We start from the raw sequence: 54,761 nt of genomic DNA, 5'->3' as shown, positions 1-54,761 counted from the left end.
AACACCAGGCGGAACATGTCCCATTGGGTGCGGAAGTGGGTCGAGCGGTCCTTCAGGTCGTCCACCAGTTCGGCCAGCTTGTTGAAGCCCAATGTGGCGTCAGTGGCCCATTCCGGGATATCGGGCTTGCGGCCGGTGGCCTTGGCGATGATGGCCAGGCCCAGGGCGTGGAAGGTCCGGGCCTCAACCACGGTGTTGCCCATGCCGAGTCGATCGAAGGTTCGCTGCGCACGTTCCTCCAGTTCCTTGGCAGCATCCTTGTTGAAGGCGAGCATCACGATGCGTTCGGGCTCGACAAAGCCGCGGTCAATGGCATAAGCGGCCTTGGCGACCATCGTGGAGGTCTTGCCGGAGCCGGCCGCGGCCACGACCTGCACCCGATTGTCGAAGCAGATGACGGCGCGGGCCTGTTCCTCGGTCAGCGGCTTGCTCTCGACACGGCCCAGGAAGCCCTTGGCCAACACCAGCTCGCGCAGGGTCATGGCCTCATTGGCTTCGGCCCAGGCAGCGGGCCAATCCAGGTTCCAGTCGCGCAGGGCGTCCAGCGCTGCGCGATGGCTGTCCGCATGCAGATCTTCATGCACGTCTTCATCGCGGAACAGCTGCTCCAGCTCAGGCGGCTGCAGGGGCAGGTCTGAGCGCTTCGCCAGCAGCGCCTGCTGCTGCTCATGGGTGATCCAGCGGCGGCCGGCACTGCCACGATCGATGAGGGCATCCGCGTCGCTCAACCAGGACTGGATCTGCTCCAGAATCGTGTCGAACAGGGCCTTGCGTCCACGCGTGGTTCGCGCAAAGAGCAGGTGCTGCAGGGCCCCCGCAAGCCGGGACGCTGGTCCGTTGGGGAGCCCGTCCACGCACAGCCCGGCAGCATCGCCGGTCTGCAGTTCGACCCGTGACCAGAAGACCCCTCGATGGACCTGCACCTGCTGATCATCATCCACGCGCAGCCGGTACTGCTGGCCGGAGACACTGAGTTCAACGTACTCGCCATCAAGCCGCAGCGACCAATGGGGCGAACGGGTCACGCGTCGGCCCCAGCCCGAGGGGCACCATTCCATAGACATCCAGATACTGCCCTGCAAGCGTCAATGGGGCGTACAGCGCCCCCAGGCCCACATGATAAGGGCGCTTGACGATGCGTGCGGCCTTGCCTGCCGGCACGGCATCACTCGTAGGCGCGATCCTGCTTCGTCGGCGGTACTTCCACCACATCACCACGTCGGATCAGCTCATCCAGATCCACCGCCGAAGCGACCAGGGCGTCCTGCGCATCGAAATCCCACTTGTCCCTGTACTCGCGCGCCAGCAGATCGCAGACCGCCTTGGCACGCGGATAGGCATCGTCCTTGGCTTCGTTCTGCTTCAGCGCATCGCGATGGATCTGGCACAGCATGAGCTGGTGCGCATCCTCGGCGCGCTCGCGCTCCCAGGTGATGTCGGGCAGGCCCGAAAGCGCAGCGGCAAGCGCGAATGCAGTCATTGGCATGTCAGGTGTCCAGGCAGCGATGGGAACCCGAGCGTATGCGAGCAGCAGTGGCTTTAGGCCACCGCCGCCCGCGTTGTTTCACTGCGTGTTCACCATTCGCCGCAGCATGGAAACTGCATCAGATGCAGTTGATCCAGACAATCTGCTCACGCATTCACATCCACAACGATACGCCCACGCACCTTGCCCGGAATGATCTGGTCGTAGACGTCCAGCACCTCGGCAAGCCCGATCAGCTGCACGGTGCTTTCGAGCTTCTGCGGGTCCAGGTCGGTGGCAAGACGGTCCCACGCGCGCTGGCGGACGTCCTGCGGCGCATTCACCGAATCCACGCCGGCAAGCGTCACGTTGCGGAGAATGAAGGGCAGCACCGAGCCATGCAGCTCATCACTCTGCGCCAGCCCGCAGGCGGCCACTGCACCTCGGTACTTCGTCTCGGCAATGGCGTTGACGAGGGTGGGGCCGCCCGCCACATCGACCACGCCGGCCCAGCGCTCGGCGCTCACCGGCCGGTCGCGCGGTTCTGAAAGCTGCGCGCGGTCGATGATCTCGGCGGCGCCCAGGCTGTGCAGGTACCCGGCATGTTCCGGGCGCCCGGTGGCGGCCACCACGCGATAGCCCAGCTTTGAAAGGATCGCCACCGCGATCGAGCCGACGCCGCCGTTGGCGCCGGTGACCAGCACATCGCCCTTGTCAGGCGTCACGCCGGCGTCTTCCAGTGCCAGCACGCACAGCATCGCGGTGTAGCCGGCGGTGCCGATGGCCATGGCGTCACGGGTGCTCAGGTTGGCGGGAATCCTGTTGAGCCATTCGCCGCGAACGCGGGCGCGCTGGGCGAGGCCGCCGTGGTGGCCCATGCTGAGGTCCCAGCCATTGAGCACAACGCGGTCGCCGGGTTTGAAGTCGACGCTGCTGGAGTCCAGCACCACGCCAGCCAGGTCGATGCCAGGAATCAACGGAAACGTCCGGATCACCGGGCGCGTGCCGGTGAGGGCCAGCGCGTCCTTGTAGTTCAGCGTGGAATACTCGACCTGCACCAGCACGTCGCCATCCATCAGGTTGGCCTCGTCGAAATCGACCAGCTCCGTGGAAACGCCGTCGTTGGTCTTGCGGGTCAGCAGTGCCTTGAAACTCATGGTGCGGTCTCACGTTCAGTGGATGAGCCCATGCTAGGCTCGCACCACTATCGCAACAAGAACGATGATTTTCCGTAGGTACTATGGTTTTCCGGAGTATGCATGCGTAGCAGGCGTTGGGACGGCAAGAGCGGTTGCGCGGTGGAAGTCACGCTGTCGGTGATGGGCGGCGTGTGGAAGCCGATCATTCTGTTTCACCTGATGACAGGAAAGCGACGCTTCATGGAGCTGACGCGGCGTGTGCCCAACGCGACCCAGTCCATGCTGACCAGCCAGCTGCGGGAACTGGAGGCTGACGGCGTGGTGATCCGCCACGTGTACCCGGAAGTGCCGCCGAAGGTGGAATACGAGCTTTCCGAATTCGGGCGCACGCTGGTGCCGGTGCTGCTGGCGATGCGCGAGTGGGGTGAAACCTATCGAGGCCATGGACGCACGGACAGCGACGGCTGAGGTCTGAAGCGTAGCGCCGAGTGTGGTCGACATGGCCCGCGCACCCCGCAGCGTTCCGGAGGCCACGGCAACAGCGGTAGTGCTGGAGGCAGCGCATGTGCAGGGCTGCCTCGCTTCGTGAAGGGCGGCGATACGGTTCCTGTTCCGTTGACACCTGGTTCCCTATAGTGGAGCTGGAACCCTGCAATGGAATGCCCATGCACGTAATGTCTCCCAGCCGGTGTCTGACGCTTGCACTTGCCGTTGCAGTGAGTGCCGGCGCATGTGCGCGGCCACCGTCCAACGAACACGAAAGGAATTCCGCCATGTCCGGCGCAACCCAGACCGGCCGCACGATCAACGGCCATACCTATACCGACGCGCCCGTGGACGTGAAGCTCGGGCCGAATACCTTCCGCATTCCAGCCAACTACCTGGACAGTCAGATCGCACCGTGGCCGGGCGAGGGCGTGACGCTGGTCATCGAGTGGCCGGACATGAAGCCGACTGCTCCGGGTGCCCGGGCGAATCCGCGTACGAATGATTTCCGGAAGGAGATTGCTGTGGCGATCGATTACATCGACCGTGCGCCAATCGAAACATCATTGGAGCGATTATCCTCCAACCAGGCATCCACCGAGGAAGGATCGGTGGAGCGAGGGGATCCTCGGGATCGGCTCGATCTGCGGATTGCGCGGCCCGACGTCATGGGCCTGACGCCTTACGCCATCGATGAAACGAGGATGGAGGTTTTCTCGAAGGAGTACGAAGCGCGCTATGGAAAACCGCCCATCCGAAATCCTGCCTATGAAGATGACTGGTACATCGCGCGCGCTCCCAATGGCAGCCTGGCCACATTCATCAAATGCGAAAGCACGGCATTCCGGGGGGATGGCGTTCGCCTGCAGGGCGATCAGGTCATCAGCGAGCAAGGACAAGCTGCGGCAGGGTGTTTCCACTACTTCTCGGATGTGGAGAACAAGCTTTCCATCTCGCTGAACTACAAGCGGGCCTTCCTGGCTGACTGGAAGCGGATGGAGGATGCGGTGCGGGGTGTCCTCGCGCGCACCCGAGTCCGATAATGAATGCATTCAGGAGCTGGCAATGGGCGGATTGACGCAAGAGAATCTCAAGATTCTGGCCAGCTATGCCAAGGCCGGAAACCGCGAGTTGTACTGGAACTATCTGTCGCAGCTGCCGGATGCGGATGGCTATGGGACGCTGGCGCTGGGTGTTGTTCGCAACGACAGCCTGCCAGGCCGCGTTGCAAACAGCTACGCACAGGACTATGCACGGCACCAGGAGGGCAAGGGATCCGGCTTTCCCGACGCGCAGCTGAGCGAGCGCCAATGGGAGGTGTTTGGGCAGACGCTTCTGCGCCAGGACCTGGAGCGGCGCTTGTACTGGATGGAGCAGGGGCGTCCCGAAATGGCACTGAATCTTCCCGGCAAGGATGTGATGCTGGCCCACGACCGGGCATTTGAACGGCATGAGCTTGATCCAAACTGTTGGACGCCGCGCGTGCTGCTGCAGGTGGCGGAGCAGAAGAGCGGCCCCGGGAAGCTGGAACAGATCTGGACCAACATGCTCAACAATGACTACGCCGGAGGCCCGCGCGTAGGCAATACCAGCGTCGATGCCATCAGCCAGATGGGATGGACGAAGGGCGGACAGTACCTGACCCGCTTGAGCGTGCTGGAAGCCACCCAGGCCCTGGAAGGGCGCTCGTCGGTCGATCCGAACGTCATCGGTGGCAACAGCTACTACGCGATGTACTTCGAGGCGGACAGGAAATGGGCCAGCGTCAGTGCAGGCGGCGGCCACGTGTCGCTGCGCGAGATCACCGATCCCTCCCGTATCGCCGAACTCAACGACGCCCGCGAGGTTCGTCTGGAGCGCCAGGAAAAGCGTACCCAGTTCCACCCGGACGACCCGTATCGGACGATTACCCGCAGCCCGCTGACGGCAGCGGTGGACGACGTGCCGGATCCCTCGCAGGCGCCGACCCGTCTGGCGGACATCGGCCCAGGCCATCGGGAGTACGCACTGATGCAGCAGGTGCGCGAAGGCGTTGCCGCGATCGATGCCAGCGCGGGGCGCACCCACGATGAGAACAGCGAGCGTCTTGTGGCGAGCGTGATGGCGTTGGCCCGCCGCAACCAGCTTGAACGTGCCGATCACGTGCTGCTGAGCGCCCAGACGGCCGATACTCCCGCAGGGCGCAACGTGTTCGTGGTGCAGGGCGAGATGAACGATCCCGCCCATCTGCGCGTTTCAATGCCCACGGATGTAGCAGTACATACGCCGGTTGCGCAGTCTTTGCAGCAGATGGAAGCCGCCAGCCTGGAGCGGCAGCAGGCGCTCATGCAGCGCCAGCAGGATATCGAAGTGCAGACTCGCGAGAGTCACGCGGTGCGGATGGGTTGAAATCGCACCGCAGCAGAGCGATGCCCCATGAAAGGGGCATCGCCGCGTTTACGGGGCCGACTTCGACTGGCGTGGATCGGCAATGATCCGCGAGGGTGACCCATACAGCACCAGCACCCGCATGCCGGTGCTGAATACCGGATCGGGGCCTTGTACAACTGTCATCAGATTGCCGTTCTCGGTCTGCACCACGTACTCCAGGCCCTTGGCCTGCGAAAGTGCGCGTTCGGAGGCTGCGCCGGCAATCGCGCCTACCACCAGGCCGCCAATGGCACCGATGGCCGCCGCCTGGTCGCTGCCACCGATGGTGGAGCCGGCCACGCCGCCAGCCGCAGCGCCGGCAACGGCACCACCGCCCTGTGAGCCGTCAATACTGACCGCGCGGACGCTGATGACCGTGCCGCTGACGGTGCGATTGACCTGTCCCACCGAACCGATGGAGTAGCTGTCCGTGCGCACATTTGGTGCGCATGCGGTCAGTATCACAGCAGCGGATGCTGCCAGCAGCAGGCGCTTCACGGCGCTTCCTGCTTGTTCGGGAACATCGGCTTGGAGATATCCACTGTCTCCAGAGCCTGCAGGAACTGGGCGATGTTGTTCTGGGCCGAGCGGCTGATCGACTCACGGGCACGGATCATGCCTGCGAAGGCGTAGTTGAACGGAACTTCGCCGGACGCGCTGACATCCTGAGTGTAGACGATGCTACCGGTTGCACGATCGATCAGCTCGTAGCGGGCGATCGTCCTGGTGGTCATCGATGCACCGAAGCTCGGAATGTCGATCGCCAGGATCTTCACCGACAGGCTCAATTTCACCGGCGCGTCGTCGCGGAACACCGCCATTTTGTTCAGCGCTTCGGTCAGCGCGTTCTGCCACATCTGCGGAACTTCGTGCTGGGCCTGCGCGGGGATCTTGCCCTTGGCTTCATCCGGACGTGCCAGCGAGACCGTCAGCGACTTCAACTCGCCATCAATCTTCTTGCTGCTGACGCCGACATTCGGGACCGAGAAATTGAGCGGAGGATTGGTGGTGCAACCTACCAGCGACACGGCGATGATCGCCGCGAACATGAACTTCTTCATCCATTTTCCCCTGTGACTACGTTGAAACATCCATGGCGAATCGTGTGTTCGTCGGCAACGACGATGCTGCGCCGCAGCGGCCGCATGAAGGCGTGGCTGACTGCGCGCAAGGATACCTGAATTGGGACGATCTGCCGTCTGGTACTGTCACCTGGCAGAGTTGGCGCTGCAAAGGACGACAAAGGGTGTCAGGGGCTCAGCACCGGGTCCGCACGCCGTCGCGCAAATGCGCCAGTCGCATTGTGCTACCGATATGGTGGATGAGTATTCTGCGTGCATGCTCGGCTTTGCCGGCCAGCTGGAATGCAGACTGATACCGTGGGGAGCGAGGAACACCTTTCGAGAAGCACCAATGCCAGCCCCTGGATGGGGGCCGGCACACATCACGGCAACGCGTGACTTACGGGATGGTGCAGCCGCTGTTTCTCAGGCAACGGGCAAACGCCGGGTAGCAGACGTTCTCGCCATTGCCCGCCGCCAGACAAGCGTCGTAGGCGGTGTAGCACGGGGTACAGCGGGACTGCGCGGAGGCACTGCCGATTCCCAGGGTCAGTGCAGCAGCCGCAATAGCAACAGACAGCTTGAATCCAATCTTCATGCTTCACTCCGTTGATAGCCCTCCTTGGGCACCTCGGAGGCTATCGTGGGAAGTGGGCGTATTCAACCCGCACCGCGCCCAGGTGGGCATCCATCTTCAGCGCCCCGCCCTGGATTCACTTTGTTGGCGCGTCTGCAGTCTGAGCGGCAACCATGGCCTGCTGCATTTCCTTCAGCGACAGATAGCCGTCGCCATCGGTGTCAAGGCCCGCAAAATACTTCGCGATCTCCGGCACCACGGTGGCTTCCTCTTTGCTGATCCTGCCGTCCTTGTTGATGTCCATGGCAGTGAACGCGGCGTCGATCGAATCGGCCCGCCTGCTGAAGCGTCCCTGCTGGAATTTCATGTATTCGGCCTTGTCGACGCGACCATCCTTGTTGGCATCCATCGCGGTGAACGTGGAATCGATGTAGGCCTGTTTCGGGTCGGCCGGTGCGGCCCCGGCAAGCAATGGCGCAGCGCACAGGGCAATCAACAGAGCAGTTCTGGTCATGGGGTGTTTGTCCTTGTTGAGGGTCAATCAGCGGCAGGGATAGGTGTAGCCGTCGGCGCCGCGATAGGTATCGTTGCGGCGGTCGTAGTTGCCGTAGCGGTTCATGCAGTAGTCGGCACGTTCGCGGGTTTCGCGTTCACGCTTGGCGGCTGCGGCGATCACGCCGGCCACCACTGCTGCACCCACCACGCCCACCACCACGCCGGTGGCTTTGGCGTCGTGCCGGCGCTCGCGTTCCCGCTCACGTTCGCGTTCGCGCTCACGACGCTCCCAGGCATCACGATCGCGATCACGGTAGCCCTGGTTCCACTGCGTGGCGTAGCGGTCGCCTCGTTGTGCGTGGGCATCGCCGGAGTAGGGCAGCAGCACAAGCAGTTGTACGGTTGCTGCCAGCAGTAGTGAGGTTCTTCCTGGTTTCAGAAACATCGTCCAGCTCCTGTGCGGACATTGTTGGTAGCTGCAGTAGACCGCGCAGACATTGCGCGAACCTGCCGTCACTGCTGGCAGATGCGGTGGCTATCGAACCAGGGCCTCCACTGGATCCAGCTGGGCGGCGCGGCGCGCGGGCAGGAAACCGAAGCCAATACCAATCAGGCTGGAACAGGCGAAGGCGGCCAGAATCGAATGGACGGAGAACACCAGGCTGAAACCCACCTTGGCCACCTCCAATGCGGCACCCAGCGCCAGGGCCACGCCGATGCCGAGCAGGCCGCCGAGCAGGCACACCAATACCGATTCGATCAGGAACTGCTGCAGGATGTCACTACGGCGCGCGCCCACCGCCATGCGCACACCGATCTCGCGTGTGCGCTCGGTCACCGACACCAGCATGATGTTCATCACGCCGATTCCGCCGACCACCAATGCGATGGCGGCGATGGAGCTGATCATCATGGTCAGGATGCCGGTGGTCTGTTCGATGGATTCACGGATCTTCGCGTTGTTGCTCATGTAGAAATCGGTGCTGCCGTGGCGCCGCGTCAGCAATCGCGCGATGGCCTGCTCGGCCGCTTCCATGCTGATCGCATCGGAGACGCGCACGGTGATGCTGGAAACATGCCGCTGCCCGAGCATGCGCGCCATGGTGGTGGTGTAGGGCAGCCACACCCGCAGCAACGAGGCATCGCTGGCCGCGCCGGCGTCCTTCTTCACCACGCCCACCACGCGTACCGGCACGTTGCCCAGCAGCAGGCTCTGGCCGATGGGATTGTCCGCCGCAGCGAAGAAGCGGGCGCGGGTATTGGCATCGATCACCACCACCTGCTGGTAGCCGGCCACGGCGGGCGGGCCGAAGAAGGCGCCTTCGCCCAACTTCAGGCCATGTACGCGGAAATACTGCTCGCTGACGCCCTGCACCTGCACGCTGGCCGAGCGGTTGCCGCGCAGCGCGGTACCGGTGGTGGCAACGCCGGGCGTGGCGCTGTCGACGAACGGCTGCCCGGCCAGGGCCACGCTGTCGCCGGGGGTGAGCGTTTCCACGCGCGCCGAATGCAGGTCGCCGAAACCCGAGCCGGGATAGATCTCGATGGTGCTGGTGCCCAAGGAGGCGATGTTGGACAGGATGGCCTGCCGTGCGCCGGTGCCCAGCGCCACCACCGACACGACCGATGCAATGCCGATGATGATGCCGAGCATGGTCAGGAAGGTGCGCATGCGGTGCGCATTCATGGCGCGCAGGGCCATCCGGAAAGCTTCAGTGAACCGGTCCCGCCAGACCTGCCAGCCGTCCGTCGTGCGCTTGGGCACGGCGGGCGTCACCACGCCCGCTGCCGGACCGGTACCGGTTGCACGGTCATCCACAATCCGCCCATCACGGATTTCGATGATGCGCTGCGCGTGCTCGGCCACGGCCATGTCATGCGTCACCAGCACCACGGTATGGCCCTCGGCATGCAGCTCGCCGAGGATCTTCATCACTTCCCTGCCGGAATGTGTGTCCAGCGCACCTGTGGGCTCGTCGGCGAAGATCACCGCGCCGCCATTCATCAGCGCACGCGCGATCGAGACGCGCTGCTGCTGGCCACCCGACAGTTCGCCAGGAAGATGCTGCATGCGCTCGCCCAGACCAAGCCGCGACAGCAGCGTGGCCGCACGCGCATGGCGTGCCTCGGCAGGCATGCCGGCATAGATCGCGGGCACTTCCACATTGCCCAGTGCAGTCAGGTCGGTCAGCAGGTGATAGCGCTGGAAGATGAAGCCGAAATGCTCGCGACGCAGCTCGGCCAGCTCATCGGGCGACATCTGCGCAGTCTCGCGCCCGCCGATCTGATAGATGCCAGCAGAAGGGCGATCCAGGCAGCCCAGTATGTTCATCAGCGTGGATTTGCCGGAACCGGATTGACCTACGATGGCCACCAGCTCACCCGCGTGGATGTCCAGGTCGATACCGTCGAGTACCACCAATGTCTGCTCGCCCGCGGAAAACTCGCGGCGTACGCCGCGAACGCGCAACAGCGGCCCGCTCGTGGTCGTAGTCATTTCGGCTGCACGGGTGTGATGGTCGCTTCGTCGCTGGCCTGCGCCAGCACGACCTGTTCGCCTTCCTTCAGCCCGCTGCGTACTTCCACCCGGATCTGATCGTCCAGCCCGGTGGTGATGCGCCGCGCGCTTGCGTGGCCGTCGGCGCCACGTACCAGAACACTGTAGCTGCCATCGGCAGCGCGCGCACCCAATGCGGCCGAAGGAATGGTCAGTACGTCGTTGACGCGTCCCAGCACGATGCGGACCTGCGCGGTCATGTAGCTGCGCAGGCGGCCGTCGGCGTTGTTCACGTCGAACTGCCCGTTGTAGTAAATGGCCGTGCGGCTGCCGCCCGACGCTGCCGGTGAAGCCAGGCTGGGGCTGTCTTCATTGGTGATCGATTCCGGCGCCGGTGCGATATCACGCAACCTGCTGCTGTAGCGGCGGCCGGCATCACCCAGGATGGTGAAGAATGCCTCCTGGCCAACAGACGTGTGAACGACGTCGGCCTCGGAAATTTCCGCGTATACCGTCATCACGTCCTGGTTGCCCAGTATCACGATGGTCGGTGCGCTCTGTACTGCGTTCACGGTCTGCCCCTGTCGCGCGACCACGGCCAGCACGGTGCCGTCGGTGGGAGCGGTGATGCGGGTGTATTCCAGATTGGTTTGGGCGACATCGACGTCGGTCTGTCGGCGCACAACCTCACCGTCCAGCGCAGCAATCTGTTCCCGGGTGGCGTCGACCTTGGCCCTGGCTGCATCGAAGTCGGCGCGGGCCACCAGTTGCGAGGCCACCAGCTGCTGCTGCCGATGCAGTGCCAGCTCGAACTGGCGCAGGTCGGTGGCCAGCGCATCGCGGTTGGCACGCGCGGTGCGCTGTGCGGCCTGCGCGCTCAGCAATGCATTGCGCTGGGTGCGCGAATCGATATCGGCAATCGGATCACCGGCCTTCACCTTGTCGCCCAGCTTCACATGCAGAGTCTCGATGCGGCCGGATACCTGGGCACCAACGCTTACCAGTCGCGAGGGCTTCAACGTGCCGGTGGCTTCCACCACCTGTTCGATGTTGCCGCGAACGACCGGCGCAAGCTGAAGTTGCGGTGGTGGCGCGGGACGCAACCATGCAAACAAAATCAGTGTGCTGCACAGCACAGTGGCAGCAATGATGAGCGCGCGGCGGCGCTTGCGCGGCACGGCGCTCATCGGCGCAGCATCCAGAAGAGACAGGTCATCGGTGGTCCTCGCGGCAGAAGAAGCGCACGTCTGCCGTGGCAGGCGTGGATGGCCGTCGAGTCTCGATGCGCTGGGTTGCGTGAACCTTGCGGGCCTATCGCTGTGTCAGCCTGCGGCAAGAAGGGCGAACAGTGCTACGGCGATGAACTGCAAAGCGCTACCGAGCACCAGCAACGCGTTGCGCAGCCGCTGGCCTGCCATTCGCGCACCGAAGAGTTGACTCACCGTGCCGGCCAGCAACCAGAACAAGGGTGAAACAGGCAGCTTCGTCATCCCTGCACCGATGGCGATCAGAAGCGCACTGGCAATCATTACTCCGGCAGCTTGGCCTTCCAGAAAGCGCAGTATCGGCGGAGTTGGGCGCGTGGTTGCCGCTCGCCATGCCGCCAAGCCATGCAGGGCTGCATGCACCGTGACGAACAGGAACACGGCGGCGGCCGCCGCTGCATTCGCGTGCCGATACGTTGAAGCCACCAGCGCAATGCCGGGAAGCAGCAGAAACAAGGCGCCGAACAGCCGCATCAGTACGCCAGCGCGCTCGACCTCGGGAATTGCCCGTAGCCAACGCGGCCAATGCTCCAGGCCGATCGCGCGGCCATTGCGTGGGCGGCGATTCCATGCAGCAGCCGTGATGTCTGGCGAATTCGGCGGTGGCACGGTGCGCGTGGAAGAGGAGGGTGGAGGAGCTCCCTGGGTCACATGCAGGCTTCCTGTCAGATCGGAATGCGGTGGCAGGGCAGCTGCCACTCCCCGATGCTGTGCAGCGAACATTGCCGCAACCTTGCCTGTCCTCGCGGCCGTCCACGCATGGACAGGTGTCAGTTATCCACGTGCATGCGATGTTCCCGGTTCTCCAAGGGTGGCGAGCGGGTCACACCCGGGTGCAGTGGAAACTCGACACGGATCAAAGCACCACCGCCAGGCGCATCCAGAATCGTGACGCGGCCGCCATGACGGTCGATCACCTGACGTACGAGGTTCAGCCCCAGGCCTGCGCCTGTCTGTCGTGGCCGCAGCCGCTGGAAGGGTTCGAAGACGCGCTCGCGCTGGTCGACCGGTATGCCGGGGCCGTCGTCCTCGACCTCCAGGCAGCTGCCCTGGACGCGCACGACGATCTGGCGTCCGCCATGTTCGGCAGCATTCAGTACCAGGTTGGAGATCACACGTTCCACCGCGCCGGTCTCGCCGAACACCGGGAAGTGTGGTTCCACCGCCACGGCTACGGCCTTGTCCGACTGGATCAACAGCGGCGCCAGATCAGCGGCCACCCGTTTGGCCACCCGCGCCAGGTTGATGGTCTCCTTCGGCCCGTCCTCGTCCATGCGGTGCAGATCCAGCAGCTGCTCTGCCAGCGTCGCCAGGCGCGCCACTTCCACGGCCAGGCTGCGCGAGGTGGCATCGTCGGCCGCATCGACCTTTACCCTCAGAATCGCGATGGGTGTGCGCAGCTCATGTGCGGCGGCGGCAATGAAGCGGCGTTGCCGTTCGTGTCCCTCGTCCAGCCGGTCCAGCGCCTCATTCACCGCTGCCACCAACGGAGCGATCTCTACCGGTACAGCGGTTTCGGTCAGGCGGACACCGCGGCGGCTGGCTGAGATGTTGCGGGCTTCCTGCGCGATGCGCTCCACCCCGGCCAGGGCTCGTCTTACGATGACCGGTGTCAGGACGATGGTGGCCAGGCCCAGCAGCAGGAAGATCGGCAGGGTGATGATGTGTGCCGCCAGCGCCATCTGCCAGGTCAGCGTATCAGTTTCGCCGTGGGCCATGATGGTCAGCTTGCCGGCCGGGCCACTGTGCTGGCGGACCACGACGGCGAGGCCATCGCTGCGATCGCGCCCGCGCAGGTCACCAAAGGGGATGCCATCCAGTGCGCCTACCAGCGAGGCATAGGCCGGCGGCACAGGTCCGAACGTAACGTGTTGGCCGTGCTCATCCTCGGCGATGAACCATGCACCGGGAACGATCTTCAGCAGCTCGGCAAGTTCCGGTGTGTGCTGCACGTACAGCTCGCCATTGCGATCGCGGTGCACCGCCTCGGCAGCCACCGGTGCGAAGGTCTGGATGCTGTAGTAGCCACCGCTGTCGGCACGTATCAGCACCATCAGCAGCGCGAAGAACGCCACCAGCAACGCCAGCAGCTGATAGATCAGCGTTTTGACGATCAGCGGGCGCTTCAACGATGGACGACGCGCCATTACTTGGCTTCCCGCATCAGATAGCCGACGCCGCGGATGGCGTGGATCTCCACCCGGGCATCGGCATCGGCCAGCTTGCGGCGAAGCCGCGACACGTGCGAATCCAGCGTATTTGAATGGATGCCGTCATCGAATCCATACACCGCCATTTCAATCGACTCGCGCAGCACGGTGCGGCCCAGCCGCCGGGCCAGCGCGGTCAGTACACGGATTTCGCGGCGCGGAAGTTCCAGCCGCTGCCCGCCCACGCTGGCCTCGCCCGAGGCAGGATCGAACAGGAGCCGGCCGATGCTTATCGGCTCTACCTGCATGCCGCTCGGCCGGCGCCCCGCAGCGCGGATGCGGGCGAACAGTTCCTCCAGTGCGAAGGGCTTGGCCAGATAGTCGTCCGCGCCCTCATCCAGACCGGCGATGCGGTCCGGCAGCTGCCCCAGCGCGCTCAGCACGATGATCGGCACCCCGGGGTTGCGCTCGCGCAGCAGTGAAATCAATCCCAGGCCGTCGCCGTCGGGCAGCGTGCGGTCCAGCAGCACCAGGTCGTGCGATCCGTACAGGGCCGCTTCGCGGGCCAGCGCCAGGGTGTTGGCCAGGTCCACCACGTAGCGCTCACGCTGCAGGGCGGACTTCAGGGTGGCGGCCAGTTCGGCTTCGTCTTCAATCAGCAGGATGTGCATCGGCAGGGCTTGCGCAGGAAGGGGGCGTGGCGGGGCGGTTCGGCACGCGCCGGCACCGTATTACAGGAACATTGCGTGAACATGGCGTGCCTTCCGGACGCCCTGCAGGCCGCTTGTGCCCACGAAGAAGGGCATCGGCGCAAGGTTCGCGCAATCCGGGCACTCCAGCCTTGGCGCCCTCCCGCTGATCCCCAACCCCTGGAGTACCCATGAAGTTGTTCGTTCCGTTGTTGTTCGTGGCCGCGCTGAGCGGCTGCACCACCGCCAGGATGACCGTCACCCCCGATGGCCGGCGTGGCGTCTCCATCGACTGCAGCGGCTCCAGTTCCTGGAGTGGCTGCTACGAGAAGGCCGGGCAGATGTGCCCCGGCGGCTATGTGGTCTTCAGCAAGGATGGCGACGACGGCAACGCGATCGCGGTGGGCAACAAGAACGGCTTCACCTCCACCCAGATGGCTACCCGTTCGATGCTGGTGGCCTGCTCGCACTGACGCCAGCAGGGGAGGTGGGCAGCCACCTCCCCCTGTCATCATGGTTCGCAGCCCTGCCTCAGAAGCTGTAGGCCGCTTGCACATACACCCGTCGTGGCTCGCCGGGGAAATGCCCGTTGCGTTCGATGAAGCCACTTGCCGCATACACCTTGTCGAACAGGTTCTTCACGTTGGCCTGCAACTGCCACTGCTTCCACGTCGTCTTCCAGCTCATGTCGAACACCGTGTAGGCCTTCACCGTCTGCCCATCCAGGCTGACACGCTCGCCCACATGGTCTGCCCCGAAGCCGATGGCGGAGTTGATTGCTGGCAGGTCGTAGCGGGTCCATAGGCCCAGCTTGTTGCGGGGCGCATTAGCGAAGCGGTCGCCTGAGGCGTTGGTGATGCCGTTCGGGCCGGCGTCCTTCACCCGCGCATCGTTGTAGGCGTAAGTCAGGTTCAGCACCCAGCGCTCGGTGAGGTCGGCCAGCAGGTCCAGCTCCATCCCGGTGCTGCGCACCAGGCCCAGCGCGGCCAGCTGGCTCACGCCACCGATCACTTCGCCAGTGGCCTGCACGATGTTGCTGCGGTCGATCCGGTAGGCGGCCATGTTCAACGTCACGCGGTCGGCCAGCAGCGACTTCATGCCCACTTCCCACTGCTTGCTGCGCTCGGCATCGAACGGTCCGCCGGCGGCCGGATTCTGGTTGGTGGCACTCTGAGGCACGAAACCGCTGGCGACGTTGGCGTAGACATTCAAGCCTTCGTGCACGGTGAACGTGCTGCCCAGCCGCCAGCTGAGATCGTTGCCCTCGACACTGCTGCCAGCGATGCGATCCTCATCCTTGAAACCATCCCAGCGCAGCCCGGCCAGCACATGCCAGCGCGGGCCCAGCGCCAGCTCATCCTGCAGGTAACCACCATGGCGTTTGCTGCGGGTGGACGTGCTGCGCCAGGGCAGGGCGCCCAGGTTGTAGTCATGCCATGTGCTGGCGCCGTACACCGGATTGAACAGGTCGATGCCCCGCACCGGCCCCGCGCCGCGCGCAAGGTCAGCGCTGTTGGCGGTCTGTGCAGTGAAATCCGCATCCAGCTGGTATACATCGGCGCCGAACAGCACCTTGTGCTCCACCGCGCCGGTGGTTACCCGCCAGACTGCATTGCCGTTGGCAGTGAACGCTTCGTTGTCACGGATCTGGTTGCGCAGCTGGCGGGTCATCCATTCGGCCACGCCATCGCGGTCGCGATCGATCAGGCCCATCGGCTCGTGGTACATCTGGTGTTCGTTGTTGCTGAACCAGCGGGCGGCGAAGTCCACGTCCAGAGTATCCAGCGGCGCGAAGCGATACTGTGCCAGCGCCACCTTGGCGCGCATGTCGAGAAAGTCGCTGGCCTCGTTGTGGTTCCAGCGGCGGTCGGTCAGGAAAGTGCCCGCATCGTTGACCGGTACGCCGCGCAGGCGGTTGCCGCCAAGGTTCTGGGTGATGTCAGTGAACTGCAGCAACAGTTCGCCGGTCTGGCCGACGTCGAAGGCCAGCGAGGCATCGCCGATCACGCTCTCGCTGTCGGTGTTCCAGCGCACGCCTTTTTCACTGTCGGCATAGAGCCCGGCGCGATAGCGCACGCTGCCGGCCGCATTCAACGGCCCGGTACCCTCGATCGATCCGGCTCGGAAGTCCTTGTCGCCCAGCTGGACCTCAATGCGGCGCTCGGCAGCGGCTTTGGGCTTGCGGGTCACATAGTTGATGACGCCACCGGCATCTCCGCCGCCGTACAGCGCACCTGCCGGTCCTTTCAGCACCTCCACGCGTTCGATGTTGAACAGCTGCGGCACCGAGAAGCCTGCATAGGGATCGCCGCGCAGACCGTCATACAGCACGTTCTCCTGGCGGAAGCCGCGCAGGGTCACCCCGGCATAGCTGAAATAGCTGATGCCGCTGATGCTGCGATAGAGATCGGTCACCTGGCGCGCGGCCTGGTCGTCGATCAACTCGCGTGGCACCACCTGGATCGACTGGGGCACCAGCTGCAACGGGGTATCGGTGCGGGTGCCGACGGCGGCGTCGTCCACGCGGTACAGCGTCTGTGCGCGGCCGCGCACTTGGACGGCATCCAGCTCCTTCGGCGGATCATCCGCTGCATGGGCGGGGAGTGTCAGGGCAATGGCCAGAGCGGCGCAAAGGGGGTGCCTGCAGAGCGATGGGAGGGCCATGGGGGCGACAGTATGGGGGTGCAAATGAGAAAGAATATCATTGGCATTGGCATGGTGGCGCTTCGTCGATCAGCCACTGCCCGCCCGGTCAGGGTGGGCAGCGCCGGGAGCGTGCATCTCACGTCGGTGTCAGCAACTCGCTGATGGCATCGTGCTGCTTTCCAAGTTGTTGTTGCAGCACGAAATCGTGCAGCAGGGCCGCAGCGGCCTTGCGTTGACCATCGATGTCCTGGAGCGAGGCATAGCGCACGGTCGGGTCGTTCGGGCTCGGTCGCCCAGGCGCCTCCATCTCGGTGGCGGAGGTGAGCGTGATGAAGGCCAGCGCGCGCTTGTTCTCCTTCAGTTCCGCGTTGGTGGTCAGCACTACCAGAGTGACCTCATAACTGAGGCTGCCGCCGCGCCGGGTGTTGTAAGCGTGGCTGCGCACGCTGACCTTGGTTCCCTTGGGCAGTACCGCCTGCAGCTTCCGGGCGAAATCCCATTTATCGAACGCCATCTGTGTCTTCTGGTCGACGCGCACCATGAACGCAACGTCGACACCGGTAAACGGAACCTGTGGCACGTCCAGATAGGGGCTCTGTTTCAGGCTCTGCACCAGGACCAGATCGTCACTGAACATGGCGGAAGGGTCGACGGGGGCGGTGAAGGACTGTTTGAGCAGCTCGAAGATGGTCAGTGCGCGTTGGCGTCCTTGGGCAATCCGCTGAAGTACCGCCGGTGCTGGATTGTTCTGCACATAGCTGGCGTTGGCGTCCTGCATGCGCCGCTGCACTACCGCTGTCAGTCCATTGATCTGCTGGTCGGCAGACGCATTGGCGTTGGCGGAGGCCTCTTCACCGGCCATGCTGTCGACTACCTTCTTGAACTGCGCCAGACGGTCCTGGCCCGCGTACAGGGTGTAGATCTCGTTTACGCGCGCCACCCGCTTGGGCCGCTTGCGCGCGCTGGGGCGGTTGGGGTCGACGGCGATCTCACACAGCATCACCAGGTTCTCGCGCAGGTGGTAGTCCATGTCCGGTAGTGGCAGACGGACCGGATCCTGGGCCCCGCCATCGGTGCCGATCACCAGTTTTCCACGGTCGATTTCCGACCAGACAGTGACTGCCTCGATCGAGTTCCGGCGCGGCAGGCTGACGTCGATCAGTTCCATCAGGATCGGTCGGGGCGTCGCGGGTGCCGTCTGAGGTGGATTCGGCGGCGCGGTGATCAGCTCGGCATGCCAGGTGTAACCCATCCGATAAAGGATGAAGGGCCGGATGGCGTCGTTCAGGATGATGCCCGGTGGAGCCGCACGTCCAGGCGATGTGAGGTCGCGCCGGGTATCAAGGGTGAGCCCGGTGGTGTCGCGGCTGTAGACACGGCGCAGTGCCTGGGTGGGATCGCAGGTGGCACGCCAGGTGACGTTCGCGGGCTGGCCTGGAGGGAGGGGCAATGGCTGAGGCGTCGGTTCCAGCGGCGAAGCGGCGGGCTGCGGCGGCCTGGGAAGGGGCTGCAGCAGATACGCCGCATTCTGTGCTGCGAGCTGATCGATCAGGAGTGCGACGTTCTGGCCGGCAATGGTGAGTTCTTCCACCACCAGATCTTCGATCAAGGCATGCAGTTCGTTCTGCACCGCGCCTGGCAGCCAGGGGTCGATCACGATCTGCGTATCCCAGTCCGAGTCACCCGAGGTGAACAGGTGCTCGTTGTGGTTCTGCAACATGTCCATGCGTGCGGCGAAGGCATTGCCGCCCTTGATGTAGAAATGCACCAGCGGCATGTCCTGTCGGAGCAGGTACTTGGTGCGCACGCCCTCGGACAGGGCATGCAGTTTCGCGTCGATGTCGGCCAGCGCTCTGATGACGGCGTTGCGGATGTCCGGGTAGGTCTGCGCGCTGTTGATCTTCTTGGTCAGGTCGCCGCTGATCTGGCGGCGCCAGTCGGCTTGCTCAGGTGTCTCTTTCATGGCTTGGCCTCTGCGGGAAGACAGGGTGCTGCGCGAGGTGGGCCCTGGCGCAACAGTGGCTTCACCGTAGATGCCGGCAAGCGGGAATGATCGGGCCAATCGATGCTGGTCGTGACCGCCGATGCGGTGGATTCAATGATCGTTGCGGGCTGGTTGCTGGTGGCGTGCTGTGTAGGCGGTCCCGCTGAGCGCAGCGTGCACGCCGATGCTGCCGCGCTGCCAGGTTGCAGTGAATGCCGGCGTGGAATCGTTGCCTTTGTTGAAAGCACGCAGTGCATCGGCATAGGCCACCACCAGCGCTGCGATCAGCATCGATGCACCCAGTTGTGCCGGTGCGTCGGCGGGGTCGGCCCCGGTTGCATCTGCCATCAAGCATGCAAGGTCTGCGATGAGCAGGGCCTGCAGCTCCCGTGCGCGGCCTGCGAGTACGGGGCTTTCGGCGACGGTCAGCCAGAAGGCCGCCGCGCCTGTGTTGATCCGCAGCAGGGGGTGACCGCTCTCCAGAAGTTCCTGTACCAGTGACTGGAAGGCCGCCAGCGGGGGCATGCTGCGGCGCGCCAGCATTCCCTCGCGCAGCAGTGCACGTGCTTCCTCGTCGCGGTCGAAGACCAGGTCTTCCTTGCTGGCGAAGTAATTGAAGACCGTCTTGCGTGATACCCCCGCGGCCCTGGCGATCTCGGACATGGATACGGCCTCGAAGCCGCGCGCGATGATCAGCCCGGTGGCGACGTCGGAAATCGCTTGTCGGGTCTCGGCTTTGCGCTGCTCGCGGCGGCCTGGGGGCGGGGTCATGGGCGGCTCACTTGTGAAATCGTACACCGAGTGTAACATTCGGCTTGCCAGAGCGCCGGCCCGGCGCTCACGAGGAATCCCCATGCTGTACGACGTCGTCATTGCCGGTGCTGGCCCGGTTGGCTTGTTCCTGTCCTGCGAACTGGCCCATGCCGGGTGTTCGGTGCTTGTGCTGGAACAGGCCGGGTCCGCCGACTCGCCGTTGAAGCACCTGCCATTCGGGCTGCGCGGCCTGAACACCCCCACGCTGGAGGCACTGGATCGGCGCGGCCTGTTGGACGCGGTCGCCGCGGCGCAGGTGCTCAAGCCCGACAAGGGGGCACCACCGCCTGGCACTGCCCATTGGCTGGCGCAGCCGCGCGCGCTGGGTGGGCACTTTGCGGGTATTCCGTTCGCGCTGGACTGCGTGGACAGCGGGTGCTGGAACTGGCGCCTGCCGACGCCGGTCGGCACCCAGATGGCGGTGGAGCTGCAGGCGCTGGAAAGGGTCCTTGCCGAACGTGCGAGCGCGCTGGGCGTGCGCATCGAACGCGGGCGCGCGGTAGAGGCCGTACAGGCAGGCGAGACGCAGGTGGTCATTGAGACTGCTGACGGAGCCGTGCGCGGTCGTTGGCTGGTCGGTTGCGACGGTGGCCGCAGCACCGTGCGCAAGCAGTGTGGTTTCAGCTTCGTCGGCACCGATCCTGAATTCACCGGCCATTCGCTGCTGGTTGAACTGGAAGATCCGTCGGTGCTGACGCCGGGCCGGCAATACACCGCGCAGGGCATGTGCAATTTCAATCCGCCGGGCGTGCTGGCGCTGGCCGACTTCGACGGAGGTGCCGGTCATCGCACGCACCTCGATCTGGATGCAGCGCAGGCCCTGCTGCGGCGCGTGTCCGGTTGCGACGCAACGATCACGGCCCTGCATCTGCACAGCACCTGGACCGATGGCGCGCGCCAGGCCAGTGTCTATCGCAACGGCCGCGTGCTGCTGGCCGGTGACGCTGCGCATGTGCATTCCCCGTTGGGAGGGCAGGGCCTGAATCTGGGCATCGGCGATGCGATGAACCTGGGTTGGAAGCTGGCCAGGGTGGTACGCGGTGATGCCGGCGTGGCGCTGCTGGAAAGCTATCAGGCGGAGCGGCATCCGATCGGCGCCAAAGTACTGGACTGGTCGCGCGCGCAGGTTGCGCTGATGCGACCTGGAGCCGGTTCGCGTGCGTTGGCGGCGGTGATGGCCGATCTCGCTGGCACCCGCGATGGGGCCACCTATCTGGCCGAACGGGTCTGGGGCGTATCGCAGCAGCTTGATCTGGGGAATGGCCATCCACTTGTTGGTCGCAGCGTACCGGACTTCCGGCTGGCCGATGGCCGCCGCATGGGGGAGGTGCTGAGGACGGGGCAGGGGGCGTTGCTCGTGTTCGATGAGAACTGCGCGTCGTGCGACCTGGTCGACCGTTGGCGGCAGCCGTTCACCCGCATCGCCTCGGCGGTGGACGATACGCTGGGCTTGGGGGCGGTGCTGGTGAGGCCCGATGGAATTGTTGCGTGGGCCTGCGACGCGGGAAGCGATGGGGCAGGGCTGGACCAGGCATTGCAGCGCTGGTACGGACCGTTGGCGACGGGATGACCTGCATGCCGAAGGCGCAGCCGTCGTAGGCTGCGCCTGGTGCGGTTACAGATCTTTCTTCTTGCCGCTCAGGTCGATCGGCCTGTCACTGCCCTTGCGCTCGCTCGACCACACTTCCATGCTCTTGTTGCAGCGGCTCTCGCGGGCCGCCACTTCGCGCGGTAGATCCTTCAGGTGCGGCGACTCCTGGCAGGCCTGATGCATGTTGCTGTCGTCATAGGTGGCACAGGCGCTGAGCGAGGCCAGCGCAAACAAGACGAGTGGGGTACGCAGCCGGGGCAGCAGGTTCATGGGGCGGTCTCGGGGTGGTGCCGGAGTGGCCCTGCCATTGCAATCCGTGACCCCGGGCACAGGCAATCGGACCGATCGCACTTGTTATTCCGTAACAATTGGGTGATAGTCCAGCGCGCGGCGCGGTCAGGCGATGCAGGCCATCAGCACCATGCACAGGGCCAGCATCAGCACGAACACACGGCGGCTCAGCGCAAGGCAGGCCAGGTAGGCCGCCAGGGCCCAGGCGCCCAGCACGGCACAGGCCAGCATCCACACCCCGATCACCATCAGTGAGCCGCTGGCCAGCGCCGACAGCGCAATGGCCTTGAAGGCCGCTACGCCCAGCACACTGCCGAGGATGCCTGCCTGCAGGGCGATGGCATCATGACGTGCGGGGGCAGGCGCGTGAAGCATGGTGGCTGGATGGGTCCAAGCATGAGCGGCGCACGTACTGTGCCCGAATGCATATCCACGCCATGTGTTCGTCGCCGATGATGTGATCAGTGCCGGCGGCGCGACAGCAACAGCCCAATGCCCACCACGGGCACAATTCCGAGCATTGGCGCCTTGTACAGCGGCCAGCCATGCAGCAGGCCTGTGATCACCAGTGCCGCCGTTGCCAGCAACAGGACCGCACCCCACACGCGTGCAGGCCAGGCACCGAAGAAGTAGCGACGCTGCGGAGCAGCGGCAGCGTCGGCAGGCCGATTCGCGAGAGCCTCTGCCAGAGCGTCCCGGAAGTTTGAGAATTCCTGCATCGATGCCCGTGTGCGCTGGAGCAGCACGCTCGGTCCATCGATCATGGTCAGATCGACATGATCGTCCAGGTTGTAGGACAGGATCTGCTTGAATGGGAGGGGAGCGCGGTGCTGGAACACCAGGCGATCATGTTCCAGTGCCACCCGGTCCCGTCTTGGGGAATAGACAACGAAGGCCAGGAACAACGCCGACAGCGTGAAAACCGCTGCTGCACCCAGTGCAGGAAGAAGTCCAAGTTCGGGCGCGACGGCGAACAGGAGTATTGCCAGTGGTACGGCTCCGACGGCAAACAGGGCGTACTGGTGATAGCGCCTGAAGATGCGTACTTCACTGCCGATTTTCCGTGCTCGGGCGGGGAGACGGGTGGGGGTGTTGGGCAGCTTCATGGCCTGTGTTCGATCACGGTTCTCCGGCAGGAAATCGTGGCGTCGGGTTGCACTGAAGTCCATGCAACTATTTCGAATCCACCCTTGCTGGACCTCCATGTGCATCTTCGTGCGCCTTCGCCCACGCATCTGCTCAGTCGAACTCACCCTCGGCCGATTCCAGCCGCTGCCGGTAGGCCGCCCGATGCTGGTACAACCGCTGGCATTCCGCGGATCTGTGGATGCGGCTGGCCGGCTCGTTGGCCACCGAGTCGCACATCCGCGCGATGTGGTTGTTGGCCGCCAGCTCGGTGACGAAGAACACGGCAGTGACGCCGGTGCCAAGCAGCACGACATACAGCAGACGGCTGAGCCAGCGCGACAGCTTTCGCTGGAAATGCTGCTGGATGGTCAGGTCGAAACGGATGATGCTCAGCACGACCCAGATGATTGCGACGAGGAAGCAGATCGTAGGCAGCAGGCCGCGCCAGATTCCTGCTTCGTACACCGACTCGCTGTAATGGACCGCTGCGCCGGCACCGGCGATGGCGATCGCCAGCGCCCAGTTGCGGCCCAGCGAGAGCAGATCATCGAGCAGCTTTTCGCGGTTCCTGGTTGGTTCTGCTGCCACGGTGGTTCCTTCTGCCTGCTGCGACCGGCAGCGGACTGCCGCCGGTCATGCAGATGGTGGAGCATCGCTGCGGCGATGAGAAGACCGCGCGGCTCAATGTGTGATGGCGCGGGCGCTGATCCAGCGCCGGTAGCGGCGAGCCCGGCATTTGCCGGCGGCCTGTGCAAGCAACAGCGCCCACAGCGGCGAGACCCCGGGCGCAGTGGGGCGGCGCCGGCTCAACCGGCCCAGCTGATACTTCACTGCCGCCATGTGCGCGCTGGCCGCCAGCGGCTTGCTGCGCCAGTTGATGTTGCGCAACACCGGCACCGGGTCGCGGCCCTGCTGCCAGTGCTGTGGCAGATCAGGCTCGATCGCCAGCGCGGTGGCAATACCGACCATCGCAACGCCGCTGGCCAGCACCTGTTCTGCCACTTCGCGGCGGCGGATGCCGCCGGTGACCATCAGCGGCATCGTCGCCACCGTGGCGATCTCACGTGCAAATTCCAGGAAGTAGGCCTCACGTGACAGGCTGCGTTCGTCGCGTGCGGTACCGGTCATGGCCGGTGCCTCATAGCTGCCGCCGGACAGTTCGACCAGATCCACGCCGAGGGGCGCCAGCATCTCCACAACGGCGCGCGCGTCCTCGGGCGAGAAGCCGCCGCGCTGGAAGTCGGCGGAGTTGAGCTTCACCGCCACTGCGAACGCAGGTGACACGGTGGCGCGTACGCCCTGTACGATCTCCAGCAGCAGGCGCGCACGGTTGTCCAGGCTGCCGCCCCAGCGATCCTCGCGACGGTTCGACAGCGGCGACAGGAACTGGCTGAGCAGGTAGCCGTGCGCGGCATGGATCTCCACGCCGCTGAAACCCGCGCGTTCGGCCAGCTCGGCACTGCGGATGAAGCGGGCGATCACTTCTTCAATGTCGGCTTCGCTCATCGCCTTTGGCGGCGCGAACTGCTTGGACAGCGCGCCCATGTCCAGTGGCACCGCCGAAGGTGCCAGCGCCGGTTGGCCGAGCGCGGCCGGCATCTGCCGACCGGGATGGTTGATCTGCATCCACATCTGCGTACCCCGCGAGCGTGCTGTTTCCGCCCAGGCACTGAACCGGTCGAGATGGCGATCATCTTCCAGCACCACGCCGCCGGGGCCGGTCATGGCTCGGCCATCAACCATCACGTTGCCGGTGATGATCAGCCCGGCGCCGCCGTGGGCCCAGCGCTGGTACAGCTCCAGCAGTGCGATGGAGGGGGCATGGTGGGCGTCGGCCATGTTTTCCTCCATCGCCGCCTTGGCGATGCGGTTGCGGATGACGGCACCGGAAGGCAGTGCCAGGGGCGAGAACAGCGACATCGGACAGCTCCAGGACAGGGGAATGGCGCTACGCTAACCTTCAAGTTTGATTGAAGGTCAACAGGCTTCCATGTCGAGGATTCAGGCAGATGAAGATCGGTGAGCTGGCCCGCCGCACGGGCCTGGCAGCGTCGCGCATCCGCTTCTACGAAGAGGCCGGGTTGCTGGTGGTCCAGCGCCAGGCCAACGGCTACCGCGACTACCCGGAGCAGGCGGTGCTGCTGCTGGAGCTGATTACTGGCGCGCAGCGCGCTGGCTTCAGCCTGGAGGAGATACGCGCCTTGCTGCCGCCAGACATGGGCCAGTGGCAGCACGACGCATTGATCACGATGCTGCAGCAGAAGGTGGCCGACATCGAGGCGCTGCAGCGGCGGCTGGCCGACAGCCGCGCCCACCTCCTGGCCCTGATCGAGGACATCCAGGCGCGGCCGGACGGGATTGATTGCGCGGCCAACTCTCGGCGGGTATTGGACCGTGTGAAACGTGGTGAGCTGGCGCGTCCGACACTTGCGGCCGGCGATGCAGCGATGCTGCGGCCGGGGCGCCGCCGCCGCCGCATGGGCAACGACTGACGACCCGGCGCCGCGTTCAGTGGCTGCCGGCGGTGGCCTTGCGCTTCCTGTCCAGCATCACCGCCACGCACCACAGCAGCAGGCCGCCGATGGCGGTGGCGGCACCGACATAGCCGGTACTGGCCGGGCTGAAGCCTGCGCTGATCGCCATGCCGCCCAGCCAGGGGCCGAGCGCATTGGCGGTATTGAAGGCGGCGTGGTTGGAGGCGGCGGCCAGGGTCTGCGCTTCGCCGGCCACATCCATCAGGCGGGTCTGCAGCACCGCGGCCAGCGCACCCATGGTGCCGACGGTGACGATCATCGGACCGATCGTCCACACTGACTGCGCGGCCAGCGGGTACAGCAGCAGCATCACGATGGACCACAGCAGCACCACGGCGGCGGCCTTGAAGTGGAACTTGTCGACCAGCCAGCCACCGGCGATGTTGCCGATGATCGCGCCGATGCCGAACACGCCCACCGCCAGTGGCATCCAGGATTCGGCTACGCCGGTGACCTGCACCAGGGTGGGTGCCAGGTAGGTGAACACGCAGAACATGCCGGCGAAACCAACCGCGCCGATGGCCAGCGCCAGCCACACCTGCGTGGTATTGAAGGCGCGCAGTTCGCGCATCGGCGAGGTGCGCACTTCATCCGGATCCGGCAACAGGAAGCGCGCGATCATCGCCACGGTGGCGACGGCCAGCACGCTGACCAGGGCGAAGGCGGTGCGCCAGCTCAGCTGCTGGCCCAGCCAGGTGGTCAGCGGATTGCCGACCAGGATCGCGATCGACAGGCCCAGCGACACGCGCGACATCGCCTGGCCACGCTGGCCGGCGGGGCTGATCGCCGCAGCCACCAGCATCGCCACGCCGAAGTAGGCACCGTGCGGCAGGCCGGCGACGAAACGGGCCACCAGCATCGTGCCGTAGTTGGGCGCCAGCGCACTGGCGAGGTTGCCGATGGCATAGAAGCCCATCAGCGCCAGCAGCAGCTTGCGGCGTGGGAAGCTGGCGCCGACGAAGGCGAGGATCGGCGCACCGACGACTACGCCGATGGCGTAGGCGCTGATGAGGTGGCCGACCTGGGTTTCGGAGATCGACAGGCCACGGCTGATCTCCAGCATCAGGCCCATGCTGGCGAATTCGCTGGTGCCGATGGCGAAGCCGCCCAGGGACAGGGCAAGGATGATCAGGGTGCGCTGACGGGGCGTCAGCCGCGCAGCCAGGGAAGAGTTGGGGCTCATGCGGGGGCGCGATGGGGGCGGGGAGCCGTGCATTGTACTGCTGCACCGCAACAGGGGCAGCCATGCCGCGGGGCAAATCAGCGTTTGATCGATGGGATTGTGGCCGCCCGCGCGTGGGCTCGGGGCTGCAGGAGGTGCGGCGCGCTGCGGCTGGCGTCCTGCATGTGATGACGACATGCGGAGCGGCATGATGGTGCACACAGGGGATCGTGGAGCGCTTGGACAAGGAGGAAATCGATGCAGGAATTCAGGCATGTGCTGGAGACGCGTGGCCGCTATCAGCTGGTAGCGGTGTCCTACGAGCCGGTGTACGCTCCGGGCGATGTGGTCGGCCATGCGGTCGTCGCCGACGATGGGGATCGTCTGACCGACCTTGTATCACTGGCCGAAGCGCGCCAGCTGCTGTTGCAGCGGGTGCGTGAAGAGGGCGAGGAGCCCGGGCTGGAGAACGAAAACCACCTGCGGAAGAAGGCGTCGCGCTGGCGCCGCCGCTAGGCCGTCGCGCCCTCGTGCGCATCATGGAGGATCCGGGTGTTGCCCAGTAAGAAGTATTCGCTCATCGCCATCATCACGCTGGCGACCCTGCTGCTTGGTTTCGTGTTTTCCGGCTACCTGACCCTGCTGTTCCTTGGGTTGGACACCAAGCTGTTCACCTGGAACACGTACTACCAGTACTACCACGCCATTGGCCAGCCGCAGGTTGCGCCTTTCGTGGGCAAGATCAAGTGGGCCGGCTACGTGGGCTTCGGCCTGCCGTTGCTGGTCCTGCTGGTGACCGGCCTGGTGCTGCTGCTGAAGAAGGACAAGCGCTCGTTGCACGGCGACGCGCGCTTTGCCACCGGCGCCGACCTGTCCAAGCACGGCATGTTCAGGAAGACCGGCCAGAGCATCGTGGTCGGCAGCCACGGCGGCAAGCTGGTGCGGCTGGACGGCCAGCAGTTCGTGATCCTGGCCGCGCCCACCCGTTCGGGCAAGGGCGTCGGCGTGGTCATCCCGAACCTGCTCGAGTACGGCGAATCACTGGTGGTGCTGGACATCAAGCAGGAAAACTTCGACCTGACCAGCGGCTGGCGTGCCAGCCAGGGCCAGGAGATCTACCTGTTCAATCCCTTCGCCGAGGATCGGCGCACGCATCGCTGGAACCCGCTCAGCTATGTCTCCGATGACCCGGCGTTCCGGGTGTCGGACCTGATGAGCATCGCCGCGATGCTGTATCCGGATGGCGCCGAGGACCAGAAATTCTGGGTCAGCCAGGCGCGCAACGCGTTCATGGCCTTCACCCTGTATCTGTTCGAGAACTGGGACGACGAGCGCAGCAGTGGCTTCCCGGGTGGCTCGGGCACGCCGACGCTGGGTTCTGTCTACCGGTTGTCATCCGGCGATGGCACCGATCTGAAGAAGTACCTCAAGGCCTTGTCGGAGCGTTCGTTCCTCAGCGCCAACGCGCGCTCGGCGTTCGCCAACATGCTGTCCCAGGCCGACGAGACCTTCGCCTCGATCCTGGGCACCTTCAAGGAACCGCTCAATCCCTGGATCAACCCGGTGCTGGACAAGGCCACCAGCAGCAACGACTTCCTGCTGACCGACGTCCGCAGGAAGAAGATGACCATCTACATCGGCATCCAGCCCAACAAGCTGGCCGAGAGCCGCCTGATCATCAACCTGTTCTTCAGCCAGCTGATCAACCTCAACACCAAGGAACTGCCCAAGTCCAACCCGGACCTGAAGTACCAGTGCCTGTTGCTGATGGACGAATTCACCTCGATCGGCAAGGTCGAGATCATCGCCTCGGCGGTGTCCTACATGGCCGGCTACAACATCCGCCTGCTGCCGATCATCCAGAGCATGTCGCAGCTCGATGCCACCTATGGCCGCGAAGTGTCGCGCACGATCATCACCAACCACGCGCTGCAGATCCTGTACGCGCCGCGCGAGCAGCAGGACGCCAACGACTATTCGGACATGCTGGGCTACACCACCATCCGCAAGAAGAACGTCACCCACGCCCGCGAGAAGACCCACAGCTTCACCGAAGAGCGGCGCGCGCTGATGCTGCCGCAGGAGCTGAAGGCGATGGGGCCGGACAAGGAAGTGTTCCTCTACGAGGGCATACCGCATCCGGTGAAATGCGACAAGATCCGCTACTACAAGGACCGCTACTTCACCTCGCGGCTGCTGCCAAAGGTCGATGTTCCGATGCTGAAAGTCTGATTTCACAAACATAAAAATGTGAAGTGAATTCACATTCACTGACGTGAAATGGTGCGCTCCGTCAAAAAAACAACACGTTTCGATAGATTTTCAGGTTTTCCTGACATGGAATTGACGCGCAGTTGTGTAACCCTGTGTGCGACATCCAGAGATGTGTGCTGGATGTCAAAGTTTTGAAGCAGGGTGGCCAGGAGTTTGTGCCATGGAAACAAGGATGGTTTCGACGTTGGTATGGGTGTGCAGGTGCGTGACGGGGAAGCTCCGTCGCTCGGCCTGCAACCTGGTTGGCAGCCTTCGGGCTGCAGGGGAGCCGGAGTGGGTGTGCTGCATGCCAGTGCGTCCCTCCGATTCCGGCGTGCGCCATGCAGCGCCGGACGGCCAGGGAACCAACGTTCGAAACTGCTTTTTCGTACGTCAAAGTGAAGCCCGTATGAATCAGGCGTTTATCGCGAAAATGTCCATCGCCGCAGTCGCGGCGCTGATGGTGGCAGGGTGTGCCACCAAGCCCGCCCCCGATTTCGGAGGCCGCTGGAAGCCGGTCAACCGCTTCGCCGCGGCCACAACCGAGATTCCGCTGTACTCCAGTTACGTCTACCAGGCCTCGCCGATGGATGGCACGCTCAAAGCCATGCTCGAGCGTTGGGCCAAGGATTCCGGACGCACGCTGGACTACCGCCTGAGCTCGGATTTCACCCTGTACGGCGCGGTCTCGAACATCGATACCACCAATGCGCAGCAGGCCGTGATCGACCTCACGGCAGCGTATGCGGCGCAGGGTATCTCCGTCTCCATCGTAGGCAACCAGATCGTTGTGCAGAGCGCTGGCTCGACGCCCACCGCGTCGGCGCAGGGCGCTGATTCCAACAGCGGCACCTGAGTCCACCTCGAAACCATCGAACGTGCTGCTCCCCGCGCCTGTCGCAGGGGCTCCACGCCCATTGATGTTTCAGCAGTACGGAAGAATCCATGTTCCGCAAGAAGGATCCCGGCAATAGTCCCAAGGTCGAGCAGTCGGTCGCCAAGGCGGTCAGCTACGAGATCACCGTGGCCGACATGGCGCGTCGCAGCGAACGACGTGCGTGGTGGGTGGCCACCGGCTCATTGCTGATGTCGCTGGCACTGGCTGGCGGCTACTACTACATGCTGCCGCTGAAGGAGAAGGTGCCGTTCCTGGTGATGGCCGATGCCTACACAGGCACGGCCACGGTGGCGCGCCTGAGGGGCACGTTCCAGGGCGAGACGATCACCACCAATGAAGCGGTCAACCGCAGCAATGTCGCCCAGTACGTACTGGCGCGCGAGTCGTACGACTCCGCGGTGATGGGGTTGCGCGACTGGGAGCTGGTGTTCGTCATGTCCAGCGATCCCGTCGGCGCAAGCATGAAGCAGCGCTATGCCGGCAACAATCCGCAGAACCCCTTCGTGATGTACGGACGGGGCAAGGCGATCAGGGTCAAGATCCTCAGCATCACCCCGCTGGGCGCGCAGGCCAACGGCAGCTTCCGCGGCGCGTCCGTGCGCATCCAGCGCAGCCTGCTCGACAAGCGCACGGGGGCATCGACCTATCTGGACAACCAGCTGGTCACCATGCGCTTCCAGTACAACCAGAATCTCGCGCTGTCCGAACAGGACCGGGTGCTCAACCCATTGGCGTTCCAGGTTACCGAGTACCGTGTCGACAACGACTATGCGCGTGGCGTGCCCGTGCCGGATGACGGCGCCATGCAGCAGCAGGCCCAGGATGCTGCGCAGCAGGCCCAACTCGCTGCGCAGCAGGCGCAGGGCATGTACGACCCGAACAATCCGGCCGCCGCCACCATGATCGACCCCGCCACCGGTCAGCCTGTCGCGGTGCCGGCCAATGGACAGATGCAGCCGATGCAGGGTGCGCCCATGCAGGGCCAGCCGGTCCAGGGGCAACCGATGCCGGGGCAGGGCGCGCCGGGGCAGCCGGCAATGATGCCGGCACCGAACCATTCCACCGGAAATGCTGATGGAGCAAGCAACCGATGAGTAGTCGAAAAGTCAGGGGAAGCGCGTGGGCGCTGCTGTCGTTGCTGTCGCTGGTGTTCTCCGGCGCGGCGATGGCACAGGCAGTTGACCACTACGAGTACGAGAAGGACCGCATCTACCCGGTTCGCACCGGCCTGGGCCTCACCACCCAGATCGAGCTGAGCCCGAACGAGAAGATCCTCGACTACAGCACCGGCTTCAGCAGCGGCTGGGAACTGACCCGGCGCGAGAACGTGTTCTACCTCAAGCCGAAGAACGTCGACGTCGACACCAACATGATGGTGCGTACCGAGACCCATTCGTACATTTTCGAGCTGAAGGTCGTTGCCACCGACTGGCGCCAGCTTGAGCAGGCGCGTCGCGCCGGCGTGCAGTACAAGATCGCCTTCGTCTATCCGAATGACACCGTCTTCGGGCCTGCCCAGGCAGCGGTCGAGGAAGAGGCGCAGCCGCTGCTGAGTACCGAGCTGGCCAAGGATCGCCAATACAACTTCAACTACTCCTATTCGACCAGCAAGGCGAAGAAGATGGGGTGGCTGATCCCGGTCAACGCCTACGACGATGGCCGTTTCACCTATCTGAAACTGCCCAACTCGCCCGAGTACAAGACCGGTATCTTCCCGGCCGTGTTCGGCCGCGAGAAGGAGTACGGCGAGGATTTCGTGGTCAACACCACGGTTGAGGGCAATACGCTGATCGTGCACGGGACCTACCCGTACCTGGTCATCCGCCACGGCGACTTCGTCGTCGGCCTGCGAAGGAACGTGAAGAAATGAGCCAGCAGAACACTCCCGACAACGATCCAAATCCGTCTCCGTACGGGCAGGGCCCTGCGGCTCAGGAGCCACCGGCGAACCCCTATTACGGGCATGCGCAGGCCGAGGCGACACCGGACCTGGATGCCAGCGCTCCGCAGCTTCGCTCTGCGGAAGAGCAGCGCTTGAACCGCAAGGCGCTGTTGTTCCTCGGCGGCATCCTGGTGTTGTTGCTGGCCATGGGTTTCCTGCTGCTGCGCAAGGGCAAGGACGACGCTGACGACGCCAAGGCGCCGCCGCAGGTCGCACGTTCGAGCACTCCCGATCTGCCGACCATGGCGCCCTCCGCGATTCGCGAGGCTGCCCGGGAGGCCGCCGAGCCCATTCCGATGCTGCCGCCGCCGCCGCCGCAGGAAACGATGGGCCCGACCTACATTCCGCGTGCCGCACCCGAGCGCGAGATCGAGCGCGGCCCGAGCCTGCTGGATCGCCGCATCGCCGGTAGTGGTGGCGCAGGCGTGGGCACGGGCGAAGCTGGCGGCCAGGCCGCAGCAGGGGACAACGATGATCCCTACATGCAGGCCACGTTGGCTGCGATACAGGCGCAGAGCGGCAACGCTCCGCCGGCCAAGGTGCGCCGCGGGCCTGACGTGGATGATGTGTCCAATGCTTCCTACATCCGGAGCCCCGATGCACTGCTGGTGCGTGGCACCTACCTGCGTTGCGTGCTGGAGACCCGCATCATCACCGATCTTGCAGGTTATACGTCGTGCCTGTTGACCGAGCCGGTCTACTCGATCAACGGCCGCAGCCTGCTGCTGCCGAAGGGTTCCAAGATCTACGGTGCTTACGGCGGCGGTCCCAAGGGCAAGCGCGTGGAAGTGATCTGGGATCGCATCACCACCCCCAATGGCATCGACGTGGCCATGTCCAGCCCGGGCGTGGATCAGCTGGGCGGTGCCGGTCATCCAGGCCAGTACAGCGCGCACTGGGGCAGCCGCATTGCGTCTGCGCTGATGATCAGCCTGATCGCCGATGCCTTCAAGTACGCCGCAGCCGAGCATGGCCCGGAGTCGACGACGGTTTCCAGCAACGGTTTCGCCGTTCGTTCGCCCTATGAAAGCGCCACCGCGCGCACGATGGAGCGTCTGGCCAACGAAGCCCTGACCAGTTCGAACCGCCCGCCGACCGTCACCATCAACCAGGGCACCATCGTGAACGTCTACGTCGCCAAGGACGTTGACTTCACCAACGTGCTCAACCCGCGCCGGTAACCCGAAGAACAACCATGGACGCCGAAGTGTCACCCCTCGCCCTCGTCTCCAGCGATTTCCTGCGCTATCAGTACGAAGTGCTGGGCATCGCCGAGTACATGACATCCCCGGAAGTGACGGAAATCTGCATCAACCGTCCCGGTGAGCTGTACCTGGAAACCCGGGCCGGGTGGCAGCGGGTGGACGTGCCGGGCCTGACCTTCGAGCGGGCCCGGCAGTTCTGCACGGCTGTCGTCAATGAGAGCAACACCGGCCAGCGCATCACCGATGCCGATCCGGTCGTCTCGCTGACCTTCCCGACCGGGCAGCGTGCGCAGTTCGTGATTCCACCGGCCTGTGATGCCGGCAAGGTCTCGATCACGATCCGCCTGCCGTCCAAGCACACCAAGTCGCTCACCCAGTACCACGAGGATGGCTTCTTCAACCAGATCCTGGAACAGGATGGCAGTCTGAGCGAGCAGGATCGCGAGCTGCTGGAGCTGCGTCAGCAGCGCGAGTACGCCGAGTTCTTCCGGCGTGCGGTGATGTACCGCAAGAACATCGTGGTATCCGGTGCGACCGGTAGCGGCAAGACCACCTTCATGAAAGCGCTGGTCAATCATATTCCGGACAACGAACGCCTGGTCACGATCGAGGACGCGCGCGAGCTGTTTCTGACCCAACCCAATGTGGTGCATCTGCTGTACTCCAAGGGTGGGCAGAGCACCAGCAATGTCAGTGCCAAGAGCTGCATGGAAGCCTGCCTGCGCATGAAGCCCGAGCGCATCATCCTGGCCGAGCTGCGCGGTGACGAGGCGTTCTACTTCATCCGCAACTGCGCATCGGGCCACCCGGGTTCGATCACCAGCTGCCATGCAGGCAGTCCGGAGCAGACCTGGGACCAGTTGGCCCTCATGGTGAAGGCATCGACTGAAGGATCCGGTCTGGAATTCAACGTCATCAAGCGACTGCTGATGATGACCATCGACATCGTCGTGCATATCAAGGCGCACGCAGGCTCGCGCTATATCACCGGTATTGATTTCAATCCTGGGCGTGCCCAGGGGCAGGAGGGCTGACCAATGCTGCCAGGACTGGAAATGATGGCGTGCCCGGAAATGGCCGTCTCGATGGACGTGATGCAGCACGTCATCAACGTGGAATCGTCGCGCAACCCCTACGCCATCGGCGTGGTCGGCGGCGCCCTGGTGCGCCAGCCCAAGGCCCTCGACGAGGCGCTGGCCACCGTTCGCATGCTGGAGGAGAAGGGCTACAACTTCTCCATTGGCCTGGCCCAGGTCAATCGCTACAACCTGGCCAAGTATGGTCTGGATTCTTACGAGAAGGCCTTCCAGCAGTGCCCGAACCTGCAGGCGGGCTCCCGCATCCTCGCCGAGTGCTACAACCGCTCGGGCAAGGACTGGGGAAAGTCGTTCAGCTGCTACTACTCGGGCAACTTCGAGACCGGCTTCCGCCACGGTTACGTGCAGAAGGTCTACGACTCCATCCGTCGTGGCCAGCAGGTCGCCTCCAATGGCGTTGCGCCTATCGACGTGGTCAGTCGTGGCGAGCGTCGGGTAGTGAAGGTCGAACATCATCCGCAGACAGTCTCGCCGGCCCAGGCGCGCATCGTCGCCCAGGCCAGTGCGCCGGTGTACGTACCGTCCAATGACCCGGCCCGGGCCTACACCGTCTACCCATCGGCCGGTGCGATGGCCCGCGGCAGCCTGCTGAACATCGCCGACCAGGCGGTATCGCGCGTCGTGCTGGGCTCGGTCGATCGAATGATGCAACCGCAGGCACAGGGCGGAAACGGTATGCCGCAGCAGGCCCCGCAGCAGTATCCGCAGCCCGCTGCGGCACAGGGCAGGTCAACCATGCCGCAGCAGCTTCCCGGGATGGCTGCCGGGTCGGACGCGCCGGTGATGCTGCGCCCCTGGAACGAGCGCAACGCGCCGGCAGCGGACACCCAGAATTTCTACAACGCACCGGCACCACGTGCGCCGGTGCAGCAGATTCCCGCAGGGGATGCGGCCTTCGTGTTCTGACGAAGTCGTGGTGCGACCGGTCCCCCGGCTGGTCGATTCAGTTGTGTTAGTCCATCAACAAGGAAATCAATCCATGAAGCGATTCAATCTCGACCTCGTCCAGGCCCAGCGCACGCTGAAGACCATGCTGATGGCCGTCGCATTCGCAGGTGCCGTGTTCGCTCCCCAGGCCCTGGCCGGCGGCACCGACTTCGGTGGTACCGATGGCAAGGTCTGCGGCTTCTTCTCCAACATCAACGGCCTGCTGAACATGGCCTCGATCGCCGTGGTCACGATTGCCGTGATCTTCGCCGGTTATCAGATCGCGTTTGCCCACAAGCGCATCGGTGACGTGGCCCCGATCCTGATCGGCGGCGTGCTGATCGGTGCGGCAGGCCAGATCGCGCGCATGCTGCTCGGCAAGGAGGCTGGCAACTGCGACAACGTCGGCGGTGGCGGCGACGGCGCCGGCATGGCGTTTGAGATGATCAAGCACGCCGTCCAGTACTACAGTGCATAAGAACGTCCTGTTCCGGGGCTGCACGCGCCCAGCGATGTTCCTGGGCGTTCCCTACCTGCCATTTTTCATGGTGGCCGGTGGGTTGCTGCTGCTGAGCATGTACACGAACTTCTGGTTTCTGCTGACCATTCCGGTGGCGATCTTCATCATGCGGCAGATGGCCAAGCGTGACGAGATGATCTTCCGCCTGCTGGGCCTGCGCCTGATGTTCAAGCTCAAGACGCGCAACGTGCAGGAGCACGATGGCATGTGGGTGTTCAACCCGAATCACTACCGCAGCAAGCCAGCCCCCAGGGATTGAGGGCTGGATCCGGCCACGCGGGCGTTGAGCGCCCGCCTGGCCAACTCCGAATCTTTGTCGGCAGTACCTTTTGGAAGCAGTCGCATGTTCAACCCAGATACCTCCATCAGCGAATTCATCCCCCTGTCGTCGCACGTGGCTCCGAATGTGGTGAAGACCACGGGCGGCGACTACCTGTTGACCTGGCACCTGGAAGGGCTGCCGTTCGTGGGGCGCGAAGAATGGGAGCTTGAGCATCGGCACAATACTTTCAACCGGTTGCTGCAGACGCTGCGTGCGCCGGATTTCGTCAACGTCGCCTTCTGGGTGCATGACATCCGCCGCCGTCGCACCCTGAAGGGAAAGAGCCACTACAAGCAGCGCTTCAACCAGGATGTGTCCGACCAGTACATGGGCATGCTGTCCTCGCAGCGCATCATGCAGAACGAGCTGTACCTGACGATGATCTATCGTCCGGTGGTGGCGGGAAAGCGCTTCGTGGAGAAGTCTGCGAACGTGGAAAAGCTGCGCGCCGAGCAGGAGCAGGCGGTCGAGAAGCTGATGGAGCTGGCCGGCAACGTCGAGGCGGTGATCCGCGACTACGCGCCGTACCGGCTCGGCATGTACGAAGCCAAGAACGGCGTGGTGTTTTCCGAAACGCTGGAGCTGTTCGGCTACCTGATCAACCGCATCGATGAGCCGGTGCCGGTACTGTCGGCGCCAGTGAAAGACTACCTGCCGGTCAGCCGGCACATGTTCTCGGCCAAGACCGGCGATTTCGTGATCAATACGCCCAATGGCGTCAATCATTTCGGCGCAATCCTGAATATCAAGGAATATGCCGAGGGGACCTATCCGGGCATCCTCAATGGTCTGAAGTATCTGGACTACGAGTACGTCATCACCCATTCGTTCAGCCCGATGGGGCGCCAGGACGCCCTGAAGGTGCTGGACCGGACCAAGGGCATGATGATTTCCTCGGGCGACAAGGCGGTCAGCCAGATCGTCGAACTCGACCAGGCGATGGATCATCTGTCGTCAGGAAACTTCGTGCTGGGCGAGTACCACTTCATCATGGCGGTCTACGGCGACAGCCAGGCCAAGCTGTCGCAGAACGTGGCCTCGACCCGTGCCGAGCTGTCCAACGCCGGATTCGTGTCGACCAAGGAAGATCTGGCGGTCACCTCGTCGTTCTATTCGCAGTTGCCGGCCAACTGGCGCTTCCGCACGCGGCTGGCCAACGTCAGCTCGCTGAACTTCCTCGGCCTGTCTCCGCTGCACAACTTCGCCACCGGCAAGCAGCACAACAACCCGTGGGGCGACTGCGTGACCACGCTGCAGACCACCAACGGCCAGCCGTACTACTTCAATTTCCATGCCACCCATCCATCCGAGAATTCGCTGGGTGAGAAGGCGATCGCCAACACCATGGTCATCGGCAAGTCCGGTACCGGCAAGACCGCGCTGATCAACTTCCTGCTCAGCCAGGTACAGAAGTACGAACCGTCGCCGACCATCTTCTTCTTCGACAAGGACCGCGGCGCCGAGATCTTCGTGCGCGCCTGTGGTGGCAACTATCTGGCCCTGGAAAATGGTGCGCCGACCGGCTTCAATCCGTTCCAGTGCGAGAACAACGAATCCAACGTGCAGTTCCTGGCCGACCTGATCAAGGTTCTGGCTGGCAAGCGCGAGTACAGTGCCCGCGAGGAAGAGGACATCTACCGCGCGGTGGAGAGCATGCTCGATACGCCGATGCACCTGCGCAGCATGACCAACTTCCAGAAGAGCCTGCCCAACATGGGTGACGACGGCCTCTATGCGCGCATGCGTCGTTGGACCTCGGGCAATTCGCTGGGTTGGGTCTTCGACAACCCGATCGATACGGTGGATCTGAGCAAGGCCAACATCATCGGCTTCGACTACACCGACATCATCGACAACCCCGAAGTGCGCGTGCCGGTCATCAATTACCTGCTGCACCGCCTTGAGTCGCTGATCGACGGTCGTCCGCTGATCTATGTGATGGACGAATTCTGGAAGATCCTGGACGGTGAGGGTGGCCTGAAGGAATTTGCCAAGAACAAGCAGAAGACCATCCGTAAGCAGAACGGCCTGGGCATCTTCGCCACCCAGAGCCCGGAAGACGCGCTGAAGAGTGACATCTCCGCTGCCCTGATCGAGCAGACCGCCACGCTCGTCCTGCTGCCGAACCCGAACGCCAGCAAGAGCGACTACATGGATGGCCTGAAGTTGACCGAGGCGGAGTTCAAGGTGGTCACGGCACTGGACGAGCGCTCGCGCTGCTTCCTGGTCAAGCAGGGCCATGCCTCCAGTGTCTGCCAGCTCAACCTGCGCGGCATGGACGACATCCTGTCGGTGATCTCGGCCTCGACCGACAACATCGACATCATGCATCGGGTGCTGCAGACGGCTGCAGTCCGCAATCGGATCACCGTGGACGAGCTCACGCCGGAACAGTGGCTGGAGGACTTCTACAAGAACCGAAAGGGCTCCGGTAAAGCCAAGGCCTCTGCCGAAACCGATGCGGCCTGAAAGCCTTGGATCAAACAGCGCTGAATGAAATCCATTCCATTGGAGAAGAACATGAACATGACATCCCGTAATAACAAGCGCCAACGCGGTCTGCGTCAGAAGCGCCTGGCAGCCATCCTGCTGGGGAGCATGGTCATGTTCTCCACGACGTCGGTATCAGCCGGTGGTTACCCTGTTTTCGACCTCAGCAACCTGATGCAGGCGCTGAAGGACGTTGCTCAAGGAAAGGCGCAGATCAAGGCTGATGGGCTGGAGTACGCGGCTCAGGTGACTCGCTGGAAAAAGACGTTCCAGGAATATCAGGACGCGCTGGTCCAGATCCAGGGTCTGATCAACAATTTTGGGTTGCCACCCGGGGCAACGCTCGAGCGTGTTCCAGATGACTACATGGTTGCAGACGTCTGCCGTACTTCGGCAGGCTTCAGTGCAGGAAGCCTGCTGAAGAAGTTCGTCCTCGACACCTCTGGCGACCTGTATGCGCAGCAGCAGCAGCTTTGCGTGAACATCCAGATGATGGAAAACCGCAAGCGCAACGAGACGGTTGAGTTTCTTGAGAAGACCATCCCCAGCATCAATTCGACGCTTGGTGAGATCATGGGTTGGCGTTTTGGCGGGGACGGAAACCTGGCCGGCACGATGTCCGCGGTGAATAGTGACTCCCTGCGTACGGCAAACGACATTGCCAAGCTGCAGCAGGAGTGGGAGGCGCGCATGCGGTCCTACGACGCCTATGAGGAATCAATGAAGGCCAATCAGCGCGTGCTGGCGCGCGTGGCATTGAAGGGCAAGCCGGGCGTCATCTCGCAGCTGGTCAAGACCGCTGCATTGAAAGGTGCTTTGAGCGTCGACTGACGTCACTCGGGGCAGGTGCATAGGCACCCGCTCCATGAGGTTGTCCGGTAGGGATACATCAAGGGATTGCGGAAATGATCAGGTCGATTGCCAATTTTGATTTCAGTGGCGGATTCCAGGATTTGATGGGGCACGTGGCACGTGTCCAGTCGATCGGGGATTTCGTGTTCTTCAAGTTCATCTTCGACTTCCTGCGAAGCAAGATAAACAAGTTTGGCATCGACATGATGGGGGAAATGATGCAGTGGGTCGGCGGCATCGCCCTCACGCTCATGACCCTGTGGGTGCTGGTGCAGGGCTTCCGCATCGTGACCGGCCGCAGCCGGGACTCAATGATGGTACTGGTGACCAATATGGCGCGTGCGGCGTTGATCGTCAGCGCGGCCACCACGATGGGCGCGTTTGGCACCAACCTGCAGAGCTTCCTCACCCACGACGTCAAGGAAGAAATCACGAAGGTCGTGACGGGCTCGAACGAATCGCCCGAGGATCAGATCGACAAGAGCCTGGCATGGATGCAGGTCGCGCTTTCCAGTATCGACGCCATTCAGATCATGAATGACGGGGAGCTGCTGGAGGACAAGAAGCGGGCACTGTTCTTCATCGGGATGGGCACCGCAGGTCCGGCCATCACCGCTGGTGCAATGCTGATGCTTTATGAAATCGCCATGGCGTTGTTCATCGGCTTCGGCCCATTGTTCATCCTCTGCCTGCTGTTCGAGCAGACCAAGCAGCTGTTCCAGCGCTGGCTGTTCTACGGTATCGGCACGATGTTCTCGATGGCCGTACTTGCAGCGATGGTCTCCATCGCGCTGGACATGGTGGTACGTGTAGCGGCCACCTTCTGGACCACGGCGCTGGTGCAGGAGTTCATCCTCAAGGAAAGCATGTCCGACGGCATGACCAGCCAGGCAATGCAGCAGGGGGGCATGGGCCTGATCCTCACCGCGTTGATCCTGACTACACCCCCAATGGCAGCGATGTTCTTCCAGGGTACCCTGGGCACCTTCATGGCATATTCGCAGATAGGCGGTGGTGCCAGTGCCTCGCCGAGTGCTGATGGTCGTCCGCCGGGCATGTCGGCTCCGCCGCCGGCGCCTTCCGCAGACGGCAGTCACGGTCAAACACAGCACAGCGCAACAATGCCGCGGCTCGATGGTAGCCGTGGGGCGCCGGTTCAGACCCCTGGCACACGAGGGAATGCATCCGGTGACTGATGTGGCGTCGCTGGCATCTTTTGAATTCGAGGAGCGTATGGGCTTTTCCGTATTGCACACCGTGGGTCAGCTTGCATTGAGTCTTGTTCTCTTTTTGGGTATTGCCTATCCCCACAATGCAAGCGCGGAAGGCAGATGTCCCCCCGGACAATATCCGATAGGCGATCAGGGTGTGGGCGGCTGTGCACCGATCCCAGGTGCTGGTGGTGCCGCTCGCCAGCCCGAGCCTGCGGGGCAGTGGCATAAGACGTGGGGCGCGATTGCGTCATCCGATGCAACAGCAGACGCAGGTGTTGCAACGGGTCGGCTAAGCAAGGAAAACGCGGAGCAGATGGCCCTGGCAGACTGCGGCAGGCGCGGTGCGTCCGATTGCCGGGTCATTTATTCGTATAGGAACCAGTGCGTTGCGTGGTTGGTTCCCAAGAGCCAGGACGGAGCTTCCCGCGCCGGTCTTGCCAGCGCCAAGAATTCTGCCGAGGCACGGAAGTTTGCCCAGCAGTCGTGCGTCGACACTGGCGGGAAGGCCTGTCAGGTCGTATATGAGGACTGTACGAAGCCGGTCTATGAGTCGTTCTGATCCGGTGGTCGGATTGATGGTCTGGTGGCCAGTGCAACTCACTACGGCATCGAGAAGCTCTGTGCTTCCTGGGGCAGCTCCACTTCTTTTGTTTGCTCTAATATGGGCTGTGGCCAAAGGTCGCCAATCTTCTGGTCGTTACGCGATTGGGGAAAGGATGTAGGCGCCGCAGGGCAAGTAGTTGAGCAGTGTGGTCTGAGTGAGTCGTTTTCAGCTACCACAACCAGCGATCTGACGGTGCCAAGCCCTTCCTTCGTCAAGGCTGATAGCGATTCCCGCCCAGGGAAACTACGGCGTCGTTGCAATCAGCTTATGAGGCTAGCGTTGCGAGAGGTCTGCGCAGAGACCTTTGGATATCGCGTGAAACACGGCAGATGATTTCAAGGACGGTGGAGTGGAAATGAGCAGAGGAAATCTATTTGGAGGTCTGTGGCTTTTCCTTCTGCTATTGGGCATCGCGCCCATCGATTCTGTCGTGGCCGAGGGCCGCTGCCCGCCGGGCCAGTACCCCATCGGTGATCAGGGGGTGGGTGGGTGCGCTCCTATTCCTGGGGCAGGGGGAGGCACCCGTGAGCCGGAACCCGCTGGTCAGTGGCATAAGACGTGGGGCGCCATTGCTTCCTCGCCGAGTACGGCCGAGGCAGGTGTGGCGACAGGAAGGGCGACGAAAGAGGATGCGGAGCGTGTCGCTCTCGAGGGATGCGGCATGCACGCTGCTCGCGATTGCCGAATACTCATCGCGTACCGAAACCAGTGTGCCGCTTGGGTAGTTCCTCAGAGCCAAGGCAATGGGGCGCGTGGTGGCGTTGCGAGCGGTCAAGACTTGAAGGAAGCCATTGTGCAGGCACAAAAGATCTGCGTGGATCCGACTGGAACGCAATGCAAAGTTGCCTACTCAGCGTGTTCTGAACCGGTCTATGAGGCGTTCTAGCGAAAGAGCCCTGACTGCCAGTCCCCGGAGCGTGTTGATTCCCCAAGGCAAAGGCAAGCTTGGAGATGCTGATGTGAAGGTGATATTCGTGCGAAGGGCGTCTATTTGATCGGCAGTAATGTGTTGTGCTGGGGTGCTGTACTCCGATCAAGCCTGCGTTGATTCACAATTTGGCGCGATTGACCTTGAGCGTTCAGCGTGACTACGCAAGCATGGTGCTTGCCGGGCACTCCGGTTGGAATCGCCGAGTTCTCCAATGATCAGGTGCCCGGCCAGCTTGGGCCTGCATTTGCTCTGCGAAGCCTTCCCGATCCGGGAGGCATGTTCGGGCAACGATCGTCCGCTCAGGCAGTCCCGCCTCTCACAATGGGCAGCAAAGAAATGGGTCTCCCCATGCAACGAATCCACCTCGCTTTTCTCCCGTGCCTGCTGATTGCAGGCCTGCTGCCGTTCACCGCGCTTGCCGAAGGCAACTGCCCGCAGGGCATGTATCCCATCGGTGGCCAGGGTGTACAGGGCTGTGCGCCCATTCCGGTGAGCAGCTCAGGCTCTCCGTACAACAACCGCCCCAACTGGTCGCAGACCGTGCGCGGCGTGGCGATGGATGCCCGCGGCGATACCTTCATCAGCAACTCGATGCGATCGCGGGGCAAGGCCAAGCGTGCATCCATGAAGGAGTGCAAGGAGTTCGGGAAGGGCGAATGTACGTTGGCGACCCTGTTCCAGGCGCAATGCGTGGCGGTCGCCCACGCGGGTCTGGGCACTGAAACCACCAGCGTCGCCACCGCCATGTCCGAACAGGGGGCGGTCGTTGTCGCGATGCAGCAATGCAGCGCGAAGGCGGCATGGAAGAAGCTGCCGCAGGGTCAATGCGGGATCGCCAGAACGGCCTGTACGGCGGATCTGTTCATCAGGTAAGGCGCCATTCACGCTAAGCCCCGTTTTCTGTGATCAATTCCGCTTTTCGATTTCCTCGCACTTCGACGCGGCAGAACGCCTCGCGGTAAGCTCCCCGCGCGTCATGAAAATGACGCGCCAGTGCCGCCGAATGCAGGAGTTCTTCCGTCCAATGAGGACGCTGTCAGCCCCTGCATCGGGTGACGCTCGCCATCATCGCGGTCTTGCCGTACGCAAGGCTATGATCCCTGTCCGCGCAGGCGCGGATAAGCCGGAACGCGTTCCGGCTGGGCAGGGAGGCGGGCATCGGCATGACCACATTGAAGGAGTGGGAGGGGATGGAAGACAGGGTTGGCGCACACATGGACGATGCCCTGGCATTCGTTCCGTCCGGTGCGAACCTGCTGGAAGCTGTCAGGGGCGAGCTCAACGGCGATGGCATCGAGTATCAGCTGCTGGTCATCGACCAGCCGACGCCGGAAGGGCTGGTGCCCGGCCAGCACGGACCGAACCGGGTACTGCTGTTGCTGCGCGGTGACGGGCGCGGGCGTTGGCAGCTGGCCGCGCGCAACGACAAGCTGGTGCCGTGTTCCACCCGAGGTGGCCTGGCCGGCGACCCTTTTGCGTATGCAATGGTCGAGGAAGGCACCTTCAGCGTGATCACCAACGGCGGTAGCCGCGAGCGCTGGAGCAGCACCTACCGGTTCCGCTATGCGCCTGCGGACAAGGCCTGCTGGGTGGACGGGGTGAGACGCAAGGTCGTGGATATCGAGACCGAAGCGACCAACATCCGGGATTACTCGGTGGCGGAACTGGGCAGGGTGCGGTTCGAAGACTTCGACCCGTCCAGTGTCGCCGAGGTGTCGCTTCCATGAGCCAAGCTCCAACCGGCGGAAGGGAATCCGCGCTGATGAGGATTCAGGAGTTGCACTGTGTCGACCGATAGAGAGTCGCAGCTGTTGCGGCAGGCGACCAAAGCTGGCATCGACTCCCCGCTTGAACTGGCCAATTTCATGGCCCAGGCAGGGCACGAGTCGCGCGGCTTGAGCCGGCTCAACGAGAGTTTCAACTTCACCCGGGGAATCTCGCAGATCCCGGTGGAGGCTGCGTGGCGCAATGGCAACGCTGTGCTGGAGAGCGCCCGCCAGGAAGCGCTGCGTGGCCGCCCGGAGAACCTGGCCGAGCTGATGTACGGCGGGCGCATGGGCAACGACGCGCCTGGTGACGCGCTGAAGTACCACGGCCGCGGCTATCTGCCGTTGGTCGGCAAGGAGAATTACGAGCGCGCCGGCAAGGCGCTGGATCTGGACCTGGTGAATCACCCGGAACTGGCCGCGCAGCCCGAGCACGCGGGCCGTATTGCTGTATGGCAATGGCAGACACGGGTGCCGGAGGCGGCGCGCCAGGACGTGCGCGAAGCAACGCATGCGCTCAATGGCGCGCTCAATGGCATCGAGGCGCGCCGGCAACGCTTCGAGGTCTGGCAACAGAAGTTGACGCCGGACGTGATGGCACGACTGGATCGTGGCGAAGTCGGTGCGCCGGCGCAGACCGTTGCACGTGACATGTCGCATGCCGGTGAGCCCGGCAATGCGTTGTTCGAGGATGCGCGCAGGCATCTGCAGCAGCTGGGACCGCAGAGTGGGCTGCGCAGTGCGCAGGAACTCGACAATACCGCTGGCGCATTGGCGTTGGGCGCGCAGAAGGCCGGCCTGTCGCGTATCGATCATCTGTTGGCCGGCAGCGATGGCCGCACGCTGTTTGCGGTGCAGGGCGCGCTGGGTGATCCGGCGATGCTGCGTGCGTCCGTAGACCGGGAGCAGGCCGTACAGCAGCCACTGGCGCAGAGTAGTCAGCAGCTGGCGGCCAGTGTTGCGCAGCAGGATCCGACGGCCGCGCTCGCCCGCGAGCAGGAGCAGCGTTCTCGATCCATGTAACACCTGATGCCGGCGGGCAGGGGGCCGCCGGTATTTTTACGTACGACGCGTGGCGCCTTGTGGCGCCGACATGGAAACCCAAACGTAAGGACACTACATGCGAATCGTTCCCTCGAATGCCCGGCACGCTGCTGCCCGCTGCAGTGCATCCGCGCGCCGCCTGCCGCCGCTCTGGCTGCTGTCACTTGGACTTGCCGCAGCGTCGGCACAGGCTCAGGAGACAGCGGCGCCCGTCGTGGAGGCGCCCGCCGCCGCCGAGGCGATCGTTGACGCGCCTGCAGGGGCGGCGCCCGTTGCAGCACCCATGGCGGCCGAAGCCGTTGTCGCGGCGCCGGCTCCCGAAGTACCGGCTGCCGTGACACCTCCTGCGGCACCTGGGGTGGGCGCGCAGCCGGCGCCGGCCGCGGACCTGGTGCCTGCGCCGGTTGCGCCCGTTGCGCCCGCAGTGGCGGCGCCTGTGGCTGCACCGCCTGCCACCGTCGAGCCAACCGTTCCGGCGGTAGCACCCGCACCGCCCGCGTTGGCCATCGTGCCGTTGCCTCCGGAACAGGCCACCGAGCGTGCACTCGGTGCCCGCTGCCCGGTGGATCTGGCCGGGCGACTGGCGACCCAGGGCGACCTGCTGATTGGCGCCTGCCAGGGCACGATGCCGGCGCATCTGGCCGCGCTGCTGGTCGCGCTGCCCGCGCAGGATATCCACCTGCCAAGCGGCTGGCGCGAGCGAGAGGTACAGCAGAAGGCCTGGTTCAAGGCGGTGCCGGGCTACGGCCAGCGCCCTGATTTCATCGTGCGGATGGGCGACATCTGGGTGCGTTCGCTGGAAGGGCGTGACGCAGACAGCACGTTCTACCTGGTGTCGGCGCCGTTCACCTGCAGCGACCGGGTCGCCAACCGCGATGAGTACGGCGCGGAGCCGGTGCGCGTGCCAGCGGGGGATTGCCGCGAGGCCTATGTGGCCCAGCGTGTGTACCAGGTCCGCGGGGATGCGGCGCCGCGGGATGTGACCGCCGATGCAATGCCGACGATGCCGCCGTTGACGGAGGCCGATCGTGCACGCCAGCTGTCGCGCGAAGGCCGGATCAGCCTGGACCACAGCAAGCTGCAGTACGGCCCGGCCATGCGCTGGTTCGTGCAGTACCCGGAGACCGCCCAGAAGGGTGGCCCGCGTGCGTTCAGTGACTGGAACCGCGAGCACCTGGCATTCGTGGTCTGGACCGGAGATCGCTTCGAGCTGCGCGAAAAGGTTTCGCGCAGCCAGTGGCCCTGCGACCCAGTGGCACCGGGGGATCGGGCCTGTGGCGGCTTCCCGGATTCTGGCCCGGATCTGTTTGTGACGGCCGGTACCTCCGCGCCGATGGCTGCCTCCGGTCCCTGAGCCGGAGTGCCGACGTGCAGCGGGAGCCGGAATGACCGGCTCCCGCACAGTCCATCAGGCCTGCATGCTGCGGGTCTGGTTCTGCTGCTGCTCCAGTTGCTGGTCACGCTCAAGTGCATGGCGCTGACCGGCGGCCTGCTGGTCGATGCGCTGGCTGCTCTGCTCCAGCGGCGTGTTCATCGCCATGGCCGTGTCCACTGACACGCGCAGGTGTGCCGGGTCGCCGCCCTGGCCCTGCACCGCGAAGCTTCGCGAGGCATCGGCGTTCATCACGACTTCGTCGATCCGCTTGCCGCCAGCGGCATGCATCTCGGCGGCGAGGCTGCCAGCCAGCTGCGTGCTCATCACGTCCGGCACGCGCCCGACCCGCACGTCCTGCGCATGCACGCCACGGATCGCGTCGTTGAACAATGGGTTGCCCAGGTGGTTGGCATCGTCCATGCGCAGCATGCTGGTGTGATGGCCGTTCTTCTCCGCTTCGCGGCGTGCCGGTTCACCAGGCTGCAGCGGGCCGCGGATGTGGTCGTACAGATCGATGGCGCCGCCCGGGATGCCACGCGCTGCACGGGTAACGCCACGGCGCAGTGATTCCACGTCGTCGCGGTACTCCTCGATCATCTTGGCGTTGTCCTTGGCCAGCTTCTGCGTTTCCGGGTGCTTGAGCACAGAGCCCTGGTCGAGGAAGTTGCCCAGTTTGTGCGCACCGAATGAGCTGCCTGCTGCAATGAGCGGGCTGTCCGGGATCAGGGCGCGCATCGGATGGTTGCTGAAGCCGTTTGCGGCGAGTGTCTTGATCTCATCCGGCTTCGCATAGATGCGGACCTGGCCGAAATGCGGCGACGCGGCGCTGACCGGATCAGAGGCCATGACGTGGTTGATCATGGTGTTGCCGCCTTCCGGGATGCGGTAGCTGAGGCTGACCGCGCCATAGGCATTGAAGGTCTCGCCCTTGACGTTGAAGTGGTGCGAGGTGATCTGGGCCAGGGCGCCGCCGAGGGAGTGGCCGGTGACGGTGACCTGGGGGGCGCGTCCTCCGAATGCGGCGTCCTGCTTGGCGATATCCAGCGCACTGCGGGTCAGTGCGATGGCATCGGGTGCCTGTACGTTGGTCCGCGCCACCACCATGCCGCCATCGGTGAGGATCGCATCACGGGCGATCTGCTCGGTGCCGCGGTGGGCGACGACGATCTCGTTGGTATCGGTGCGCTGGTAGATGGTGCCCTGATAGCCGTTGAGCCGGTTGTCGACGTGCTGCAGTACCTTGTACTCGTGCCCGTTGAGGATGACTTTCTCTTCCTGGCCCGGCGCGCGCCGGCCGACCGCGCGATCCTTGTAGGCGTCATCGGACAGCGCGGCATAGTCCTGGCTGGTGATGGTCATGGGGTGACCTCGCTGGCGCTGAGGCTCATGGTGAACAGCTTGCCCTGCAGTTCGGCGACGTAGTCGGCAGGGTCGGACTTGCCGGTGGCCGGATAGTCGGCTGCAAGCGGCGCGCGCGGATAGGCCGCGTCCGGATAGTAGAGGGTGTGCGCGCTGCCTTCGGTCAGCGGCTTGGCGTCGACGAAGGTCAGGAAGCGGGTCTCGCCTTCGGCGCCGGTGGCCTTCAACATCGCGCCGGCACCGCTGAACTGCCACCGGCAGACGCCGCGGCCGTAGTAGTCCTCATCCAGCATGCGGTCGAGATAGACGGTGCCGCGATACTCGCCGTCGGTAATCTTGCGCAGCTGCACCGGCTCCTGGCTGGTGATGCGTGCCGCGGTGCCGGTGGCCGGTTCGATGTGGCCGCACTGGTCTTCGTTGCTGACATCGTACTGGGCGACGCCCTCGACGACCGCGAAATCGCCGGGGGCGTCCTTCAGGCGCAGCACCAGTTCATAGGCCTTGCGCGGGTTGGGATTGAGCTTGGCGAGGCCGCGCCCACCCTGGGCGACATCGGCTTCAGCAGCGGCACGTTCCTGGTTCATGGCGGTCTCCGGATGGCAAGCGGTCAACAGAAGCAGAGCAAGGCACGGGATCAATGTAGGGCGCAATGTCGGCCTCCTGGAATGAAGGGGGAAGGGCGGTCGGTCATGGCGGGACGTTCCGTTCGGGGGGCGGTGCCACGGCGGGGGCATCGGAGAATCCCTCGCGGTACGAGGGCAGCCGACTACGGTCCTCGCGCGTGGTCAGGGCGTGCCACACATTGCCCAGTCCATTGCGGAGCCAGTGCCGGAAGCCGCCGTGGTAGTAGTTCTCGTCGAGCAGGTTCAGGTGCACGCTGCCGTAGTCCCTGCCGAACAGCCGCAGGCGCAGGGCCGCAGGATCGCGTGCGGGACCGGCAGAGAGCAGCACCGGCGGCTGGCCAGGCGCAGCATCAGCGCGCAGCATGGACCACGGTAGAGAAGGCAGGCCGGCGCAGAGCGCGCCGGCACAGGCCAGGCCGATGCAGAGGCGGTGGCGAGGTGCTAGTGGCAAAGTGCTTCCTGCGTGCCGTTGTGGGGAGGGCGTTCCATGCGAGCCTCGGTTCCTTGATGAGAGGCAACCCGATTATGGGGCGCTGCCATGACGTGATTCCAGCGTTGGAGGCGCTGTAGTGGCAAAAAATTGACGCACCCTGTCAATGCCGATCTTATTCTGTGACATGCGTTGTTGGATTAACTTGGAGATGACAAAGGTGAATCCGCGTTTATCGAGGCGCGGCGCAGCTTGCATCCGGCCCCGCCGTGGGCACCCCTACCGTTGAAGAGCAGCATGACCCTCCGACTCCGCCCCGAATCCCCGGCCGACCACGCCGTCATCCATGCGCTGACCGAGGCCGCGTTCCGCGAGGCCCCGCACAGCAGCCATACCGAGCAGTTCATCGTCGATGCGCTGCGTTCGCGTGGGGAACTGAGCATTTCGCTGGTCGCCGAAGCTCAGGGCCAGGTGGTCGGGCACATTGCGCTGTCGCCGGTCACCATCAGCGATGGAAGCACTGGCTGGTTCGGCCTTGGCCCGATCTCGGTGCTGCCCGCATGGCAGGGGCAGGGCATTGGCGCGGCGCTGATGCGCGCGGCACTCGACGCGCTGCGTGGACTGGGCGCACAGGGTTGCGTGCTGCTGGGCGAGCCGGCGTATTACGGCCGCTTCGGCTTCCGTGCCGAGCCAGGCCTGGTGCTGCCGGGTGTGCCTGCGGAGTACTTCCAGGCGCTCTGCCTGCAGCCTCCGCTGGCGCGGGGCGAGGTGCAGTACTCGCCGGCCTTCGAGGCGACGGCCTGATCCCCGGTGAGCGCGTGCCCGTCAGGGCGCGCGCCAGACGGTGGGTTCGGGTTGTGGCTTTGGAATGCGATAACCGCCGATGTGTTCAAGCAGTTCGTTGGTGCGACGTTGTTCCGCCAGTACCTCACGCAGCAGGCTGCGCACCGCGAAGATGGCAAATGGCACCAGGATCCAGACCAGGCTGATGCCCAGCGCAAACAGGGTCAGCAGGGCTTTTGCACCATCCATGCACGGCGTTCCTTGATCAAAGGCAGCCACGCTAGCACGCGGTTGCGGCCGACAGATGTCAGCCGTTGTGCCGAAGATGGATCAGCGGATACGGACGCCCCTGCGAATCGAGCGGTGAGCGACCGGTTTCGACGAAGCCCATGCGCAGGTAGAAGCCCACCGCCTGCGCGTTCTGTGCGTTGACGTCGGTGCTCAGCTGAGGATGCAGGGACAGCGCGTGCTGCAGCAGTTGGCGACCAACCCCGGTGCCACGCACGTCCGGATCGATGAACAGCGCTTCCATGTGGGTGCCGTCGACCAGCATGAATCCGAGCGGGCGATCCTGTGCATCGACAGCAACGGTCATCGGTGCCTGCGGCAGGAAACCGGCCACTTCGGCATCGATGGCCTGGCGATCTTCAGTGCTGAGGAAGTCGTGGGTGGCGTCGACGGCGCGACGCCAGAGGTCGACGAGGGCGGCGCCTTCGTCGGCGCGCGAGGGGCGCAGGGTGGTCATGGGTTCAACAAGGTGCTTCGGAAGAGTGCGAAGTATGAGGCTTTCCGGCAGCGCCTGCAGGCGAAGGTTTATCCCGCGTCGCGGTGGCGGATGAAGGGGCTGTGCGCAGTGGCTTCCGCGCGCAGCACCACCCCATCCTCGAAGTCATCGCTGTCGTTGAAGGGCACGATCGGCCATTGCCGCCAGCGTGCCAGCCGTTCGCGGTAGTCGCCGGTGGCCGCCGCCAGCGCCGCGCCGTGCGCCTGCACGCGATCCGCTGGCAGGCCGGAACGCACGCCATGCACCACGAACGGTTCCATCACCTCGAAGCCGACGTAGCGCAGGCTGTACATCAACGGCCACAGCAGCAGCCGGGTGTCGCCCTCGCGGCCATCCTCCGCGCATGCGCGAGCCGACGACCCAGTGGTGACGCTCAGCAACGCGCGCTTGCCCTGCATCACGCCGCGCTCGTGGCGTTGCCGGCTGTTGTACATCGGCCCGTAGACCAGCACGCGGTCCAGCCAGCCCTTCAGCATGGCCGGAGCCGCGAACCACCACAGCGGAAACTGCAGGATCAGCAGGTCGGCGGCCCGCAGCAGCTGCAGATGGCGCTGCACCTCGGCGGGCAGCTGGCCCTGCTCGGCGCTGTGTCGCTGTTCGCGTTGGGCATCAAAGTGGTCGGGATGCAGGCGATGCAGATGGTGGTCAGCCGCTTCCAGCGGATCGAAGCCTTCCGCATACAGGTCCACCACGTCCACCTGCAGGTTCTCATGCCGCAGCTGCCCGGCGGCCTGCGCGGCCAGATGTGCATTGAACGAGCGGGGCTCGGGGTGGGCAAGCAGGATCAGGGCGCGCATGGGGCGAGGTGTTGGCGGAGTGTGCGACCATCCTCGCGATGCCGGCGTGCCCCGGCAATTACGCACCTTGAGGTAACCATGGCCTATCCGGGCGATGTCTATGCCGCCGATTGCTCGGCACGCGATGCGCTGGCGCTGATCTCCGGCAAGTGGGTGATGCTGCTGCTGCCCGTATTGGCGCAGGGCCCGCTTCGCAACGGCGCGCTGCTGCGGAAGATCGAAGGGATCTCGCAGAAGGTGCTGACCCAGACCTTGCGGCAGCTGGAGCGCAATGGCCTGGTCGAGCGGTGTGACCGGGGCAGCAAGCCGCTGCATGTGGAGTACCGGTTGACCGAGGTTGCACGCGGCCTGGTCGACACGCTGGCTGCCCTGGATCGATGGGCCGAGCACAACTTTCCGGTGCTGGACGCCGCCCGCGAGCGCTTCGACGCACGTTAGCGGCGCCTGCACGGCCCCGGGCGTACAATGCGGCCCCGGCGGCCATCCTGGCCCAGTTGAAAAGCGAGAACCGCCATGACCGATGTCCTGGGTGTACCGGTGCACGACGCCGATGAACACTGGATGCGCCATGCACTGGCCTTGGCCGAGCGCGCACAGCGTGAGTTCGACGAGATTCCGGTTGGTGCGGTGCTGGTAAGCGCCGAGGGCGAGCTGCTGGGCGAGGGCTGGAACCTCAACATCGCCTCGCACGATCCCAGCGCGCACGCCGAGATCGTGGCCATGCGGGCCGGCGGAAAGCTGCTGGCCAACCATCGCCTGCTGGGCAGCACCCTGTACGTGACCCTGGAGCCGTGCGCGATGTGTGCGATGGCGGTCGTGCATGCACGGGTATCGCGCCTGGTCTACGGCGCCAGTGATCCAAAGACGGGGGCGTGCGGCAGTGTGTTCGACCTGCTCGGTGATGCCCGCCACAACCACCGGGTCGAGATCCACGGCGGGGTGCTGGCCAAGGAAGCCAGCACGCGCCTGACCAATTACTTCCGTGCCAAGCGCGGCAAGCCGCCGCTGCTGCTGGAAGACCACGTCGGCGAGGGCTGAGGGGCGAACGGGTATGATGGGCGCCTCTTTCCTTCACCGGTAGGCCGCGCGCCTGCCCAGCAACGAGGCGACACAATGGCGGACACCGGCGCGGCCAACGAACGACTGATCTGGATCGACCTGGAAATGACCGGGTTGGACACCGATAACGATTCGATCATCGAGATCGCCACCGTGGTTACCGACGCCCAGCTCAATGTGCTGGCCGAAGGTCCGGAGTTCGCCATCCATCATCCGCTGGAAACGCTGGAGGCGATGGACGAGTGGAACCGCAACCAGCATCGTCGTTCGGGCCTGTGGCAGCGCGTGGTGGACAGCACCACTACCCTCGGCCAGGCCGAGGCGCAGACGGTGAACTTCCTGGCACAGTGGATTCCGGCGGGCCTGTCGCCAATGTGCGGCAACTCGATCTGCCAGGACCGCCGCTTCCTGCACCGCCAGATGCCGCGCCTGGAGAAGTACTTCCACTACCGCAACCTGGACGTGTCCACGGTGAAGGAACTGGCCAAGCGCTGGGCGCCGACGGTGGCCGCCGGCGTCGGCAAGAACAGCAACCACACCGCCCTGAGCGATGTGCACGATTCCATCGCCGAGCTGCGCCACTATCGCCAGTTCATGGGCGCGCTGTCGGGCCTGCCGGTTGCCTGAACAACGACGCCGGGCATGGCCCGGCTACCGGGTGACACGCGAACTGGTAGTGCCGGCCGCTGGCCGGCAAGGCGCCGGGGGCGGCTCCCTTTCCAGCGGAAAGGGCCCTGCCCCCCGCGACGAACCGTTCAACTATCCGGCGCTAAGATCAGCGCCATGAACGAGCCCATCCTGCTCCCCCGCGACATCGCCCACGACGCCCGCGACTGGTCCGACCTGCAGCGGGCGGTGGCCCTGCTGGAAGCGCCGACCCTGACCGCGCGCATGGCCAACCTGGTCGGCACGCCGCTGGAGTTCGCGGTGAAGGCGCTGCCCAGCTCGGTCTCCAATCGTATCCATGGCGCTGTGCAGGCGGCGCTGTCCAAGTCCGCACAGGCCGCGCTGTGGAGCATGGACAACACCCCGGGCAAAGGGGCCTCCACCCGTTGGCACAAGCTGGCGGCAGCCACCTCCGGCGCGGTCGGCGGGGCGTTCGGCTTTGCGGCCCTGTTCATCGAACTGCCGGTGTCGACCACCATCATGATGCGCGCGGTGGCCGACGTGGCCCGCAGCGAGGGCTTCGACCTGTCCGAGTTCAGCACCCGCCAGGCGTGCCTGGAGGTGTTCGCGCTGGGTGGCAACTCGCCGCGCGATGACGCCAGCGAGACCGGCTACTACCTGGCCCGCGGCTTCACCACCGACGTGATGCGCCACCTGTCGGCCGAACTGGCCGGGCGTGTGGTGACCGGCCGTGACCTGACCCTGGGCGTGGCGCCGAAGGAAGCTGGCAAGCTGCTGGCGAAGATGGTGGAGAAGGTGGCGGCGCGTTTCGGCGTGGTGGTCACCGAGAAATTCGCCGCGCAGGCGGTGCCGATTGTCGGTGCCGCTGCCGGTGCAACGCTCAATACCATGTTTACCGACTACTACCAGGACATGGCGCGTGGCCACTTCATCGTGCGCCGGCTGGAGCTGAAGTACGGGGAAGATGTGGTGCGCACCTGCTATGACCGTGTGGCGCACGGCGGCGTTCTGATCGAGCCGACGCTGTAACCGGCTTCGGGGTCAGAGCCCTTTGCGTTGCAAAGGGATCCGACCCCGGTTGCGCGCGGGGTCGGATCCCGTTCCGCAGGAAGGGGCTCTGACCCTTGGCCACACCATCCTTGCCTGCCGGGCACAACTGTTTTGCCACAACACGCCTGTTGCCTTTCGCAGGCGGTCCCCATTCTTGCTGGCACTCCCCCCGCAAGAGATGTCCGCCATGTTGTTCACCTCCCACCGTCTGGGCCCGCTGACCCTGCCCAACCGCATCGTGATGCCGCCGATGACCCGCTCGCGTGCGGCTGCCGGCAACGTTGCTACCGCCGAGATGGCGACCTACTACGCGCAGCGTGCCGGTGCCGGCCTGATCGTCAGCGAAGGTACCCAGATCAGTGCACAGGGCCAGGGCTACGCGTGGACGCCGGGCATCCACAGCCCGGAACAGGTGCAGGGCTGGCGCCGGGTGACCGATGCGGTGCACGCCGCCGGCGGCCGCATCTACGCCCAGCTGTGGCATGTGGGCCGGGTCTCGCACGTGGCCCTGCAGCCCGGTGGTGCCGCGCCGGTGTCGTCCTCGGCATTGCTGGCCGAAGGGGTGAAGGTATTTGTCGACCCTGCCGGCGCTGGCCCGGAAGCGGGCGTGGGCGAGATGATCCAGCACTCGATGCCGCGCGCGCTGGCCGAGGACGAGATTCCGGGCATCATCGCCGACTATGCACAGGCCGCCCGCAATGCACTGGCTGCCGGCTTCGATGGCGTCGAGCTGCACGGGGCCAATGGCTACCTGATCAACCAGTTCATCGACTCGCAGGCCAACCAGCGCACCGACGGCTATGGCGGATCGCTGCAGAACCGGCTGCGTTTCCTGCGCGAGGTCGTGCAGGCGGTGACGGCAGTAGCCGGTGGTGACCGCGTCGGTGTGCGTCTGGCGCCGCTGACGACGTTGCAGGGCGCGGTGGACGATACGCCGCAGGCCACCTATCTGGCCGCGGCGCACCTGCTGGGTGAGCTGGGCGTGGGCTACCTGCACATCGCCGAAGCCGATTGGGAGGATGCGCCGTTGATGCCGGTGGCGTTCAAGCAGGCGCTGCGCATGGTCTACCCGGGTACGCTGATCTATGCCGGCAAGTACACCGCCGAGCGTGCCGGGCGCGCGCTGGCCGAAGGTTGGGCCGACCTGATCGGCTTCGGCCGGCCGTTCATCGCCAATCCGGATCTGCCGGAGCGGCTGCGGATGGGCGCTGAATTGAATGCGCCGGATCGCGCGACGTACTTCGGCGGTGGTGCGGTCGGGTTTACCGATTACCCGGTGCTGGAAGAAGGCGTCGCTGCCTGATCCTGGAAGCTGCCGGCCAGCGGCCGGCACTACCGGTGTATGGAGATGGGGTGGCTGCCGGCCAGCGGCCGGCACTACCGATGTATGGAGATGGGGTGGGTGCCGGGCCCCCGCCCGCCCAAAC

General features: G+C 64.4%; 59 protein-coding genes (1 of these 59 running past the window's edge). 31 read left to right on the top strand and 28 right to left on the bottom strand.

The features are described 5' to 3' along the window. From D7T59_RS10670 to acuI, 3 genes are all read right to left on the bottom strand, one after another. A protein-coding gene (locus tag D7T59_RS10670; protein WP_180852276.1) for a UvrD-helicase domain-containing protein crosses the window boundary here: on the bottom strand, window positions 1-1,058 show its start. Its footprint begins 1,696 nt before the window's first position; 1,058 of the gene's 2,754 nt are visible here — the first part of the coding sequence; it begins with the start codon at window positions 1,056-1,058; its stop codon lies off the left edge, out of view. Between the two features lie 107 nt (window positions 1,059-1,165). After that, window positions 1,166-1,486, bottom strand: a complete 321-nt coding sequence (locus tag D7T59_RS10665; protein WP_164135826.1) for a hypothetical protein — start codon at window positions 1,484-1,486, stop codon at window positions 1,166-1,168. Window positions 1,487-1,632: 146 nt separating this feature from the next. Continuing rightward, window positions 1,633-2,622 carry an acrylyl-CoA reductase (NADPH) gene (acuI, locus tag D7T59_RS10660; RefSeq protein WP_164135825.1) on the bottom strand — a complete coding sequence of 330 codons (990 nt, stop codon included), beginning with the start codon at window positions 2,620-2,622 and terminating at the stop codon, window positions 1,633-1,635. Between the two features lie 102 nt (window positions 2,623-2,724). Here acuI and D7T59_RS10655 point away from each other — a divergent pair, with 102 nt between their 5' ends. The 3 genes from D7T59_RS10655 (at window position 2,725) to D7T59_RS10645 (ending at window position 5,478) form a co-directional block, all read left to right on the top strand. After that, window positions 2,725-3,072 carry a winged helix-turn-helix transcriptional regulator gene (locus tag D7T59_RS10655; RefSeq protein WP_180852275.1) on the top strand — a complete coding sequence of 116 codons (348 nt, stop codon included), beginning with the start codon at window positions 2,725-2,727 and terminating at the stop codon, window positions 3,070-3,072. 197 nt (window positions 3,073-3,269) lie between these two features. Continuing rightward, the gene (locus D7T59_RS10650) at window positions 3,270-4,133 is read left to right on the top strand and encodes a Smlt3025 familytype IV secretion system inhibitor (RefSeq protein ID WP_180852274.1); all 864 of its coding nucleotides are present in this window, start codon (window positions 3,270-3,272) and stop codon (window positions 4,131-4,133) included. Window positions 4,134-4,155: 22 nt separating this feature from the next. Next, window positions 4,156-5,478 (top strand): Smlt3024 family type IV secretion system effector, encoded by a 1,323-nt coding sequence (locus D7T59_RS10645; protein WP_180852273.1) that lies wholly within the window; start codon window positions 4,156-4,158, stop codon window positions 5,476-5,478. A gap of 48 nt (window positions 5,479-5,526) precedes the next feature. On the opposite strand, the gene D7T59_RS10640 is transcribed toward D7T59_RS10645, so the two are convergent. From D7T59_RS10640 to D7T59_RS10595, 10 genes are all read right to left on the bottom strand, one after another. After that, entirely contained in the window at window positions 5,527-5,997 is a 471-nt protein-coding gene (locus tag D7T59_RS10640) for a hypothetical protein (RefSeq protein WP_180852272.1), read from the bottom strand. Next, entirely contained in the window at window positions 5,994-6,548 is a 555-nt protein-coding gene (locus D7T59_RS10635) for a UDP-N-acetylglucosamine acyltransferase (RefSeq protein WP_258013083.1), read from the bottom strand. Before D7T59_RS10635 ends, D7T59_RS10640 begins: the two co-directional genes overlap by 4 nt. A gap of 412 nt (window positions 6,549-6,960) precedes the next feature. Beyond that, a complete protein-coding gene (locus D7T59_RS10630) occupies window positions 6,961-7,158 on the bottom strand; it encodes a hypothetical protein (protein WP_080355030.1) in 198 nt (65 codons plus the stop codon). Window positions 7,159-7,273: 115 nt separating this feature from the next. Further along, window positions 7,274-7,651: an EF-hand domain-containing protein gene (locus D7T59_RS10625; RefSeq protein WP_180852300.1), complete on the bottom strand. Its 378-nt coding sequence runs from the start codon at window positions 7,649-7,651 to the stop codon at window positions 7,274-7,276. A gap of 27 nt (window positions 7,652-7,678) precedes the next feature. Then, window positions 7,679-8,077: a hypothetical protein gene (locus D7T59_RS10620; RefSeq protein WP_180852268.1), complete on the bottom strand. Its 399-nt coding sequence runs from the start codon at window positions 8,075-8,077 to the stop codon at window positions 7,679-7,681. Window positions 8,078-8,167: 90 nt separating this feature from the next. Further along, window positions 8,168-10,129, bottom strand: coding sequence for a MacB family efflux pump subunit (locus D7T59_RS10615; RefSeq protein WP_180852266.1), 1,962 nt, complete (start codon window positions 10,127-10,129; stop codon window positions 8,168-8,170). Next, window positions 10,126-11,316, bottom strand: a complete 1,191-nt coding sequence (locus tag D7T59_RS10610; protein WP_180852264.1) for an efflux RND transporter periplasmic adaptor subunit — start codon at window positions 11,314-11,316, stop codon at window positions 10,126-10,128. Before D7T59_RS10610 ends, D7T59_RS10615 begins: the two co-directional genes overlap by 4 nt. A 135-nt stretch (window positions 11,317-11,451) precedes the next feature. Beyond that, entirely contained in the window at window positions 11,452-12,117 is a 666-nt protein-coding gene (locus D7T59_RS21325; RefSeq protein ID WP_258013081.1) for a hypothetical protein, read from the bottom strand. A gap of 47 nt (window positions 12,118-12,164) precedes the next feature. Further along, window positions 12,165-13,541 (bottom strand): sensor histidine kinase, encoded by a 1,377-nt coding sequence (locus D7T59_RS10600; RefSeq protein ID WP_180852262.1) that lies wholly within the window; start codon window positions 13,539-13,541, stop codon window positions 12,165-12,167. Continuing rightward, on the bottom strand, window positions 13,541-14,215 hold the full coding sequence (locus D7T59_RS10595) for a response regulator transcription factor (RefSeq protein WP_180852261.1): 675 nt from the start codon (window positions 14,213-14,215) through the stop codon (window positions 13,541-13,543). The genes D7T59_RS10600 and D7T59_RS10595 overlap by 1 nt, the downstream gene beginning before the upstream one ends. Before the next feature lie 209 nt (window positions 14,216-14,424). Between D7T59_RS10595 and D7T59_RS10590 the strand changes: the two genes are divergently transcribed. Next, complete coding sequence (locus tag D7T59_RS10590; RefSeq protein WP_010484816.1) at window positions 14,425-14,706, top strand: hypothetical protein; 282 nt, start codon at window positions 14,425-14,427, stop codon at window positions 14,704-14,706. A gap of 58 nt (window positions 14,707-14,764) precedes the next feature. On the opposite strand, the gene D7T59_RS10585 is transcribed toward D7T59_RS10590, so the two are convergent. The 3 genes from D7T59_RS10585 to D7T59_RS10575 form a co-directional block, all read right to left on the bottom strand. After that, window positions 14,765-16,897 carry a TonB-dependent siderophore receptor gene (locus D7T59_RS10585; RefSeq protein WP_180852259.1) on the bottom strand — a complete coding sequence of 711 codons (2,133 nt, stop codon included), beginning with the start codon at window positions 16,895-16,897 and terminating at the stop codon, window positions 14,765-14,767. A gap of 118 nt (window positions 16,898-17,015) precedes the next feature. Next, the gene (locus tag D7T59_RS10580; protein WP_180863238.1) at window positions 17,016-18,842 is read right to left on the bottom strand and encodes a hypothetical protein; all 1,827 of its coding nucleotides are present in this window, start codon (window positions 18,840-18,842) and stop codon (window positions 17,016-17,018) included. A gap of 132 nt (window positions 18,843-18,974) precedes the next feature. Then, window positions 18,975-19,634 carry a TetR/AcrR family transcriptional regulator gene (locus tag D7T59_RS10575; protein WP_180852253.1) on the bottom strand — a complete coding sequence of 220 codons (660 nt, stop codon included), beginning with the start codon at window positions 19,632-19,634 and terminating at the stop codon, window positions 18,975-18,977. An 82-nt stretch (window positions 19,635-19,716) separates the two neighbouring features. On the opposite strand from D7T59_RS10575, the gene D7T59_RS10570 reads away from it, so the two are divergent. Beyond that, window positions 19,717-21,246, top strand: a complete 1,530-nt coding sequence (locus D7T59_RS10570) for an FAD-dependent monooxygenase (RefSeq protein ID WP_180852252.1) — start codon at window positions 19,717-19,719, stop codon at window positions 21,244-21,246. Between the two features lie 45 nt (window positions 21,247-21,291). On the opposite strand, the gene D7T59_RS10565 is transcribed toward D7T59_RS10570, so the two are convergent. The 5 genes from D7T59_RS10565 to D7T59_RS10545 all read right to left on the bottom strand — a co-directional run bounded on the left by D7T59_RS10565 (window position 21,292) and on the right by D7T59_RS10545 (window position 24,606). Beyond that, window positions 21,292-21,537, bottom strand: coding sequence for a hypothetical protein (locus D7T59_RS10565; protein ID WP_164135810.1), 246 nt, complete (start codon window positions 21,535-21,537; stop codon window positions 21,292-21,294). A gap of 126 nt (window positions 21,538-21,663) precedes the next feature. After that, entirely contained in the window at window positions 21,664-21,933 is a 270-nt protein-coding gene (locus D7T59_RS10560) for a hypothetical protein (protein WP_125428315.1), read from the bottom strand. Between the two features lie 86 nt (window positions 21,934-22,019). Continuing rightward, window positions 22,020-22,664, bottom strand: coding sequence for a hypothetical protein (locus tag D7T59_RS10555; protein ID WP_180852250.1), 645 nt, complete (start codon window positions 22,662-22,664; stop codon window positions 22,020-22,022). A gap of 133 nt (window positions 22,665-22,797) precedes the next feature. Beyond that, window positions 22,798-23,274 (bottom strand): hypothetical protein, encoded by a 477-nt coding sequence (locus D7T59_RS10550; RefSeq protein ID WP_180852248.1) that lies wholly within the window; start codon window positions 23,272-23,274, stop codon window positions 22,798-22,800. A gap of 93 nt (window positions 23,275-23,367) precedes the next feature. Further along, complete coding sequence (locus tag D7T59_RS10545; RefSeq protein WP_180852246.1) at window positions 23,368-24,606, bottom strand: NADH:flavin oxidoreductase/NADH oxidase family protein; 1,239 nt, start codon at window positions 24,604-24,606, stop codon at window positions 23,368-23,370. Between the two features lie 89 nt (window positions 24,607-24,695). On the opposite strand from D7T59_RS10545, the gene D7T59_RS10540 reads away from it, so the two are divergent. Beyond that, window positions 24,696-25,178, top strand: a complete 483-nt coding sequence (locus D7T59_RS10540) for a MerR family transcriptional regulator (RefSeq protein ID WP_180852245.1) — start codon at window positions 24,696-24,698, stop codon at window positions 25,176-25,178. A 16-nt stretch (window positions 25,179-25,194) separates the two neighbouring features. Here D7T59_RS10540 and D7T59_RS10535 read toward each other — a convergent pair whose 3' ends face one another. Continuing rightward, the gene (locus D7T59_RS10535; protein WP_180852243.1) at window positions 25,195-26,403 is read right to left on the bottom strand and encodes an MFS transporter; all 1,209 of its coding nucleotides are present in this window, start codon (window positions 26,401-26,403) and stop codon (window positions 25,195-25,197) included. Between the two features lie 237 nt (window positions 26,404-26,640). Between D7T59_RS10535 and D7T59_RS10530 the strand changes: the two genes are divergently transcribed. From D7T59_RS10530 to D7T59_RS10440, 19 genes are all read left to right on the top strand, one after another. After that, on the top strand, window positions 26,641-26,898 hold the full coding sequence (locus tag D7T59_RS10530; RefSeq protein ID WP_099550990.1) for a hypothetical protein: 258 nt from the start codon (window positions 26,641-26,643) through the stop codon (window positions 26,896-26,898). 36 nt (window positions 26,899-26,934) lie between these two features. After that, entirely contained in the window at window positions 26,935-28,614 is a 1,680-nt protein-coding gene (locus tag D7T59_RS10525) for a type IV secretory system conjugative DNA transfer family protein (protein ID WP_164135804.1), read from the top strand. 430 nt (window positions 28,615-29,044) lie between these two features. Further along, window positions 29,045-29,491: a hypothetical protein gene (locus D7T59_RS10520; RefSeq protein ID WP_099550992.1), complete on the top strand. Its 447-nt coding sequence runs from the start codon at window positions 29,045-29,047 to the stop codon at window positions 29,489-29,491. Window positions 29,492-29,580: 89 nt separating this feature from the next. Further along, entirely contained in the window at window positions 29,581-30,627 is a 1,047-nt protein-coding gene (locus D7T59_RS10515) for a VirB8 family type IV secretion system protein (RefSeq protein WP_164135803.1), read from the top strand. Next, window positions 30,624-31,403 (top strand): TrbG/VirB9 family P-type conjugative transfer protein, encoded by a 780-nt coding sequence (locus tag D7T59_RS10510; protein WP_164135802.1) that lies wholly within the window; start codon window positions 30,624-30,626, stop codon window positions 31,401-31,403. Before D7T59_RS10515 ends, D7T59_RS10510 begins: the two co-directional genes overlap by 4 nt. Continuing rightward, window positions 31,400-32,656: a TrbI/VirB10 family protein gene (locus D7T59_RS10505; protein ID WP_180852241.1), complete on the top strand. Its 1,257-nt coding sequence runs from the start codon at window positions 31,400-31,402 to the stop codon at window positions 32,654-32,656. The genes D7T59_RS10510 and D7T59_RS10505 overlap by 4 nt, the downstream gene beginning before the upstream one ends. Window positions 32,657-32,670: 14 nt before the next feature. Then, complete coding sequence (virB11, locus tag D7T59_RS10500) at window positions 32,671-33,714, top strand: P-type DNA transfer ATPase VirB11 (RefSeq protein WP_164135800.1); 1,044 nt, start codon at window positions 32,671-32,673, stop codon at window positions 33,712-33,714. Between the two features lie 3 nt (window positions 33,715-33,717). Next, window positions 33,718-34,683 carry a lytic transglycosylase domain-containing protein gene (locus D7T59_RS10495; RefSeq protein WP_180852239.1) on the top strand — a complete coding sequence of 322 codons (966 nt, stop codon included), beginning with the start codon at window positions 33,718-33,720 and terminating at the stop codon, window positions 34,681-34,683. 73 nt (window positions 34,684-34,756) lie between these two features. Further along, entirely contained in the window at window positions 34,757-35,182 is a 426-nt protein-coding gene (locus D7T59_RS10490) for a TrbC/VirB2 family protein (RefSeq protein ID WP_099550997.1), read from the top strand. Further along, window positions 35,175-35,483, top strand: a complete 309-nt coding sequence (locus D7T59_RS10485) for a VirB3 family type IV secretion system protein (protein WP_142806261.1) — start codon at window positions 35,175-35,177, stop codon at window positions 35,481-35,483. The genes D7T59_RS10490 and D7T59_RS10485 overlap by 8 nt, the downstream gene beginning before the upstream one ends. An 84-nt stretch (window positions 35,484-35,567) precedes the next feature. Beyond that, the gene (locus D7T59_RS10480; RefSeq protein WP_180852237.1) at window positions 35,568-38,015 is read left to right on the top strand and encodes a VirB4 family type IV secretion/conjugal transfer ATPase; all 2,448 of its coding nucleotides are present in this window, start codon (window positions 35,568-35,570) and stop codon (window positions 38,013-38,015) included. 51 nt (window positions 38,016-38,066) lie between these two features. Beyond that, window positions 38,067-38,867 (top strand): hypothetical protein, encoded by an 801-nt coding sequence (locus D7T59_RS10475; protein WP_164135797.1) that lies wholly within the window; start codon window positions 38,067-38,069, stop codon window positions 38,865-38,867. Between the two features lie 74 nt (window positions 38,868-38,941). Beyond that, complete coding sequence (locus tag D7T59_RS10470) at window positions 38,942-40,084, top strand: TrbL/VirB6 family protein (RefSeq protein ID WP_239506790.1); 1,143 nt, start codon at window positions 38,942-38,944, stop codon at window positions 40,082-40,084. Beyond that, window positions 40,023-40,661, top strand: a complete 639-nt coding sequence (locus tag D7T59_RS10465) for a DUF4189 domain-containing protein (protein WP_306464205.1) — start codon at window positions 40,023-40,025, stop codon at window positions 40,659-40,661. Before D7T59_RS10470 ends, D7T59_RS10465 begins: the two co-directional genes overlap by 62 nt. A 400-nt stretch (window positions 40,662-41,061) precedes the next feature. Next, the gene (locus D7T59_RS10460) at window positions 41,062-41,592 is read left to right on the top strand and encodes a DUF4189 domain-containing protein (protein ID WP_125430277.1); all 531 of its coding nucleotides are present in this window, start codon (window positions 41,062-41,064) and stop codon (window positions 41,590-41,592) included. 366 nt (window positions 41,593-41,958) lie between these two features. Next, entirely contained in the window at window positions 41,959-42,510 is a 552-nt protein-coding gene (locus D7T59_RS10455) for a DUF4189 domain-containing protein (protein WP_258013071.1), read from the top strand. Between the two features lie 317 nt (window positions 42,511-42,827). Next, window positions 42,828-43,364: a hypothetical protein gene (locus tag D7T59_RS10450; RefSeq protein WP_010484878.1), complete on the top strand. Its 537-nt coding sequence runs from the start codon at window positions 42,828-42,830 to the stop codon at window positions 43,362-43,364. A gap of 57 nt (window positions 43,365-43,421) precedes the next feature. Continuing rightward, window positions 43,422-44,426: an XVIPCD domain-containing protein gene (locus D7T59_RS10445; protein WP_180852235.1), complete on the top strand. Its 1,005-nt coding sequence runs from the start codon at window positions 43,422-43,424 to the stop codon at window positions 44,424-44,426. Between the two features lie 97 nt (window positions 44,427-44,523). Beyond that, on the top strand, window positions 44,524-45,801 hold the full coding sequence (locus D7T59_RS10440) for a hypothetical protein (protein WP_180852234.1): 1,278 nt from the start codon (window positions 44,524-44,526) through the stop codon (window positions 45,799-45,801). Between the two features lie 54 nt (window positions 45,802-45,855). On the opposite strand, the gene D7T59_RS10435 is transcribed toward D7T59_RS10440, so the two are convergent. The 3 genes from D7T59_RS10435 to D7T59_RS10425 form a co-directional block, all read right to left on the bottom strand. Continuing rightward, window positions 45,856-47,181, bottom strand: coding sequence for an XVIPCD domain-containing protein (locus tag D7T59_RS10435; protein WP_180852232.1), 1,326 nt, complete (start codon window positions 47,179-47,181; stop codon window positions 45,856-45,858). After that, the gene (locus D7T59_RS10430) at window positions 47,178-47,765 is read right to left on the bottom strand and encodes a hypothetical protein (protein WP_407070862.1); all 588 of its coding nucleotides are present in this window, start codon (window positions 47,763-47,765) and stop codon (window positions 47,178-47,180) included. The genes D7T59_RS10435 and D7T59_RS10430 overlap by 4 nt, the downstream gene beginning before the upstream one ends. A gap of 103 nt (window positions 47,766-47,868) precedes the next feature. Next, window positions 47,869-48,168, bottom strand: a complete 300-nt coding sequence (locus D7T59_RS10425) for a hypothetical protein (RefSeq protein WP_164135792.1) — start codon at window positions 48,166-48,168, stop codon at window positions 47,869-47,871. A 363-nt stretch (window positions 48,169-48,531) separates the two neighbouring features. Here D7T59_RS10425 and D7T59_RS10420 point away from each other — a divergent pair, with 363 nt between their 5' ends. Beyond that, window positions 48,532-49,038 (top strand): GNAT family N-acetyltransferase, encoded by a 507-nt coding sequence (locus D7T59_RS10420; protein ID WP_180852230.1) that lies wholly within the window; start codon window positions 48,532-48,534, stop codon window positions 49,036-49,038. Window positions 49,039-49,059: 21 nt separating this feature from the next. Here D7T59_RS10420 and D7T59_RS10415 read toward each other — a convergent pair whose 3' ends face one another. The 3 genes from D7T59_RS10415 to D7T59_RS10405 all read right to left on the bottom strand — a co-directional run bounded on the left by D7T59_RS10415 (window position 49,060) and on the right by D7T59_RS10405 (window position 50,598). After that, a complete protein-coding gene (locus D7T59_RS10415) occupies window positions 49,060-49,266 on the bottom strand; it encodes a hypothetical protein (RefSeq protein ID WP_106549104.1) in 207 nt (68 codons plus the stop codon). A 58-nt stretch (window positions 49,267-49,324) separates the two neighbouring features. Then, window positions 49,325-49,762: an acetyltransferase gene (locus D7T59_RS10410; protein WP_164135790.1), complete on the bottom strand. Its 438-nt coding sequence runs from the start codon at window positions 49,760-49,762 to the stop codon at window positions 49,325-49,327. 68 nt (window positions 49,763-49,830) lie between these two features. Beyond that, window positions 49,831-50,598 (bottom strand): NAD(P)H-dependent oxidoreductase, encoded by a 768-nt coding sequence (locus D7T59_RS10405; RefSeq protein WP_180852228.1) that lies wholly within the window; start codon window positions 50,596-50,598, stop codon window positions 49,831-49,833. Window positions 50,599-50,676: 78 nt separating this feature from the next. On the opposite strand from D7T59_RS10405, the gene D7T59_RS10400 reads away from it, so the two are divergent. The 5 genes from D7T59_RS10400 to D7T59_RS10380 all read left to right on the top strand — a co-directional run bounded on the left by D7T59_RS10400 (window position 50,677) and on the right by D7T59_RS10380 (window position 54,637). Beyond that, window positions 50,677-51,036 (top strand): winged helix-turn-helix transcriptional regulator, encoded by a 360-nt coding sequence (locus tag D7T59_RS10400; RefSeq protein WP_180852227.1) that lies wholly within the window; start codon window positions 50,677-50,679, stop codon window positions 51,034-51,036. Window positions 51,037-51,111: 75 nt separating this feature from the next. Beyond that, window positions 51,112-51,636, top strand: coding sequence for a tRNA adenosine(34) deaminase TadA (tadA, locus tag D7T59_RS10395; RefSeq protein ID WP_164135787.1), 525 nt, complete (start codon window positions 51,112-51,114; stop codon window positions 51,634-51,636). Window positions 51,637-51,711: 75 nt separating this feature from the next. Beyond that, complete coding sequence (gene orn / locus D7T59_RS10390; RefSeq protein WP_049429668.1) at window positions 51,712-52,284, top strand: oligoribonuclease; 573 nt, start codon at window positions 51,712-51,714, stop codon at window positions 52,282-52,284. 156 nt (window positions 52,285-52,440) lie between these two features. Continuing rightward, complete coding sequence (locus D7T59_RS10385; RefSeq protein WP_014647556.1) at window positions 52,441-53,313, top strand: EcsC family protein; 873 nt, start codon at window positions 52,441-52,443, stop codon at window positions 53,311-53,313. Window positions 53,314-53,521: 208 nt separating this feature from the next. Further along, window positions 53,522-54,637, top strand: coding sequence for an alkene reductase (locus D7T59_RS10380; protein ID WP_180852225.1), 1,116 nt, complete (start codon window positions 53,522-53,524; stop codon window positions 54,635-54,637). The last annotated feature ends 124 nt before the right edge of the window (window positions 54,638-54,761 follow it).

Origin of the sequence: Stenotrophomonas maltophilia, assembly GCF_013464915.1 — a bacterium.
Lineage (GTDB): Bacteria > Pseudomonadota > Gammaproteobacteria > Xanthomonadales > Xanthomonadaceae > Stenotrophomonas > Stenotrophomonas maltophilia_AT.
Note: the sequence above shows the minus strand (reverse complement) of the source record. Positions and strands in the feature narration are given on the sequence as shown.

Bases quoted from the DNA above. Each gene is read 5' to 3' on its own strand.
- D7T59_RS10580 (WP_180863238.1), bottom strand. From the start codon at position 18,842: ATGAAAGAGACACCTGAGCAAGCCGACTGGCGCCGCCAGATCAGCGGC.
- D7T59_RS10585 (WP_180852259.1), bottom strand. From the start codon at position 16,897: ATGGCCCTCCCATCGCTCTGCAGGCACCCCCTTTGCGCCGCTCTGGCC.
- D7T59_RS10510 (WP_164135802.1), top strand. From the start codon at position 30,624: ATGAGTAGTCGAAAAGTCAGGGGAAGCGCGTGGGCGCTGCTGTCGTTG.
- D7T59_RS10515 (WP_164135803.1), top strand. From the start codon at position 29,581: ATGTTCCGCAAGAAGGATCCCGGCAATAGTCCCAAGGTCGAGCAGTCG.
- D7T59_RS10560 (WP_125428315.1), bottom strand. From the start codon at position 21,933: ATGCTTCACGCGCCTGCCCCCGCACGTCATGATGCCATCGCCCTGCAG.
- D7T59_RS10495 (WP_180852239.1), top strand. From the start codon at position 33,718: ATGCTGCCAGGACTGGAAATGATGGCGTGCCCGGAAATGGCCGTCTCG.
- D7T59_RS10490 (WP_099550997.1), top strand. From the start codon at position 34,757: ATGAAGCGATTCAATCTCGACCTCGTCCAGGCCCAGCGCACGCTGAAG.
- D7T59_RS10630 (WP_080355030.1), bottom strand. From the start codon at position 7,158: ATGAAGATTGGATTCAAGCTGTCTGTTGCTATTGCGGCTGCTGCACTG.
- D7T59_RS10625 (WP_180852300.1), bottom strand. From the start codon at position 7,651: ATGACCAGAACTGCTCTGTTGATTGCCCTGTGCGCTGCGCCATTGCTT.
- D7T59_RS10610 (WP_180852264.1), bottom strand. From the start codon at position 11,316: ATGAGCGCCGTGCCGCGCAAGCGCCGCCGCGCGCTCATCATTGCTGCC.
- D7T59_RS10380 (WP_180852225.1), top strand. From the start codon at position 53,522: ATGTTGTTCACCTCCCACCGTCTGGGCCCGCTGACCCTGCCCAACCGC.
- D7T59_RS10655 (WP_180852275.1), top strand. From the start codon at position 2,725: ATGCGTAGCAGGCGTTGGGACGGCAAGAGCGGTTGCGCGGTGGAAGTC.
- D7T59_RS10620 (WP_180852268.1), bottom strand. From the start codon at position 8,077: ATGTTTCTGAAACCAGGAAGAACCTCACTACTGCTGGCAGCAACCGTA.
- D7T59_RS10505 (WP_180852241.1), top strand. From the start codon at position 31,400: ATGAGCCAGCAGAACACTCCCGACAACGATCCAAATCCGTCTCCGTAC.
- D7T59_RS10600 (WP_180852262.1), bottom strand. From the start codon at position 13,541: ATGGCGCGTCGTCCATCGTTGAAGCGCCCGCTGATCGTCAAAACGCTG.
- D7T59_RS10385 (WP_014647556.1), top strand. From the start codon at position 52,441: ATGAACGAGCCCATCCTGCTCCCCCGCGACATCGCCCACGACGCCCGC.
- D7T59_RS10405 (WP_180852228.1), bottom strand. From the start codon at position 50,598: ATGCGCGCCCTGATCCTGCTTGCCCACCCCGAGCCCCGCTCGTTCAAT.
- D7T59_RS10540 (WP_180852245.1), top strand. From the start codon at position 24,696: ATGAAGATCGGTGAGCTGGCCCGCCGCACGGGCCTGGCAGCGTCGCGC.
- D7T59_RS10470 (WP_239506790.1), top strand. From the start codon at position 38,942: ATGATCAGGTCGATTGCCAATTTTGATTTCAGTGGCGGATTCCAGGAT.
- D7T59_RS10520 (WP_099550992.1), top strand. From the start codon at position 29,045: ATGAATCAGGCGTTTATCGCGAAAATGTCCATCGCCGCAGTCGCGGCG.
- D7T59_RS10545 (WP_180852246.1), bottom strand. From the start codon at position 24,606: ATGTCGCTGTTCTCGCCCCTGGCACTGCCTTCCGGTGCCGTCATCCGC.
- D7T59_RS10435 (WP_180852232.1), bottom strand. From the start codon at position 47,181: ATGACCATCACCAGCCAGGACTATGCCGCGCTGTCCGATGACGCCTAC.
- D7T59_RS10420 (WP_180852230.1), top strand. From the start codon at position 48,532: ATGACCCTCCGACTCCGCCCCGAATCCCCGGCCGACCACGCCGTCATC.
- D7T59_RS10455 (WP_258013071.1), top strand. From the start codon at position 41,959: ATGGGCAGCAAAGAAATGGGTCTCCCCATGCAACGAATCCACCTCGCT.
- D7T59_RS10665 (WP_164135826.1), bottom strand. From the start codon at position 1,486: ATGCCAATGACTGCATTCGCGCTTGCCGCTGCGCTTTCGGGCCTGCCC.
- D7T59_RS10415 (WP_106549104.1), bottom strand. From the start codon at position 49,266: ATGGATGGTGCAAAAGCCCTGCTGACCCTGTTTGCGCTGGGCATCAGC.
- D7T59_RS10410 (WP_164135790.1), bottom strand. From the start codon at position 49,762: ATGACCACCCTGCGCCCCTCGCGCGCCGACGAAGGCGCCGCCCTCGTC.
- D7T59_RS10635 (WP_258013083.1), bottom strand. From the start codon at position 6,548: ATGTTCGCGGCGATCATCGCCGTGTCGCTGGTAGGTTGCACCACCAAT.
- D7T59_RS10570 (WP_180852252.1), top strand. From the start codon at position 19,717: ATGCTGTACGACGTCGTCATTGCCGGTGCTGGCCCGGTTGGCTTGTTC.
- D7T59_RS10460 (WP_125430277.1), top strand. From the start codon at position 41,062: ATGAGCAGAGGAAATCTATTTGGAGGTCTGTGGCTTTTCCTTCTGCTA.
- D7T59_RS10425 (WP_164135792.1), bottom strand. From the start codon at position 48,168: ATGCTGCGCGCTGATGCTGCGCCTGGCCAGCCGCCGGTGCTGCTCTCT.
- orn (WP_049429668.1), top strand. From the start codon at position 51,712: ATGGCGGACACCGGCGCGGCCAACGAACGACTGATCTGGATCGACCTG.
- D7T59_RS10530 (WP_099550990.1), top strand. From the start codon at position 26,641: ATGCAGGAATTCAGGCATGTGCTGGAGACGCGTGGCCGCTATCAGCTG.
- D7T59_RS10565 (WP_164135810.1), bottom strand. From the start codon at position 21,537: ATGAACCTGCTGCCCCGGCTGCGTACCCCACTCGTCTTGTTTGCGCTG.
- virB11 (WP_164135800.1), top strand. From the start codon at position 32,671: ATGGACGCCGAAGTGTCACCCCTCGCCCTCGTCTCCAGCGATTTCCTG.
- D7T59_RS10465 (WP_306464205.1), top strand. From the start codon at position 40,023: ATGGTAGCCGTGGGGCGCCGGTTCAGACCCCTGGCACACGAGGGAATG.
- D7T59_RS10430 (WP_407070862.1), bottom strand. From the start codon at position 47,765: ATGAACCAGGAACGTGCCGCTGCTGAAGCCGATGTCGCCCAGGGTGGG.
- D7T59_RS10450 (WP_010484878.1), top strand. From the start codon at position 42,828: ATGGAAGACAGGGTTGGCGCACACATGGACGATGCCCTGGCATTCGTT.
- D7T59_RS10555 (WP_180852250.1), bottom strand. From the start codon at position 22,664: ATGAAGCTGCCCAACACCCCCACCCGTCTCCCCGCCCGAGCACGGAAA.
- D7T59_RS10475 (WP_164135797.1), top strand. From the start codon at position 38,067: ATGAACATGACATCCCGTAATAACAAGCGCCAACGCGGTCTGCGTCAG.
- D7T59_RS21325 (WP_258013081.1), bottom strand. From the start codon at position 12,117: ATGTTCGCTGCACAGCATCGGGGAGTGGCAGCTGCCCTGCCACCGCAT.
- D7T59_RS10590 (WP_010484816.1), top strand. From the start codon at position 14,425: ATGAAGTTGTTCGTTCCGTTGTTGTTCGTGGCCGCGCTGAGCGGCTGC.
- D7T59_RS10645 (WP_180852273.1), top strand. From the start codon at position 4,156: ATGGGCGGATTGACGCAAGAGAATCTCAAGATTCTGGCCAGCTATGCC.
- D7T59_RS10400 (WP_180852227.1), top strand. From the start codon at position 50,677: ATGGCCTATCCGGGCGATGTCTATGCCGCCGATTGCTCGGCACGCGAT.
- D7T59_RS10440 (WP_180852234.1), top strand. From the start codon at position 44,524: ATGCGAATCGTTCCCTCGAATGCCCGGCACGCTGCTGCCCGCTGCAGT.
- D7T59_RS10480 (WP_180852237.1), top strand. From the start codon at position 35,568: ATGTTCAACCCAGATACCTCCATCAGCGAATTCATCCCCCTGTCGTCG.
- tadA (WP_164135787.1), top strand. From the start codon at position 51,112: ATGACCGATGTCCTGGGTGTACCGGTGCACGACGCCGATGAACACTGG.
- acuI (WP_164135825.1), bottom strand. From the start codon at position 2,622: ATGAGTTTCAAGGCACTGCTGACCCGCAAGACCAACGACGGCGTTTCC.
- D7T59_RS10595 (WP_180852261.1), bottom strand. From the start codon at position 14,215: ATGCACATCCTGCTGATTGAAGACGAAGCCGAACTGGCCGCCACCCTG.
- D7T59_RS10535 (WP_180852243.1), bottom strand. From the start codon at position 26,403: ATGAGCCCCAACTCTTCCCTGGCTGCGCGGCTGACGCCCCGTCAGCGC.
- D7T59_RS10650 (WP_180852274.1), top strand. From the start codon at position 3,270: ATGCACGTAATGTCTCCCAGCCGGTGTCTGACGCTTGCACTTGCCGTT.
- D7T59_RS10615 (WP_180852266.1), bottom strand. From the start codon at position 10,129: ATGACTACGACCACGAGCGGGCCGCTGTTGCGCGTTCGCGGCGTACGC.
- D7T59_RS10575 (WP_180852253.1), bottom strand. From the start codon at position 19,634: ATGACCCCGCCCCCAGGCCGCCGCGAGCAGCGCAAAGCCGAGACCCGA.